Consider the following 55,600-nt stretch of genomic DNA (forward strand, 5'->3'; position numbering starts at 1 on the left):
GCTCGCTTGGTGCTGCGGAATGCGGCGCCGGTCCTGCTTCCTTCAGTGCTCCTGCGCAGGCAGGAGCCTAGGGCCCAGCCGCAGTGCCCTTGCGCCCTGGGTTCCTGCCTCCGCAGGAACACGGCAAGGTTCAGCAACAACGCTAAGCCAGTGCTCCTGCGAAGGCAGGAGCCCAGGGCCCAGCCGCTCGACCATCGCGTCCTACTTCTGGCCGCCGCTACCCCGCAGCAGCCGGCACACGATTGATCCCACCACATTGCCACTGCGCCCCCACGACGGTACAGCGCTCCCTCGGGCAGATGAGGCGCCGGCGCGGGTCGGCTGGGTTAGGCTCGCACGGAAAGGGCAATATTCTCGATGACGCACGACCATGTCTTGATCGCCGGGGGCGGCATTGGCGGCCTCGTCCTGGCGCTCACGCTTCATCAGATCGGCGTGCCCTGCACGGTGTTCGAGAGCGTGCGCGAATTGAAGCCGCTCGGTGTGGGCATCAACATCCAGCCCAATGCCATTCGCGAACTGGAAGACCTCGGAATAAGCGAGGCGGATCTGGACGAGGTCGGCATTCCGGCGCGGGAATGGGCACTCGTTGGGCTGAATGGCCGCGAGATTTACTCCGAGCCGCGCGGCAAGGTCGCCGGCTATGACTGGCATCAATATGCTGTCCACCGGGGTGCCTTCCACCTGATGCTCTGCCGCAAGGTGGTCGAGCGGCTCGGCCCGGAGGCCCTGAAGCTCGGCCATAAGGTGACCGGCTATCGCAAGCGGGCGGAGGGTGGCGTCACCGCGCTGGTCGATCTCGCCGGCGGCGGCAAGGTCGAGGTCGATGGCACCCTGCTGTTCGGAGCCGATGGCATCCATTCCAGCGTCCGCGCGCAGATGCACCCGGATCAGCCGCCGATCCACTGGGGCGGCACGATCATGTGGCGCGGCACCGCGCGCGGCGTGCCGATCCGCACCGGCTCGTCCTTCGTGGGCCTTGGCACCAGCCGCCATCGGGTGGTGATCTACCCCATCTCGCATCCCGACGAGGAGGGGCTGGCCGATATCAATTGGATCGCCGAGAAGACCTATGACACCGATCATGACTGGCGCAAATCCGGCTGGTTCCGCCCGGTCGAACTCGCCGAGTTCGCGCATGAGTTCGACGGGTTCGTCTATGACTGGCTGAACCTGCCGGAGCTGCTGGCCAAGTCGGATGTCGCCTATGAGAACCCGATGATCGACCGCGATCCGCTGCCGACTTGGGTCGATGGTCCGGTCGCGCTGATGGGCGATGCCGCGCATCCCATGTATCCGACCGGCTCAAACGGCGCATCGCAGGCCATCGTCGATGCGCGGGTGATCGGCCGTGAATTGCTGGCGCATGGCGTGACGCCGGCCGCACTGCGCGCCTTTGACGAGAAGCTCTGCGGTCCCATCGGGCAGGTCGCCATGCGCAATCGCGGCTCCGGCCCCTTCGGGTTGCTGGAGCTGGTCGAGGAGCGCTGCGGCGGTGCGTTTGAGGACATTGAGGATGTGCTGCCCGCCGCCGAGCGCTCTGCCTTCATGCTGGCCTATCAGCAGGCGGCCGGCTTCGCACGCGATACGCTCAACGCCGCGCCGCCCACCATTGAGCCGGGCGCGCTGGTCGCAAAGGTCGCGGCATGACCCTGCCCGCACCGGGCCTCTCGCACGTCTGCGATTTCGAGATCCGGCTCGATCCTCCGCATGAGATGGGCATTACACCGGCTGGCACACGGCGGATCATCCCGGTGGTCGGCGGCACGGTGACAGGGCCGTTGCTCAATGGCACGCTGCTGAACGTCGGCGCAGACTGGCAAACCGTGCAACCCGGCGGCGTGGCGCAGCTCGATGCCCGCTATGCGATGGAAACGCACGACGGCGCGGTCATCGAGATCGTGGGCCTCGGCATCCGCCATGCCTCGCTCGAGGTCGCGGCCCGCATCGCGTCCGGCGAACAGGTGCCGCCGTCGGACTATTATATGCGCTCTTTCATTCGACTGGAAACTGGCCATGCGGGGTACGACTGGGTAAACCGCGCCCTGTTTGTCGCGACAGGCGGCAAGGTCGGCCAGACGGTGCGGCTTTCGGTTTATCGGATCGATTGAGCGGCGTCGGGATCGACGCCGTTCATAAGAGCGATCAGATGACCCGCATGGGCCCTTCCGGCCTCCTGCACCGCGATTTCGAGCTGCCGATAGGCCTCTAGGACCGCCCGGCCATGATCGGTGAGGCGCGATCCGCCGCCGCTCGCGCCGCCCTTGGCGGTTTCGACCAGCGGGGCGCCCCATCCTGTGTTGAGAATATCGACCATGTCGCGGGTGCGGCGATAGCTGGTTCCGATCGCCCGGCCTGCCGCCGCGATTGACCCTGTTCGCGCGATTTCCGCGAGCAACTGCGCCTTGCCCGGCCCGATGGCGATCACACCGTCGGCGATCACCTGCGCCTTGATCTTCAGCGTCGTTCCGCCGTCCTCACCCACGCCTTGCCGACCTCCTCTGCGCGCCTCTTGCGCATGCAGGACACTTGACACAGCGCCCCGCAGACGTCGATGTGCGCAATGTCATACATCGATCGAAGGGCGGACCTCATGACTCATCTGCTGCGCCGTTGTGCCGTGCTGCTCGGCCTGCTGGCGCTGGTCGCGTGCGGCCAGTCCGAGCCGGCGCCGCAGATCGCGGCTGCTGCCGACCTGCGCCTCGCGCTGACTGATGCGGCTGCGGCGTTCGAGAATGAGACCGGTGAGAAGGTCGTGCTCAACTTCGGTGCTTCGGGGAATCTCACGCGTCAATTACAGCAGGGCGCACCGTTCGAGCTCTTCCTCTCCGCCGATGAAAGCTATGTGACGCAGCTCGCCAAGGCCGGCAAAACCCGCGGCGAAGGTCGGCTCTATGCCATTGGGCGCCTGGCGCTGATCGCGCCCAAGGGCTCGCCGCTCAGGCTCGATTCCCAGCTTGCGGGTCTGCGTGAGGGGCTGGCGCGCGGGGACATCAGCCGCTTTGCCATCGCCAATCCCGAACATGCGCCTTATGGTCGCCGCGCGCAGGAGGCGCTGGATCATGCCGGCCTGTGGAAGCCGCTTCAGGATAAGCTCGTGCTGGGGGAAAATGTGTCGCAGGCGCTGCAGTTCGCCACGGAAGGCGGGGCGCAGGGCGGCATCGTCGCGCATTCGCTGGTGCTCGATCCTGCTGTGAAGGGCAGGGCGGCCTATGTGCTGATCCCCGCCAACTGGCACACACCGCTGCGCCAGCGCATGGTGCTGATGAAGACGGCGGGGCCAGTGGCCGAGCGCTTCTATGCTTATCTGGCCCAGCCTGCTGCCAAGGCGATCTTCGCCAAATACGGCTTCACCCTGCCGGCCGGAGCACTTTGACCGGCGATGGACTGGCAAGCGCTCAATCTCTCGCTCCTGCTCGGGGCGCTCACCGTCGCGATCCTGCTGCCGCTGGCGATGGTGCTCGGGCGCTGGCTGGCGCTGGCGCGCTTTCGCGGCCGGGCGGTGATCGAGGCGCTGGTGACGTTGCCGCTGGTGCTGCCGCCGACGGTGATCGGCTTTTACCTGCTTTCCGCCCTGGGGCCGCAAAGCTGGGCGGGGCGGGTATGGACGGCGCTGTTCGGCAGTGGGCTGGCCTTCAGCTTCGAGGCGATTCTGCTCGCATCGGTGCTGGTCAATCTCCCCTTTGCCGTGCAGCCGGTGCAGCGGGCGTTCGAGAGCATCGATGCCGATCTGCGCGATGCCGCGGCGACCTGCGGCCATTCGCTCTGGCGCAGCCTCTGGCGGATCGAACTGCCGTTGGCCTGGCCGGGCATTCTCACCGGGGCCGTGCTGACCTTCGCTCATACGCTGGGCGAGTTCGGCGTGGTGCTGATGGTCGGCGGATCGATCCCCGGCAAGACGCGTACGCTGGCGCTCTCGCTCTATGATCGCGTCCAGGCGTTCGACATGGCGTCTGCCAATCAGATGGCGCTGCTGCTGATGGCGGTCTCGCTGGTGGCGGTCAGTCTTGTCTTTCTGCTGGGGCGCCGACATGGCTGAGGCGAGCGGCGAGGGCGTGACCCTGCATCTGCGCCATCATGCGCCCATCGCGCTGGACGTGGAGCTCACTCTGGCGCGTGGACAGACCTTGGCACTCGTCGGTCCCTCGGGTGCGGGAAAAACCTCCATTCTACGCGCGATTGCGGGGTTGTTGGCACCCGCCAGCGGGCGGATCAGCGTCAACGGCCAGTGCTGGCTGGACACGCAGGCCGGCGTGCAGATGGGCGCGCGGGACCGACATGTCGGCTTCGTGTTCCAATCCTACGCGCTGTTCCCGCACATGAGCGCGCGGCAGAATGTGATGGAAGCGTTGCTCGATATCCCCGCGACGCAGCGGCAGGGGCGGGCGGATGCGCTGCTGGCGCAGGTCCATCTCGAAGGGCTTGAGGACCGGCGCCCCCGTGAACTCTCCGGCGGACAGCAACAGCGTGTCGCGCTGGCCCGGGCGCTCGCGCGCGATCCGCAGGTGCTGCTGCTCGATGAGCCTTTCTCCGCCGTGGATCACCCGACCCGCCGGGCGCTCCATCGCCTGCTGGTCGAATTGCGCGCCCGCTCGGACATTCCCATCATTCTCGTGTCCCATGATGTGCGCGATGCCGCCGATGCCGCCGACGAGGTCGCGCTGGTGCTGGATGGCCGGATCGTGGAGCAGGGCGATCCGCATAGCCTCATGAGCGATCCGCAGAGCCGGTTGTCGCGCTGGCTTGCCGGCTAAGCTTGGCTGGCTACCTCCGGAAAGCCCGCCACCAGCGCATCCAGCCCCGGCTCAAAGCTCCCTTCAAAGTCCAATATGCGATCGAGGAAACTGTGCATCGGCCCGTTCGCCTCGAAGGCCGACCATCCCAGCACGAAGGAAATGACTGCGGCCTGCCGGGCAAGGGCATGCTGCTGTGGCAGGCCCAGCGCCAATAGCGGCGCGGCGATGCGGTGCGCGTGGACCGCTGGATCGGCCTCCGCCGGCGGGCGAGACACTGCACAGAGCAGCGCGCCATCGCGATGGGCAAGGAAACTGCGCCGCAGCGCCCGCCCGAACTGCCGCAGCCAGTCGCGCCAATCCTCGGCGTGGGTAACGTCCGCATAAGCCCGGCCATGAATGCGGCGGGCCATCAGACCCAGCAACTCTGCCTTGTCCTTGACGTGCCAATAGATCGCCGGGGCTTGCACATTGAGGCGCGCGGCCAGCTTGCGCATGCTCAGCGCATCCAGCCCGTCCGCCTCCAATTGCGCGAATGCCGCCTGCAGCAAGCGCTCGATATCCAACGGGATGGAGATGGTGGAAGCCATAGAGGATCATTGACTCCTTAACACCGTTAAGTCAATTTGCGTGCAGTGGTTGAAACTGGAGAGGCGCCTGTCATGGCCTATGTTCGCAATGCCTGGTATGTCGCGGGATGGTCGCATGAACTGGAGGCGGAGAAGCCCTTCGCCATCTCGATCCTCGGCGAGCGGATCGTCCTCTGGCGCACGGCGTCCGGCGCGCTCCACGCATTGGAAGATCGCTGCGTCCACCGCCTCGCGCCGCTTTCGCTGGGCCGCTGTGAAGGCGAGCGGCTACGCTGCATGTATCATGGCCTGCTGTTCGATGCAGACGGGCAGGTCGTCGAGATCCCCGGCCAAGCGCAGATCCCGCCGCAGGCCCGCGTGCGCCGCTATGCCGTGGTGGATCGCCACAGCTGGCTGTGGGTCTGGATGGGCGATGTCGACGCGGCCGATGAGCGCCTGATTCCGCCCGCCGTGGGGCTGGACCACCCCGATTACATTCTCGGCCATGGCCACCTCGATTATGCGGCGGAAGCGCGGCTCATCAACGACAATCTGCTCGATTTCAGCCATTTGACCTTCGTCCATGCCGAGAGCTTCGGTTCCGGGCCGCAATTTGCCGAGACGCCGGCGCGGATCACGCCGCTTGAGCGGGGCATCCGCTATGAGCGCTGGACGGAGAACGCCATCGGATCGGCCTCGCGCCGCAGCCCAGAACCGATGGACAGCTTCATGAGCTATGATTTCCTCATTCCTGGCATCCTGCTGATGACCGGCGGTGTCTTCCCGCTCGGTACCGCCAAGGCTTGCGACTATGGCCAGCCGGATCTCTCTCAGGCGGTGAGCGGCGTCACCTTCACCAGCCAGGCGGTGACGCCGATGCGCGACAAGAGCGCGCGCTATTTCTTCTCCTGGGGGCCGCATCGCAGCCATGGTGACGAGGCGCTGCGCGACGTTTTGATGCGCATGGCCGATCAGGCCTTCGCCGAGGACAAGGTGATGATCGAGGCCCAGCAGCGCGTGATCGACGATACGCCAGAGGTGCAGGTGATGCCCACCGTGCACGATCGCGGCGTGACCCTGTTTAATCGTCTGGTCGTGAAGCTGGCGCGGCAGGAGAGCGGTTCGGAGTTGGCAGCTGCCTGACCCGGCAGCGCCTCACACGTTCTCGCGCCGTTTCTCCAGACCTGGTGCCCGTCCGGTCATCCGCTTGTAGAAGCGCGAGAAATAAGATGGGTCGTCAAAACCAAGCTCCGCCGCCACCTCGCTGCAGCCCGCATTGGTGAAGCGCAGCAACCGCCGCGCCTCGAACAGCAGCCGGCGGTTGATGATCTGCAGAGGCGTCATGCCGAAGCTGACCTGTGTCTGGCGCGAGAGCGTGCGGACCGTGCAATGCAGCCGCTGCGCATAATGCTCGATCGGTCGATGCTCGCGATAAGTCGCCTCGACCATCACGCGAAACCGCTCGGCCAGGGTAGACCGCGCGGCATCTAGCGGCGCGCCTGCAGCAAGGGTTGTGCGTAGCCAGGCTTCGGCAAGCGCATGATGCAGACGCTGGCCATTGGGTGCGAACCGGTCCTGCTCGGCCTCGACCAGCGCGGTGCCCAGCGCCTCCAGACGCGCGGTCAGCGCTGCGTCCGGTCGCAGGATAGCCGGCGTCCGGAGATGTTGCCCCAGCGCGTCCTGCCGTGTGAGACTGTCCACAAAATCCTGTGAAGCCGTCACGACAAATCCCTCGACATCGGGCGAGAAGCCGAAGCCATGCACAATTCCGCTCGGCGCGCAGACCAGCAAAGGACCGACCTCCCGCCGATCCTCACCCGCAAGATGCAGCCGCACCTCACCCCGCGCCACAAACAGCATCTGCGTGAGCGAAGCATGGATATGAGGCGCGATTTCCCAGTCATAGCGCCGGCTGCGCACAGCAATCGTCTCGGCGTGGAAAAAGTCCTCGCGCCGTGGCGCCTTGTCCTCGCCATAGAGATCGTAAGCTGGGACGATCGCTTCGCGGGAATGGCGTTGGGGATGGGGGAGGGCAGTCATGTCCGGAAAATACCAGAGCTTGTCGCAACTGTCCCTTCCCAAATGCGCGCGGCCATGCGGATATGAGGCCAAGAGTCTGCGAGGAGGATGGAATGACAAAGGTGTGCATCATTGGCGCTGGGCCCGCGGGTCTGCTGCTAGGGCATCTGCTGCGGGCTGAGGGCATCGACTGTATCGTGCTGGAGCGCCAGACGCCCGATTATGTGCTCGGCCGCATCCGTGCCGGCGTGCTGGAGCGCGTCACCGTCGAGCTGATGGAACGCCTTGGCCTTGATGCGCGGCTCAAGGCCGAGGGCCTTGTGCACGATGGCTTCAACCTGGCCGATGGCGAGCGGCTGATTCGCATCGATATCGCCAGGCTCACCGGCGGCCATGTCGTCGTCTATGGCCAGACCGAACTGACCAAGGATCTCATGGATGCCTGTGACGAGCGCGGGCTGGAGGTCGTCTATGGTGCTGCCGATGTCGCCCTGCACGAGATCGAGAGCGACACGCCCTATGTCACCTACAGCAAGGATGGGCGCGAACACCGCGTGGATGCGCGCATCATCGTCGGTTGCGATGGCTATCATGGCCCCAGCCGTCAGGCGATCCCGGCCAGCGCGGGCCAGTCCTATGAGCGGGAATATCCCTTCGGCTGGCTCGGCATCCTCGCCGATGTGCCGCCCTGCAATCACGAGCTGATCTACGCCAATCACGAGCGTGGCTTCGCGCTGGCCTCCATGCGCAGCGAGACGCGCAGCCGCTATTATGTCGACGTGCCGCTGACCGAGAAGATCGAGGACTGGCCGGATGAGCGCGTGTGGGACGAACTGGCGATCCGCCTCGGGCCGGATGCCGCCGCGCACATCACCCGTGGCCCGGCGCTGGAGAAGTCCATCGCGCCGTTGCGCTCCTTCGTCTTCGCCCCGATGCGCCATGGCAGCCTGCTGCTCTGCGGCGACAGCGCCCATATCGTGCCGCCCACCGGCGCCAAGGGCCTCAACCTTGCCGCTAGCGACGTGCATTATGCTGCCGCGGCGCTCACCGCCTTCTTCAAGCGGGGCGATGCCGATGCCGTCGTCGGCTATTCGGACAAGGCCCTGGCCCGCGTCTGGAAGGCCGAGCGGTTCAGCTGGTCGCTGACGCGCCTCATGCACCGCTTCCCCGAAGACGGCCCCTTCGAGCGCGCCATGCAGGTTGCCGAACTGGACTATATCGCCGGCAGCGTCGCCGCGCAGACCAGCATCGCCGAGAATTATGTGGGGCTGCCGGTTTAATCGGTAACGGCATCGTTCATGGGGGAACCACGTGGCCGCATCAGCGCACGCTCCACCGCAATCATATTGTCAACTTAAACGTTAGACATTATACCGCGAGACGATCGGGACGTAGACCGAGCCGACTGATCTGCCCTGAGAACAGGAGTTTTGATCATGGATCATGTCACATCCACATTGTCGACCCCGCTGGTCCTCACCGTGCCGGGATTGGACGGCAGCGGCCCCGCCCATTGGCAGAGCATTTGGGAGCGTGAGAGCGACGATTGCGTCCGTGCCGACCTCGGCAATTGGGCGCGGCCCAACCGCACGCATTGGGTGAGCAAGCTCAATCTGGCGATCCGCAGCGCGGGCCGGCCGGTCATTCTGGCGGCGCACAGTCTGGGGTGCCACGCCGTCGCTGCCTGGGCTGCGATGGAGCGGCCGGACTTTGGCTATCCGGTTGTGGGCGCGCTGCTCGTTGCGCCGCCCGAGCTGGATCTGGCGCCGCTGGATGAGCGGCTGGAGCCGTTCGCTCCGGCCTCGCGCGCTCCATTGCCTTTCCCCTCGATTTTGGTGGCGAGCCGCGACGATCCATACATCCAATACCACCGGGCAAGGCGTCTCGCCCAGTTCTGGGGCAGCCGTTTTGCCGATGCCGGCGCAGTCGGCCATATCAACGCGGCGTCTGGCCTCGGCAGCTGGGGATTTGGGCGCTTCCTCCTGGCCCGGCTCCACGGGGCAGGGCGCAAAGATAGGCACGGAACCGCCGCTTCGGTCTGGCCGATGGAAAGCGCGAGCGTTGACCTGTCGGCCTGATCCTGCTCGAAGGCCCAACTCCTGAGGCTAAAGCTCCACGCAGCCGCCATCTACATAAAGGTCGATGCCGGTGATGAAGCTGGCTTCGTCCGAGGCGAGGAACAGCACCGGGCGCGCAATTTCCTCCGGCGTGCCCATGCGCTTCATCGGGATGGCGTCGGTCATCATCGCGCGCATGCCCGCCACGGCCTCGGGTGGCAGGCCGGACCGGTTGATGATCGGCGTTTCGGTGGGGCCCGGGCTGACCATGTTGACGCGAATGCCCCGCCCGATCAGCTCAGCAGCGAGCGTACGCGCGACCGCGCGCAGCCCTGCCTTCGCCGCCGCATACATGGCGTTGCCGGGCACTGCTGCAACCGACCCGATCGAGCCGGTGATGACGATGGCGCCGCCCGGTGTCTGCCCCATCAGTGGCAGGGCCTTCTGAACGGCAAAGAAGCAACCGCGCAGATTGACGTTGTGCACCTCGTCCCACTGCGCCGGCGTCACCTCTTCCACGGGAGCGAAGGCACCGATTCCGGCATTCACGAACAATATGTCGATCCGCCCATGCGCCGCGCGGATGGCATCAATCACGGCATCATTGCTGTCGATCTGCGCGATATCCGCCTGGAAGCCCTGCGCGCCGAGAATCGCCGCCACGGTCTCATCGATGGTCGCCTGCGACCGCCCAGTGAGGAACACATGCGCACCCTCGGCAGCAAATCCTTGCGCGGCGGCACGCCCGATCCCGCTGTTGCCGCCAATGACGAGCACAACCTTGTCCTGAAACCGCATCGCTCTCTCCCGTTGATTTTGTCCGGAGCCTAAACGGATGAGGGCGAAAGGCAAATGACGGATTTGAGGCTATCCCTTAGCGAGCACTGACCGCCTTCATTCGACGACCTTCAGCACCCGCATCCCCTTCGTCCGGCTGGTGAGGTGATATTGGCGGCAGAGGGCGCAGCGATAGGGGCGGAGCGTAATCGCTGCGCGGAGCGCCACCGCGCGGGCGTCCGCTTCGGTCGCATAGCGCTGCTTTTTCGCGCAAATCCCGGCTCTTGTTCGCATTCGTCTCTCGTTCCGGGTGGCTTGCAGGCTGATGGCTACCCGACGCAATTGCCAGCGCCCAACTTCCCATGCAGTTTGGCGCGGATGAGCGAGAATCACCAGCCTGCCGCCACCAGCCTTCCCGTCAGCCAGCGCGCGCCCAACACGCTGCCCTGGTGGCAGGGCGCGACGATCTACCAGATCTATCCCCGCAGCTTCGCCGATTCCAATGATGACGGCGTCGGTGATCTACCGGGGATCACCGCGCGTCTGGATCATGTCGCCAGCCTGGGCGTGGACGCGATCTGGCTCTCGCCCTTCTTCACCTCGCCGATGCGGGACTTCGGGTATGACGTCGCCGATTATTGCGATGTCGACCCGATCTTCGGCACGCTCGCCGATTTTGACGCCCTGCTGGCCCGCGCCCATGAACTGGGACTGCGGGTGATCATCGATCAGGTCTTTGCTCATACCTCCGATCGGCACCCCTGGTTCCAGGCCAGCCGATCCGATCGGCAGGGCGACCATGCCGGGTGGTACGTCTGGGCTGATCCCAAGCCGGACGGTGCGCCGCCATCGAACTGGCAGAGCGTGTTCGGCGGCCCTGCCTGGACCTGGGATGCGCGGCGACGGCAATATTATTTCCACAACTTCCTGCGCGAGCAGCCGCAGCTCAACGGGCATCATCCGCAAGTGCAGCAGGCCTTGCTCGACGTTTCGCGCTTCTGGCTGGACCGCGGCGTCGATGGCTTCCGGCTCGATGCGCTCAACTTCCTGATGCACGATCCGCGCCTGCGCCCCAATCCGCCGCACCCGAACCAGGCCGGGCAGCGCACGCGGCCGTTCGACTATCAGCAGCGGCGCTACAATCAGGGGCACCGCCATATTCCGCGCTTCATCGAGCGGGTGCGCGCGCTGATTGACAGCTATGATGACCGGTTCACGGTCGCCGAGATCGGTGGGGACGAGGCCCTGCGCGAGATGAAGCTCTACACCAGCGGCGAGAACCGGCTGAACACCAGCTACGGCTTCGATTTTCTCTATGCCGACGCGCTAACCCCGCGCGTGGTGGCGGATGCGATCGGCCAGTGGCCGGACCGTGCCGGCATGGGCTGGCCGAGTTGGGCATTCGAGAACCATGATGCGCCCCGCGCCGTCACCCGCTGGCTACCGGACGAAGCAGGCGCCGAGACGCGGGCGCGGTTCGCGGCGATGAAGCTGCTGCTGCTCACTTGCCTGCGCGGCAATATCTTCCTCTATCAGGGCGAGGAACTGGGGCTGACGCAGGTGGATGTGCCGTTCGAGGATTTGCAGGATCCCGAGGCCATCGCCAACTGGCCGCTGACCCTCAGCCGCGACGGCGCTCGAACGCCGATGCCGTGGAAGGGTGACGCGCCTCATGCCGGCTTTTCGAGCGGGAAACCGTGGCTGCCGGTGGGGGCTGACCATCCGGCCCTGGCTGTCGACAAGCAGGAGGCAGAGCAGGGATCGTTGCTCCATCTCACCCGCGCGCTGTTCGCCTTCCGCAAGGGGCAGCCCGCTTTGCGTTGGGGCGCCATCCGCTTTCTGCAGGTCGATGAGCAGGTGCTGCTGTTCGAGCGGCGCTTTGGCGAGCAGCGCCGGCTTTGCCTGTTCAATCTGGGGGCTGAGCCTGCGCCTTGGCCCAAGCGGCTCGGTCGGGCGGCGCCATTGATGCAGGTCGGCGGCGCAGGACAGGGCGATCTGCCGGGCTATTCGGGCTGCGTTCTGGAGCCCTGATAAGGCGCGGGCGCTTCGTTCTGGTTTGGGAGAGATCGCTTGTCCGTCAGCCGGGGCAATCCGGTATCGCTGCAGCACGAAAACGGCCGGGAAGGCCGGGCTGACGGACAAGGCCAGCGCTCTCATGCATGAATAAGCTTAACCGGAGCCTAACGGGAACTCTGGCGACCCAAAAATGTACGAAAAGGGGTATTAATCCGCAGAGATGGGGTGGCGACGCGGCTTTCACGCCTTGCCGGAGACCATGCCGGTGTGATCGGGCATCGCCAGCGCAGCAGCGACGCCCGGCCGGGCCTTCATCCGCGCCATCCAGGCCATGGCCAATGGGGTGCGGGTCTCGTTCCATAGCTCCGGATAGCTGCGCGGCATGGAGACGGCCATGGCGAAGACGGCAATGTCCGCCAGCGTGAACATGCCGCCGACCAGCCAGTCATGGCCCGCGAGCGCGCCTTCCACCCGGTCGGTCACGTCCTCCAGATTGGCGCGCCAGCCCTCAAGCTCCCGCTCGGAGAAGCCGCCCTTGGCCGCCAGCTCCCATTTATCCCGCTTTTCCTTGAGCGGGATGCGCTTGAGTCGCGCCTCGAACTCGCCCTCGGGCAGCGCCTTGGCCATGCCGGGGATCACCCGATGCCAGGCGAGGAAGGAGAGGGACGGGCGGAACACCTCATCGACATATTTGGTCCAGATGCGCATCTGCCCCTGCAGATAGGGATCGGCCGGCTTGAGCGGCGGGCCGTCGAAAGCGTCGTCGATATATTCGTTGATGACCGTCGATTCCGTCAGCACCCGGCCGTCGTGCACCAGCGTCGGCACCTGTCCGGCTGGGTTGATCGCGACATAGGCCGGCGCATGCTGCTCGAACTTCATCAGGTTGATGTAATGGCTGGTGAAGGGCACGCCTTTCTCATGAATGGCCTGCAAGACCTTCAGGCTGTTGGACGCCGGCTCGCCATGATAGAGGTCCACGGTCATTGGTTGTAAATCCCCATAATAAGAGTGGTAGCCACGAGGCGAGGAGAGGCATGAAGACAGTAGCAGGCACGATGGCCTTCATCAGCGGCGGTGCGAGCGGCATCGGCCTTGGCATGGCGCGCGCGCTGGCGGCGCAGGGCGCCAGGATCGCGGTGTGCGATGTGCGCGCCGATCATCTGGCGCAGGCGGCGCAGGTCGCGGCGGACGAGGGCTGGGCGGATCGCTTCCGCGCGCTCCAACTCGATGTGCGCGACCGGGACGCCTTTGCCGCCGCGCTGGACGAGGCCGAGGCCGCGCTCGGGCCGCTGCAGATTCTTGTCAACAATGCCGGCATCGGCATCCAGGGCCCGGTCGATGAAGCGACCTATGCGGATTGGGACTGGGCCATCGGCGTCAATCTGATGGGCGTGGTCAACGGCCTCGTTTCGGGTCTGCCGCGCATCAAGGCGCATGGGCTGGGCGGGCATGTCGTCAACACCGCCTCGCAGGGCGCCATCATGCAGGCGCGCGCCACGCGCGGCGTCTATGCGCCAACCAAGGCGGCGGTCATTTCCATGACCGAGCATCTCAAGCTGGAGCTGGATGCCAAGGGCAGCAGCATGGGGGGCAGCAGCATGGGAGGCGGCGCGATCGGCGCCACGGTGGTGTGCCCCGGCCCGGTGCGCACCAATATCGAGGAGACCGAGCAGCACCGCCCGGCGGAGTTTCAGGTGGATACACCCTTCCGCCACCGGGACGAGACACCGCCACCCGGCGCCTTGCCGCCGACGGCGCCGGGTTTCTGGCTCGACCCGCTGACCGTTGGGGAGATGACCGTGGACGCGATCCTCACCGGCAAGCTCTATGTCATCACCCACCCGGCCTTCATCGGCTCGGTGAAGGCCCGTCATGCGGGCATCGAGGCGGCGATGGCGGAGGATTATCTGCCGCGCTGAACCTCCGGCGCGCGCCGAGGCGCCAAGCCGGCTGTTACCAGGCATGACGCCAGTCAGTGCGCGGTTGAGGTCCAGACCGGCGCTCAGTGCGCCGCCTCGGCCTGACGCCGGCGGAACTCGTAGGTGTCGCCTTCCTCGCCGCTCTCATTGAGCGTCGCGCGGCGCATGTCGCGGCGATACTGGTCGGTTTCCAGCGGCGTCGCGGCGTGCAGGGCATAGCGATTGTCCCAGATCACGATGTCGCCGACCGTCCACTGATGGCGGTGGATATATTTGGGCTGGGTCACATGGGCGTACAGCTCTTCCACGAAGGCGTGGCCCTCATCGTCGCTCATGCCGACCACGCCCACGCAATGCCCGCCGACGAACAGTGCCTTGCGCCCGAGCGGCGCCTCACGCACCAGCGGATGATGCACCGGTGGCATCGGCATCGCGGCCTTCATTTCCTCGGTGACCTCAAGCCCGGCATATTGGCGGCCGCGCCAGAAATCGTGGATGCCGGTCATGCCATCCACCTTGTCCTTCATCGCCTGCGGCAGATCGTCATAGGCCGCGCGCAGATCGAGGAACAGCGTGTCGCCGCCGACCTCCGAAGGAGGACACTCAACGCCGCGCAGCATCGACCATTTGGAGGGCAGGGGGTTGAACGAGCTGTCCGCATGAAAGCGCTCGGCGCCCTTGGCGATGTTCGCATTGGCCGGGGTCAGCGGCTTGATATTGCCATCAGGATCGAGATTGCCGGCCGAGAACAGCTCCGGCGCGATCCGGCCCGCCGGGCGCTTGCCATAATTGGGGGGATATTCCAGCGGCCCGAACAGCCGGGCGAAGCGGATATGCTCCTCATCCGTGATCGGTCCCTGCCGCACAACGCAGACGATGTGCTTGTCCATCGCATCCTGCACCGCTTGGCGCAGATCCTCGGTCGGCTCGGCCTTGAGGTCCGCCCCGACGATCTCGCCGAAGAACAGGGGATGAAGCTGATTGACGGTGATCATGGGCGTCCTCTCTCGTCTTTCCCGCCTGTGCTTGCTTGAGTCTGCGGCGGTTATCGGCGCGGAGTGTGAGCCGGTTACAGGAGCGAGTCAATATGGTTGAATTTTGCAATCATTGGGGTGCTTGGCATTTGCGAGCGATGCGCAAAAAGACTGCCCACGATAGTCGCGAGCGGCCGTCAGAAATTCGTCCGCGCTGGGTTTGACAATCCAATACTGCAGGCGGGGACGCCGAGTTGCCATCGGGCGAAGATTCCTGTTAGACAAAGTCAACATTATCACAACGGTCCCACCGCTTTCCCCTTGCACCCACGCCCGCAATCCTTAGCATCCGCGCCATCGAATCCGGTGGCGTGCAGGTCGCCAGAATCCGGGCAGTCCGCTCCCCAGAAGGCGGCGGCGCCGGGCTATGAATTGAAGGAGAGAGAGCGTGGCAGGACATAATCCCGAAGGCGTGTTCGTGAAGGAGCCGGGCAAGGTCTGGATCAACGGGCAATGGCGCGCGCCCAATAGCGGGCGGTTCATCGAGCTGGTTTCGCCGAACACCGAGCAGGTCGTCGGCGCCGTGGCGGAAGCCGATGAGGCGGACATGGACGCTGCCGTTGCCGCCGCCCGCGCTGCCTTCGACCACGGTCCGTGGCCGCGCATGAGCGTTGCTGAGCGCAACGAGATCATGAAGAAGATCACCGCGCATCTGCAGAGCCGCGCGAGCGAGTTGGCCAAGGCCTGGACCGCGCAGATGGGTGGCCTCGCGAGCTTCGCGCCCGGCATGGTCGCCGGCGCAACCATGCAGTTCGACCAGACCCGCGAGGTGGGTGCCAACTTCCAGTATGTCCAGCAGCGCGAGACGCAGGCCGCAGCCGCCGCCTATCTCGTCTATGAGCCGGTCGGCGTGGTCGCATCCATCGCGCCGTGGAACGGGCCTTATGGCATCATGGCCTCCAAGGTCGCCAATGCGCTCATCACGGGCTGCACGGTCGTCATGAAGCCCTCGCCGGAGACGCCGCTGGAGGCCTATATCATTGCCGAGGCGTGCGAGGCGGCGGGCGTGCCGGCGGGCGTCGTCAATCTCGTCTGCGGTCATCGCGAGGCGAGCGATCACCTCGTCTGCAATCCCGGCGTGGACAAGGTGAGCTTCACCGGCTCCACCGTGGCCGGCAAGCGCATCGCGAGCGTGTGTGGCGAGCGGATCGCGCGCTGCACGCTGGAGCTTGGCGGTAAGTCCGCTGCCATCGTGCGCGACGATTTCTCCGCCGAGGAGACCGCCAAGCTGATGACGCAGACGATCAGCCTGCTCTCCGGGCAGGTCTGCGCGATGCTCAGCCGGCTGATCGTCCCACGCGGCCGGCAGGACGAGATTGCCGATGCCATTGCGGCGGAAATGCAGAAGGTGAAGATCGGCTATTCGGACGATCCGACGACGCAGCTCGGCCCGCTCGCGATGAAGCGCCAGCTCGAGCGCGTGGAAAGCTACATTGAGGAAGGCAAGAAGACGGCCGATCTGGTGACCGGTGGCAACCGCCCCAAGCATCTCAACCAGGGCTATTTCATCGAGCCAACGCTGTTCAAGAATGTCGATAACAAGTCGAAGATCGCCCAGGAGGAAATCTTCGGCCCGGTCCTCAGCATCATCCCGGTGGATAATGAGGAGGAGGCCATCGCCGTCGCCAATGACAGCAATTACGGCCTCTCGGGCTCAGTGCTGACCAAGGATGCGCAGGCCGCCTTCGACGTCGCCCGGCGCATCCGCACCGGCGGCATCGGCCAGAACGGGTTGAAGGTCGATTGGGGCCTGCCTTTCGGTGGCTATAAGCAGTCCGGCATCGGCCGGGAGGGCGGCGTGGACGGGCTGATGGCCTATCTGGAGATCAAGGCCATGTACATGGACGCGCCGGTCAACGCGGCGTGAGCCAAAAGGGGATGAGCCACGCGGCGCTATATGATGCGCTGGAGGCCTATCTCGCGGCGCTGGGGCGTAAAGACCCCGGCGCCGTGAACTGGGCGCCCGATCCGTTCATCACCGAGAACAATGTCCGCCTCCAACCGGACGATGGCTTGTGGGGCACCATCGAGCGGCTCGGCGACTATCGCCTGATGTTTGCCGACGAACAGACGCGACAGGTCGGCTTTTTCGGTACGGCGGTGGAGCCGCTGGATGAGAGCGCATACACCGTCCGCCTCGGGCTGGACGAGGCGGGCCGGGTAGCGGAGGCCGAGACCATCGTGGTGCGGCAGGTGGACAGCTCGCCGGTGTTCGAGAACCAGCGATTTGACGACAAGCCGATCCTCAACGCCACCGTTGAGGCGCCCGTCTCCCGCGCAGAAATGATCGCCTTGTCAGATGGTTATTTCGAGACCTTGCAATTGAATGACGGGACGATCCGCACCAAATTCCACCCTGATTGCAACCGGGTCGAGAACGGCGTGCAGACCACCAACAACCCTGAGTTCGCCAAGCTGGTGCCTGTCGCCGGCCTGCCGTGCGAGGCGCAGTTCCGCACCGGCAATTACCGCTATGACGATCGCCTGCGCGGCCGCCGCTTTCCGCTGGTGGACGAGGAGCGGGGGCTGGTGCTGGCTTATGGCTTCATCGATCATTGCGGGCGGCTGGATCATTACACGCTGACCGACGGCACGCAGGTCCGCTCGCACATCCGCCGGCCGCATAGCTATTATCTCGCCGAGTTGTTCAAGATCGATCACGGCATGATCTGCCAGATCGAAGCGAATTTCATCACTGTGCCCTATCATATGCCCAGCCCGTGGGATGCCCGCCCAGAGGTGGGCGCCCGCGCCGCCTGATCACCCGCCGCTTGATCGTCCAAGGAGCCCCCATGTCCTTCTCGACCCTCGACCAGCCCGTGCTTGAGTTCGCCTTCGAGTGCCGCCTCATGTTCACGCGGGTCTTCGGCGTTCCCAATGTCCACAATGGCGGTTTCCGCTCGGCGGTGCTCGTGGATGAAGGGCATTTCGAGGGGCCGCGGCTGCGCGGGCGGGCCGTGCCCAATTCCGGCGGCGATTACGCCCATTTCCGCGATGACGATACCGCCGTGTTCGATGCCCGCTATCTGCTCGAAACCGACGATGGCGAGATCATCTACATGCAGAACAAGGGCTATCTCTGGGGGCGCAAGCCGGACTCCATGGCCAGGCTGCGGGCCTGGGCCTTCGAGGGCGGCGAGCCGGTCGCGCATGAGGATTATTATCTGCGCGCGCAGCCGACCTTCGAGACGAGCAAGGGCAAATATGACTGGATGACCCGCCATGTCTTCGTGGGCGTGGGCGAGCGCAAGCCGGACGGCAATCTGGTGCGCTATTATGCGCTGACCTGATCCGTGCGCGGTGCGCCGGGCTGTTGCCGGGGCGATTGCGTGCGACAGATGACATATTAGCTGCTAGGGCGGCGCGATTAGCGCGAACCCTGCTCGCAAGCTGTCGCGATAACTGAGAGACCGTCGTGCTCCCGCTTGCCGTGTCGGGAGACGCTCATGGAAGATTTCAATCGCCTTTTGCACGATCAGCAGCGCGCGCTGATCGACGCCCAGTTCGCCGGCTGCAGCCAGCGCCATCATGCCGCGCGGGAAGCCGCATGCTCTGTGTCCGCCCGCATTAAGGCGCACCCCTATCCCTACCGTCTGCGCTCGGCCACGGCCATGCGCGCGGTGTTCGCGCAGCAGGGGAGCCTCGCCGCATGAGCCGCGTCGTCATCCTCGCCGCCCCGGAGGCGGATGTGCTGGCTTATTGTGCCAAGGCTGGTATCGGTCTTTCTGTGGTCGAGCCACTGCCGAGCGGCCAGACCCGCGCGGTTCTCAACAATGTCATCGATGCCGACAAGGTGCGCAAGGGCATGAAGGCGATGGTCGTCAGCGGCCCGGTCGCGCGCTCGCCGCTCTATGTGAGCCGCACGCAGTCGCCCTATCGCTAAAGCAGCTCGCCGCGCCGGTCAGCCGGGCGGCGGCGCCAGCGCGCAGGCGACGTCCACAATCAGCCCGTCGCGCAGGGTGTAGAAGATGAACTGCCGCATCTCCTGCACCTCGCCGGCCTTGATCGGGAACAACCCGCCCGCGCCATTGGCATCGAGCGTCGCCCGGTCGAGGTCGCGATAGGCCTCGATGCGCACGATGGCGTCGACGGCCGTCAGGGTGTCGCTCGACGCGAAGTTGAGCACCCGCACGCTCTCGTGAACATGGGCGTGGAGAAAGCTGTAGAAGCGCTTCATGTCCTCGCGGGATTGCAGCGCGACGCCGAAGAAGCGCATGTCCATCGGCTCTGCGTAAAAATCGCAGACCGCATCATAATCCTTGGCGTTGAACGCCGCGAGATACCGCTCGTAATCGGCGCGGTTCATGCCGGTTGCGCCGCCGTGGCGCCGCGGCCGGCCTCGACCAGCATCGCGCGATTTTCCTCGATCATCTGGCGGACGGAGCGTGCCGGGCGGCCGGTCAACGCCTGCACGTCATCGGTGCGCAATTCCAGATATCCTTCGCGGATCGCGCGGCCGAAGGTCACCATATCGTCGCTGTTCCAGGGAATGCCGCTCACATATTGGTCGTCCACCGGGCGCCGCGGAATCCCCATGCTGTCGAAGATGGCATATTGCTGCGCGTCGTCGACGGGAATGTGCTCCACCGGGCAGCCCGTGATCTGCGTGATGAGCGCGGCAACCTCGCCAAAGTTCTGCAGTTCCGGCCCGGTGATGTTGTAGATCTTGTTCTCATGGCCGGGCGTCGTCATTGCGGCCACGGCACAGTCCACGCAATCGTCGCGCCAAACCATGGCTTCGCGCCCCTCGCCGGCATTGCTGAACCATTTGCCTGTGGCGAGCACATTCGGCCCGGCCATCAGGATCATGGCGTCGGCATAATGCGCGTCGCGCAGCGCCGTCCAGGCCATGCCGGAGGCGCGCATCGCCTGTTCCGTCTCGATATGGTCGTGGCGCACTTCCGCCGGGTTGTTCGGGTCATCGATGCCGATGAAGCTGGTGTAGAGAATGTGGCGGACGCCGGCGGTCGCTGCCGCATCGATCGCCGCCTTGTGCTGGACGACGCGGGCCCCGACCCGCGTGCCGGAGATGAGCAGCATTTTTTCCGCGCCCTGCACGGCGGCGGCCAGCGTTTCGGGCTTGTCATAATCGCCATAGCGTACGTCGCAGCCCTGTGCGGTGCGGTCCGCCAGTTTGTCCGGCGAGCGGCTGATGAGGATGAGCTGGTCTGCCAGCCCTTTCCCGATCAGCCGGTCCGTGGCGGCCCGGCCATATTGGCCTGAGGCACCGGTAATGACGATCTTGCCTGACATGCGTGTAGCCTCTCCTTATCCGGTCCTGCTTGTTGCGACCGATTCAGGCCAGTCTAGCGATCCTGCGGGGCGGGGCAACGGGTCGCCGGGCCGGGATCGAGATCGAGGCAGCGGCCATCGATCCGGTCGGCCGGCACGGTGACGCCGATCTGCGCCGCGAGGGTCGGGAGGATATCCACCGTCTCCACCGCTTGCGGCTGCTCCATGTGCATCAGGCCCTTGCGCCAGAACAGCATCGGCACCCGGCGATCATAGCCCCACGGGCTGCCGTGCGTCGAAACATAGCCGGGCGCGGGCGTGGCGATGGGCATGATCCTCGGCTTGAGCAGAAGGACGAGATCGCCCGAGCGCTCCGGATCGTAGCTGGCCTTGGCGATCGTCGCGAGTGACCAGCTTTCCGGCGATCCGGTGGGGGCCGGCGCGGCCTCGATATCCTTACGGGTGAAGACGGCCTCGACTTGTCGGTGAGCGGCGTAGAAGGCCTTGGCCTCGGCAATGACGCGCGTACGCTGGGCGGCGGTCAGGGCGGCATTCACATAGATGTCGCCAAAGGGATTGGTGCCGAGCAGCAACGGACCCTGCGGCACGGTGATGCCGGTGCGCGCGCTGATCGCCGCACTCACCGCGCTCGGGTACAGGGCGGGGTCCGCGCGCTCTGCGTCGGTAACGGCCTGTTCGCGCAGCCGCTCGGGAATGTCCGGCCCGCCATGGTCGGCGGTGAGCATCACCATATAATCGAGGCCGGTCGCGTCCAGCCGATCCAGGAAGCTGGCGAGGGCATCGTCCAGCGCAAACATCTGGATGCACATTTCCGCGCCGCGATTGCCGTAGCTATGGCCGATATAGTCGGTGGCCGAGAGGCCGACGATCAGCAGGTCGGTGGTGTCGCCGCGCCCGAGCTGCTGCGCCTCCAATTGCTTGACGGCGAGCGCCAGCACGGCGGCATCGGCCTCGGGCGAGGTGCGGAAGGCGCGGGCATCGCCGCCGGCGCGGGCGAAATGTCCGTCACCGACGCTGAGCGTGTCCGTCAGGCGGACGGCGCGGTCATTGGCCTTGCAGAATGCGGGGACGTCCATCGCCGGGCGGGGCTGGTCGAAGGTCTTGCGCACGCCGGCATTCACCTGCTCGATCAAAGGGGTGAGCGGCGTCCCCCGATAGCTGGTGAAGCCATTGCCGCCCCACCACCAGATCTGATCGACCACCGGCCCGCCCATCATGATCGCCGAGCGATCCTTGCCGGAGACGGACACCACCTTGGCCGCCGGATTCTGCGCCTTCATATAGCCCCCGAGCGTTGGCACGCGGAGCATCTTAACGGACGGCGCATAATCCCGCGAGCTCGTGCCCGGTACGTCGGGGTCTTCGGCGCAGTAGACGGTCTTGTCGGCACGGGCGATCTTCTGGTCGATCCAGTCATTGCCGATGATGCCGGTGCGCGCGGGGCGGCTGCCGGTCAGGATCGTCGAATGACCGGGGCACGTCTCCGTGGCGGCGTGCCCCTGATAGCCATTGGGGAAGACAATGCCCTGCTGCAAGCGGGCCAGGCCGCCGGTGAAGGCGCTGCGATAGGCGCCGAACAGGTCCGTGGAAAACTGATCGACGGAGATGACCACCAGCAGCTTGGGCGGGCTCTGCGGCGCCTCAGCTGCGGGCGCAGCGGGCGCGGCTGGAGTCTGCGCGGGCTGGGCCAGCGCCGGGCCACTCAGGGCCAGCGTTGCGGCAAGGCACAGGCAAGCAGGGAAACGCATAGATTCTCCTTGGGGTCGGGGCGGCGCGCGCTTACAGAACGGCCAATGATCCGTTTCATGGCTTTTCCTGTGCGCCGGCTCAATGGCGTTTTGATGACGCTATGGGTTCTTCTGGCAGCATTGCTGGTTGGCCCAGCCGCTTTTGCGCAATCTGCGGCCCCAGCCGATGGCGGTGCGTTCGGGCAGCGCGGGGCACCGAATATCACCGCGAGCCTTATCGCCGAGACGGACCGCCCGGCGGCCGGGAGCACCGTCACGCTCGCTATCGTGATGAAACCCAAAGCCGGCTGGCATGGCTATTGGGGCAATCCGGGCGATGCCGGGCAGGGGATGCAGGTCGCCTGGGATTTGCCGGCGGGCAGTGGCCTCAAGATAGGCGATTTCCGCTATCCCGTGCCGGACCGGCTGCTGATCGCCGGGCTGATGAACCATGTCTACGAGCATGACTATGCGGTGCTGGTCGATCTTGTGGTGCCCGCGGGCCTGTCGGCTGGCACCGTCTTGCCGGTGCGCGGCACGGCGCGCTGGCTCGCCTGCACGGATGCGATTTGCGTGCCGGAGCAGGGCGAGATCGCGACCACGCTGACCATTGGCGATGGTGCTACGACGGCAGCCTCCCGCAAGATCTTCGATGGATTTCGCGCGGCTCTCCCCCGTCCGCTCGATCAGCCCGCCCGCTATGCGATAGCCGGCGGGACGCTGAGCATCGCGGTGCCCTATCCGCAGGCGGCGCCGTTGGGCGCGCCATGGTTCTTTGCGACCACGCCGGATGTCGTGCGCTACGCGCAACCGCAGACCGTACGTCGGGCAAGTGACTGGCTGGTGATGGAGGTGGGGCTGGCCGAGGACGCGTCCGTGCCCGGCACGGTCGAGGGCGTGCTGGCAGTTTCGCCGGGCGTCGCGCTGGCGATCAGGGCCACGCCCGGTGCTGTGCCCGAGGGTGGTGAGCGGCTGACGGTGGCGCCGGATGGCGCCACAACGGCCGAGCCAGCCGCGCAGACCGGGCTTGGCGCGGTCCTGCTGATCCTCGGCGGCGCCTTTCTGGGCGGACTGATCCTCAATGTCATGCCGTGCGTCTTCCCGATTCTCAGCCTCAAGGCGATCAGCCTGGCCAAGGCGGGCGGGGATGAGCGGCAGGCCAGGCGCGATGCGCTGGCTTACACCGCCGGCATTCTCGTCACCTGCCTCGCGCTCGGGGCGCTGATGCTGTCGATCCGGGCCGGCGGTACGCAGGTCGGCTGGGCCTTCCAGTTGCAGGACCCGCGCGTGATCGCGGTGCTGCTGATGCTGATGGTGGCGATCACGCTCAATCTTCTCGGCGGGTTCGAGATCGCATCGCTTTCGGTCGGGCAGGGGCGGGCCGGGCAAGGCGGGCAGGTGGGCGCATTCTGGACCGGCGCGCTGGCCGCCTTCGTGGCGACGCCCTGCACCGGGCCGTTCATGGGCGCGGCCATGGGCGCCGCGCTGGTGCTGCCCTGGCCGCTGGCTCTGGCGGTGTTCGCAGGCCTCGGCCTCGGGCTGGCCTCGCCGTTCATCGCCATTGCCTGGGTTCCGGCACTGCGCCGACTGATGCCGCGCCCGGGCGCGTGGATGACGCGCTTTCGGCGAATCATGGCGGTGCCGATGGGGCTGACGGCGCTGGCGCTGCTCTGGCTGCTCTCGCGGCAGCTTGGTGCCGGTGGCGTGGTGCTGGGCGTGTTGCTGGCGGGCGGCGTGATCCTGGCCCTGCTGCTGCTGGGGCGTCGCCAGCGCGCCGGCGGTGGCGTCAACTGGGCCTTGGCTGGGCTGGTCGCCATACTGTTGAGCGGCGCTGCAATCGCCGCGCCTGCGCTGGTGCGCGGGGATCGTCCCGTAGCGGGCGAAGGGCTGGTGGGCGAGCCGTTCAGCGAGGCCCGGCTGGCCGCGCTGCGGGCGCAGAACAAGCCGGTTTTCCTCTATTTCACAGCCGACTGGTGCCTGACCTGCAAGGTCAATGAGGCCAATGCCATCGATACGCAGGCGGTGCGCGAGGCCTTCGAGGCGGGCGGGGTTGCGCCTATGGTCGGCGATTGGACCAATGCTGATCCCGCGATCAGCCGCTTCCTCGAAGCGCATGGCCGCTCGGGCGTACCTCTGTACCTCTTCTATGCACCCGGCGCTGCGACGCCGCAGGTTCTCCCGCAAGTGCTGACATCCGGCACGCTCACCGCTTTGGCGAAACGTTGAGCATGGCCAAGAAGCGCCTCGATCAATTGCTCGTCGAGCGCGGCCTTGCCGAGAGCCGCACCCGCGCGCAGGCGCTCATCATGAGCGGCAATGTGCTGGTCGGCGACAAGCCTGTGGACAAGGCGGGGCAGGCGGTGCCGGAGGAGGCGGAGATCGTCCTCAAGGGGCGCGATCATCCCTGGGTCTCGCGTGGCGGCCTCAAGCTGGCGCACGCGCTGGACGCATTCAACATCGATGTGACCGGACTGGTGGCGATGGACGTAGGCAGTTCCACTGGCGGCTTTACGGACGTGCTGCTGACCAACGGCGCAACGCGGGTCTATGCGATCGACAGTGGCACCAACCAGCTTGCGTGGAAGCTGCGGCAAGACCCCCGCGTCATCGTTCACGAGCAGACCAGCGCGCGCATTCTGACGGCCACGCATGTGCCTGAGCCGGTCGACATCATCGTCTGCGATGCCAGCTTCATCAGCCTCGCCAAGGTGCTGGAGCGCCCGTTGACGTTCGCGGCACCCGCCGCCCGGCTCGTCGCGCTCATCAAGCCGCAGTTCGACGCGGGGCGCGAAGAGGTCGGCAAGGGCGGCGTGGTGCGCGATCCGGAGGTCCACGCCCGCGTCTGCGCGGAGGCGGAGGCCTGGCTGGCGGCACAACCGGGATGGCAGGTCACTGGCCTCACCACCAGCCCGATCACTGGGCCGGAAGGCAATGTGGAGTTCCTGATTGCCGGCGCACGCGTGCCGGGATGAAGCAGGCGCGATCCTCTCCCGTGCAATCGGCATGCGGGAAGGGCTGGCGCGGCGCAACGCCATCGTTAAAGTCATGTCAACGCTGTGGGGATTCGGCATGAAGTGGGAGCGCGCGTGAACCAGATTGCATCGCGAAGTCAGTTGCGGATGTCTTTCCTCCGCTGGGCGCTTGTCACCATCCCTGCCATCGAGTTTCTCGGCTTTGTGTCGGGCTATCTGTCCAACAGCGGTTATGACAATCGCTGGTTCGATGCGCTGAGCAAGCCGGCATTGGTACCGCCCGGTTGGGTGTTCGGCACGGTGTGGCCAACCCTCTATCTGCTCATGGCCCTGGCGCTTGCGATGATCCTGCACGCGCGCGGCGCGAGGGGGCGGGGGCTCGCCATCACGCTCTTCATCGTCCAGCTCTGCATCAACCTCGTCTGGTCACCCTTGTTCTTCGGCGCACATCAGGCGACGTTGGCCTTCTATCTGATCCTCGTCATTCTCGCGCTGGCGACGATCACCACCATCCTCGTCGGGCGGATTCGGTCTGTCGCGGCGTGGCTGATGGTGCCCTATCTTTGCTGGTTGGGCTTTGCGAGCGGGCTCGCCTTCGATATCGACCGGATGAACCCGGATGCCGAAACCCTTGTTCCGGCCGCCGTGCGTACCCAAATCTAGGCGATGGCCGCCATCAGCGGCGGCGAAGGATCAGACCCATGCAAAGTGAAAACCGCTTTTTCGACGACCTGTCCAAGATCATCAACGGCGCCGCCGGCACCGTGGCCGGGGTGGGGCGCGAGTTTGAAAGCAATGCCCGGGAGCGCGCGCGCGAGTGGATCGGCGGGCTCGATTTCGTAAGCCGCGAGGAGTTCGAGGCGGTCAAGGCCATGGCGGCGCAGGCGCGCGAGCAGGTCGAAGCGCTCGAGGCGCGGCTGGCTGCGCTGGAGGGCGGTGCGCCGAAGGCCGGCAAGCCGTCGGACAAGGCCGCAAGCTGAGTTTTCGACCAGCTATCCCGCATTTATCCACAACTTATTCACAGCAACATATCGCATTCCGGACAGGTTGGGCGCGGCTTCGCTGCCGCCTGCCTTTCCGCTTGCGCCGTGTCGTGCTACGAAGGGCTGTCCAGCAGGGGCAGGACGGCGCTGGCCGTTACAGGAAGTGGACTGACGGTTTTTGAGTATGATCGACCGGGATGAATTTACAGGCGGCGAGCAGGAAGCCGAGCCGATCGACATGCTGGCGGCCTATTTCGAGGCGCATGACTGGCCCTTCGAGCATGTCGGCGAGGACGAGCTGGTCGCGCGGCATCGCGGCAGCTGGACCGAATACGAAGTCCGGGCGATCTGGCGTGACGATGACATGGTGCTGCAGCTTCTCGTGCTGCCGGACATTCGCGTCGCCGATGACAAGCGCCTTGCGATCTGCGAAACCATCGCGCTCATCAACGAGCAGCTTTGGCTCGGCCACTTCGAGCTGTGGTCGGCGAGTAGCACGCTGCTGTTCCGTCATGGCGCCTTGCTCGGCCCCAGCGGATCGCTGACGCTCGATCAGGCGCAGTTGCTGGTGGAAAGCGCAATCGACGAATGCGAGCGCTTCTACCCCGTCTTCCAGTTCGTCCTGTGGGGTGGCAAGAATCCCGCTGAAGCCATGGCCGCCAGCCTGATTGAGACGCATGGCGAAGCCTGAGGCTGGCCCGATGTGGCCTTCGCATCTTCTTCTGCTGGGTTGCGGCAACATGGCCGGAGCCATGCTGCTGCGCTGGCTCGACGAGGGCCTGCCCGCCGAGCGGGTGACGGTGGTGCGCCCCAGCGGCAAGGCGGTCGCGCCGGGCGTGCGAGTGCTGACAGCGCTCGAAGGGCCAGTAGAGGGTGACACGCTGGTGATGCTCGGCTGCAAGCCGCAGCAACTGGCGGACGTCGCCGGGGCAACGGCACCGCTTCTTGGGCCTGAGACGACACTGCTTTCGATCCTCGCGGGCGTACCGATCGCCCGCATTCGGGATGCTTTCCCGGCCGTCCAGTCGATTGTCCGGTGCATGCCCAATCTGCCCGTCCGGGTCGGCAAGGGTGTCAGCATTCTCAAGGTGGAAGATGCGGCTGACGGACGAGCGCGCGATCTGATCGATGCCATGTGCAGTCGCCTCGGTCTGGTCGAATGGCTGGACGATGAGCAACTTTTCGATGCCGCGACAGCGCTCGCAGGCTGCGGCCCGGCCTTCGTCTATCGCTTCATCGATGCGTTGGCCACGGCTGGCGCCGAACTCGGCCTCGCGCCCGATGCGGCCGCGCGCATGGCGCTCAAGACCGTGGAAGGCGCCGCGTTGAGCGCAGCGGCGGCGGATCGCCCGCCTGCCGATCTGGCGGATGCAGTCGCCAGCAAGGGCGGCATGACCCGCGAAGGGCTGGACGTGCTGGATCGGTCCGACGGCCTCGCCCCGCTCGTCATGGAGACGCTGAAGGCTGCGCGGGACCGGGGTGCAGTTCTCGCTGCCTTGTCTACCAAGGCCAGCTGAACCGTCAGCGCGCGATTTGCAGGGCGGCGACCAGTCGCTGGGTTTCCGGATCCAGCAGGCTCTCCAGCACCCGCCAGAAGCCGGTGACGGACGATTGCCCCGCTGCCGAATAGGCCGCCGCGAACCGCTCACGCACGGCATCGAACAACGCCTGCTCGATGGCCTGCCCGGCAGGCGTCAGCCTCAGCAGCTTCTGCCGGCGGTCGCGGTCGCCCTTGTGGACCGCGAGCAACTCGCGCTCGATCAGCTCATCGAGCACGCGCCCCAGCGACTGCTTGGTCACGCCAAGCAGCGCGATGAGCGCCGACACGCTGAGATTGGGCCGCCGCGCGATGAAGTAGAGCGCCCGTTGATGCGCGCGGCCGAGCCGATGCTCATCCAGAATTGGGTCCATGGCCCGTGCGAACGCCATATGACCAAATTGCAGCAGTTCGATCCCGCGACGAATCTCCTCCTCGCGCAGGAACAGGGGGGAAGCTGCGGGACTGGATGGGGCGTTGCTCATGCGCCGTTTTATAAGGCGTGTGCACAGGCGATGGAACTTCGTTCCGCACCCCGCTCGCGGCTTTCGCAAGCAGGGCGCGCAAGGGAGGATGCTCACCGAAAGAGATCGCCAAACCACCGTTTCTCCGGCTTGGCATTTGCGCCCGGCCCTGTATATGGGCCGCTCGCAGCGCGCGATGCTGGGGCGTAGCCAAGCGGTAAGGCAGCGGTTTTTGGTACCGCCATGCGGAGGTTCGAATCCTCCCGCCCCAGCCATATTTTCCAGATCAGTTCATATGTGAAGCGCCAATGCGGCAGGCGAACGCAGCGCCAGCGTCATTGCGCGGCGCAAGCGCTCCGTCGGACGCTCAGCCCTGCAGTGCGGCCATGGCGAGCGCGATCGCGCCGATTGGGCCGGCTTCGTCGCCGAGGCCTGCGAGGCACAGACGTTGCTCGACCGTCTCCTGCGTGAGGAAGGGCAGATAGCCGCCCAGATCCCGCAGCAACGTGGCGCGCATGGTGGGCAGGAGCGCAGCGCGGCTGGTGGCCACAGTGCCACCCAACAGGATACGCTCTGCCGCTGTGGTGAGGAACAGCGTGGCGGCGAGTTGCGCCAGGTCGGACGCCACGAAATCCCAGCGCGGATCGTCATCGGCGACGTGCTCGGGGCTGGTGCCGAAGCGGGCGGCGAGGGCGGGGCCGCTCACCAGTCCTTCGATGCAGTCGCCATGGAACGGGCAGGCCCCGGCAAAGCTGTCGCTTGCCGCGCGCCGCACATGGATGTGGCCGATTTCCGGGTGCATGGCGCCGTGCACCGGCTTGCCGTCAACGAGCAGGCCGCCGCCGAGCCCGGTGCCGATGGTGATATACCAGAAGCAATCGAGATCGCGACCGGCACCCCAGCGATGCTCGGCCAGGGCCGCGCCGTTGACATCCGTGTCGATGGCCATCGGGCAATCGAGGCCGCGCGTCAGCCCGCCGGCAATGTCGGCGCCCGCCCAGCCGGGCTTGGGGGTGGGCAGCATATGGCCGAAATTATCGGATTTGCGGGACAGAGCGATGGGGCCGAAAGATGCGATGCCGATCGCGGCAATGGGCGCATCCGCGTGCCAGGCGCGCAATTGTGCGTTGGCGGCGGCCAGCGTCTCGTCAGGCTGCGTCGTCGGAATGCGAACCCGCTCGACGATGCGATCACCTTGAGCGAGCAGGACGAAGGTCTTCGTCCCACCCAGCTCGACCCCGGCAAGGCGCGTGCTGGACATGGCTCAGTCGATAATCCGCGTCGTCTCGCCATCCAAGGCGAGACGAAGGAACGGCGCGAAGGTGCCGGCAAAGCGCTTAGCACCCTCGGCAGCCTCGCCACGGCCCCAATCGTCCGCGAAGGCGGTGACGGAGAGATCGGGCAGCACCAGCCAGCTATAAGCCTGACGCGGCGCTTCCGGCGGGTTGGCGATGACGAGGCCGGAACCGTTCAAGGGTTTCCACCCGTGCGTGATCTGCCCGGACACCATGCCGTACAGGCCGGTCGGCGCGCGGGGGGCTTCCGGGTTGAACACATGGGTCTGTGTGGACCAGAACAGGTAATAGAGTCCATTGGCCAGCACGATGTGCGGGCGCTCCAGCTCATTGTTGAGGCCATCGGCGCTGATGATCGGCGCGGTCACCTCCCACTGGCCGAGGGCGTCGGGCTTGGCCCGCGCCGCGCCGATAACGCCATTATAGGCAGATTGCGAGGTGGCCAGCGAGCCGGTGAACAGCAGCCAATGCTCGCCGCTCGCCGGATCGAGCAGATAGCCGGGATCGCGAAAGGCCTTGATGGTGCCGAGGCCGCCACCGGCCGACAGCGGATCGGCATAAAAGCGCGGGTCGCGCGGGAAGGATTCGAGCAGATTGCGGCAATTCTCGACGGACCAGCCGCCATCCTGGCTAACCAGATCGGCCTCGACCTCGAACAGGCGTTGCTCGAAGCTGAGTTCGCTCTCGCCGCGAAAGCCGGCGGCAGTGAAATAGAGCGTCAACCGGCGGCCGTCACTCTCCACATAGGCCGAGCCGGACCATTCCCGGCTGCCGGGCGAGAAGCCGTCCGGCATCACCGGGCCATAATGCCGCCAATCCTCACCCCTTCGCTCGAACAAATGGATGCGGGCGTGGCCGTGACGCTCATCAGGGTCGGCAAACCAGGGCGAGGCGAGCGCCATCCACAGATCGGCGGGGGCCGGCGAACCGTCGCGCTGCAAGATGGGCCAGGCGTCCCACACGCACACATCCTCACTGATCCGTTCCACATCAGCCTCGCCGATGAGCGGCGCGACGCAGGATGGGATCAGTTTGAGGTGATTAAGCTGTTCGACCGTCCAGCGGGTCGTGCTGATATCGTTCATGGAGAGCCAGTTAGGTCAGAGAAAGAAGAGGGCGCGAGTGCGCAGGAGGCCGGGGCAGGCGATGTCCGGAAAGGAGGCGTTCGCAACTGTGTTGCAAGGCCATGGGCTCCTCGCGCCATGCTGCAAATATGCGCGCGATTGCGCCTGAATTTCGATCATTGTCCCCGTTCCTCAAGTCCTCGCAACCAATACGCCATTGGCAATCGATTACAACCATTTTGGAACAGGGCTGTAGCAGCGGAAAATCGGTCCGTCAGGTGGAGCCGCGCACCACCAGAGCGGGGTTGAGAATGATCGAACCGGTCTGCCGGCCCTCGATCCGCTTGAGCAGGCAATCGACCATCTGCGTGGCGCCGCTGGCAATATCCTGATGGATCGTGGTCAGCGGCGGCACGATGCTTTGCGCAATCGGGAGGTCATCGAAGCCGACGATTCGCACATCGTCGGGGATCGACATGCCCCGGCTGATGACGGTCTGAACGGCGGCGAGGGCAATCATGTCCGAGGCCGCAAAAATGCCGTCGGGCAATTGATCCACCTGATCGAGATAGGCGTTGATGTCCGGCGCGCTGAGTTCCGGCGCGAGGTGGGTCGGCACTTCGGTCAGCATCACGTCCGCCGCGTGATCTTGCTGCACCGCGCGTGCGCCCTGCAGGCGCTGGGCGATCTCGATGGCGCGGGGATTGCCGAGGAACGCCACGCGCTTGCAACCGCGCTCGATCAGGTGGCGCATTGCCATCTGGCCGCCGAGGAAATTGTCGGTGCCGACCGAGCAATGGCTCTGCCCTTGGGTGAAGGCGCCCCAGGCCACCATCGGCAGATAATGGCCGGCGGCGGAGTTGAGCACCGCGGACTGGTCAGACTGGCCGATGATGATGAGGCCATCCACCCGCGCGGTCTTGATGATGCCCTCCAGCCAGTCGTCCCGGTCCGGAATGACCCGCGAGAGCATGAGGTCAAAGCCGCGCTCGGTGAGTTCATCGGCCAGGAAGCCGATGATCGTCATGAAGAAGGGGTCGGAGATATGCTGGGCGCGCTCATGGCCAAGCGGGATGACCACGCCGATCGCCCCGGTCTTGCGCGTGCGCAGGTTGCGGGCCAGCGGGCTCGGCTGAAAACCATGTTGTTGCGCCAGCTTGCGGATGCGCTCAGCAGTCTCGGAATTGACCACGGCCTTGCCGGCCAGCGCGCGGGAGACGGTCGCGGCGGAGACACCGGCGAGCTCTGCCAAATCGTAAATTGTCCGAACCTGCTTGGGTTTCAACGCTCCTGTGTCCTCTCGCATCCAAAGGCCAAACAAATGGCATCTCTAGGGCGCAGGCGGGTTTTGCCAAAGCATTTTTCCGGCGCGGGCCGCAGCGTCCGCGCCTGGAGCGCCCGTCAGGCGGTCGGGCCGGTGTCGCCGATGATGACTTCCTTGCGGTAATCGGCGCTGTTGCGCTCTGCCAAGCGGCTCGCGAACGGCTGCTTGCGCCAGTTCCAGATGCACTGGATGGCAAGGCCGGTCGCCATCAGCGCGCCAAGCGCGATGCTGTAGCGCGCGTCACCCAGCCCGTCGCCGATCAGCGCCATCGCGAGCGGGGCGATAACGGCGCTGAGGCAGGTGAAGAACAGCAGCAGCCCTGCAACCGAGCCGTGCCGCGCTTTCTCGAAGCAGCTGATGCCCGTCGAGTTGATCGTGGGATAGAGCACGGACATGAACAGGCCGGTGGCGGGCAGGGCGTAGATGGCGACGTCCCTATCCCCCAGCACGGCGATCCAGAACAGGATCGTCATTGCGACGGTGCACACGGCGAGCACGGCGGTCCAATCGTAACGGGCGAGCAGCCACACGCCGAGGAAGCGACCGGCAGCGCGAAGCACGAAGAAGATCGAGACGGCATAGACCGCGAGCCACGCGTTCGAGCCCTCGTAACTGGCGAGGAATGTCGGCGTCCACACGTAGATCGCGGCTTCCGCGCCGACATACAGCATCAGAGCGGTGGCGAAGAACATGGCGGTGGGATCGGTCATCATCCGGGCAGCGTCGCGCGGATCGGCAGGTTTTTCATCGGCCCGCACCGGGGTCGGGAAGCGCGCGCCGAATGCGCCCAGCACGAGCAGGGCGCAGATGCCGGCGGCGAGGAAGTAGACCCACTTCCAGCTCAGCCCTTCCTGCAGCGACCAAGCGACGACGGCCGGGCCGATAATCGCGCCGGCGCCGAAGAAGCCTTCGACCAGATTCATGATCGTCGAATGCTCGCGCGTCGAGCGGGAGATGTCCCCGATCAGCGCGAGCGCGCCGGCCTTGAAGATGCCGATGCCGATGCCCGAGATGAACAGCAAGGCGACAAAGAACAGGAAATCATGCCCGGCTGCGAAGGCGACAGAACTGAGGCCAAAGAGGGTGAGGCCGATGAGGATCGTCGCCTTGCGTCCGATGCGGTCTGCCAGAAAGCCGAGCGAAATGGCCGAAATGGCGATGCCGGACATCGTCGCATATTGGAACGATCCCGCCGCCGTCATGCCCAGATTGAACTCGCGGATGATCTGCGGAATCACTGTACCGACCGAATCGGTGGTCATCGCGAACATCGCGAACATCAGGAAGACCAGCCATTTCAGCAGGGCCGATGCGTTGCTCGGCTGGATGTGGGGGCGTTCCGTCACTTCGCGATCCTCTCGGCCTTATTGTTCCATCGCAGCGTCGGTCGAACCAGGCTGCCTGCAGATTATCATTCCGCAGCAAGGCGCGGCGGATGAGGGCATGGCTGTAATCGATTGCTTTCGCAATGTCGATTGGCTCAATATCGGCAGATTGAGGGGGCGGCCGCCACTGGCCGGACGGCTTGCAATGCAATCGATTACCGCTAGTGTCTGCGGCGATGTGAACATAAGCCCGCTCAGCCGGCGACGATGATGGGACAGGACTGATGGCAAAGGAAGACGGCGCACTGGATCGCAGAGGCTTTCTGGCGGCAGCGGGCATTGCGGCAGTCGTGGCCGGTGCAGCAAGCGTGCCGATGGCCGCTGCCCAGCCGCCGGCTGGGATGCCGCCTCGCGTCATTCCGCCTTCCTGGACTGCCGCGCCGATCATCGACCTGTGGACGGGCGCGCCGCCCGAGAACGGCTTTTCTGCACGTCCTCTGCCGATGGACAAGGCGCCGCCGGTTTTCATGCACAATGTCGACAAGCCCTATCTGCGCGTCTTCCGTCCGGCCAAGTCCAATGGCCGCGCGGTGCTGGTCATTCCTGGCGGTGCCTACATCTTCATTTCCATCGACAATGAAGGGGCGGAGGTCGGGGAGGCGCTTGCAGCGCAGGGCTATACGGTCTTCGTCCTCGTCCACCGGCTGCCGGGGGAGGGCTGGACCAACCGGTCCGACGTGCCGCTGCAGGATGCGCAACGCGCCATGCGCCTCATCAAGTCGATGGTCGGAACCTACGGCATCGATCCTGATCAGGTGTCGGTGCTCGGCTTCTCGGCCGGCGGGCATCTGGCGGCGACCCTGATCACCGATTTCGCGCAGCCGGTTTACGCCCCGCGCGAGGCCATCGACCGGCTCGACGCGAGGCCGCGCACTGCCGGCCTGATCTATCCGGTCATCAGCATGCGCATGCCGGATACCCACGCGGATTCGCGCAAATATCTGCTGGGCGAGAAGCCCGATCCCGCACTGGTCGCCCGGCGCTCGCCGGCCGCCCATGTCGGGCCGCAGACGCCGCCCACCTTCCTGATGCACGCACTCGACGATCCGGCGGTGCCGCCCTCAAACAGTCTGGAGATGCTGCAGGCGCTCCGTGTCGCGGGGCGGCCGGTGGAGGCGCATTTCTTCGAGGAAGGCGGTCACGGCTTCGGGCTGGGCTGGCCGCAACTGCCGGTCCGCCAGTGGCTGGGGCTTTTCGTGGCCTTTCTGGATCGGCACGCCCGGCCGGAGGGCTGAGGAAGGCTCACAGCTTGGCTCCTCTTCTGAAGAGGAGGGGAGATAAGGCGACTGGGCCGGAGAGCCATGGCTGCCAGGAGCCGCGCAAGAAAACGCGCTCGGACACTGCCATTCTCCCGCCAGACCTTGGCGGTGCGTACGGCTTTTGATATCGCTGCCGGCATGGCGATAAGCGACATCATCGATGCCAGTTCGACCGCAGCGGTGATCAGCAATCCCCGGCTGCCCGATAATCCCATCATCGCCTGCAATGAGGCGTTTCTGCGTCTTACCGGCTATAGCCGCGCGGAAATTCTCGGGCGGAATTGCCGCTTCCTGCACGGGGCCGAAACGGAAGCCGCATCGAGCGAATTGCTGCGCACGGCCATTCGCCAGAAGAAGCCGGCCATTGTGGAGATCACCAATTATCGCAAGGATGGTTCGCCGTTCCGCAATGCGGTGATGATCGCGCCGATGTTCGATAGCGATGGCGGGCTTGAGTATTTTCTGGGGTCTCAGGTCGAGGTTGCGGCCGTGGCATCCGCCGAGCCGGACAGCCGCAAGGGCATGGCCACTGCGCGCGTCTCAGCCCTCACCGAACGGCAAAGACGAATCCTGGTGCTGATGTCGGCCGGCAAGCTCAACAAGCAGATCGCGTTCGACCTAGGGCTCAGTGAGCGGACCGTGAAGATGCACCGCGCCGCGCTGTTTCAGGCGCTGGGCGTCCGAACCGGGGCGGATGCCATCCGGCTGGCTGTCGAAGCCGGTTACTGATCTCGCGATCAGCCCCGGCTTCAAGAAAATTCAGCCAAAGCCCGCGGTCAGGCGCCCGCTTGGAAGACGCCGCAGGCAATGCGCCCGCCGCTATCGCCAGACGGATCGGTGCGCTGGTCGTCCGTGCCTTCATGCACGACGATGGCCGAGCCATCGGTATCCATCAAGCCGGCCATCGTGGCGCCCTTGAGCGTGTATTCGAGCGTACCCCGGCCATCCTCGCCAATGTCGATGTTCGGCATGTCGCCGGCATGCTGACCCTGCGGGTTCTCCAGCCCATGCTTGGTGCTGGCAGGATTCCAGTGGCCACCCGCCGTGGTGAAGTCGGGCGCATCGCACTTGCCGGTCATATGCACATGGACGCCCTTGCTCCCCGAGGGGAGGCCCTGCAGGGCGAGCATGATCTGCAAGCCGCCATCCATGGCGCGGATAGTCGCGGTGCCGGCCGGCGCGCCCTGCGCCGTCTGCAGGGTCGCGGTGGCGCTTTCGCCAGCCGCCATGTTGCCCGTGGCACTGCCCATCATGGCATTGTCGGCATCATTATTGGCGGGCACGGCGTTGTTCTGCGTGTGATCGGGGCTGCTACAGGCTGCCAAACCCAGCGTGGCGATTGCGGCCACGGCGTAAATCCTTGCAGTCACGGCATTACTCCCATTGCTTACGGATATAGAGCGAACACGAGAGGGAAGCGGATCGTTCCCGAAAAGATTGGCAGCGTCCCCGGCAACCTCGCTCAATGCGCCTTGTTGGCGGCCCGATCGGCGTCGCGCCGGCGCTTCTTTTCGAGCAATATGCGGCTGGCATCATTCACCGCCAGATTGTCTGCCATCACCGCGCCGCGATGGCCGATCGGGCGATCCGGCCCGATGGTGGAATCGACCATCGTCTGCCGCTCCATCTCGCTGTTGACCTCTGCGCCGATCAACACTGCATAAGCCGAGAGGAACAGCCACATGAGGAAGATGACGACGGCGGCAAGCGAGCCATATGTCGCGTTATAATTGGTCAGATTGGCGACGTAGAAGCCAAAGCCCAGCGTGATCCCCACCCACAGCAGGGTGGAGAGCACCGATCCCACCGACAGCCAGCGCCATTTCGCGGCTCTGCGGTCTGGCGCATAGCGGTAGAACACGGCGAAGGTGAGGCTGATGAGCACGCCCGCGAAAATCCAGGTCGCCAACTGGATGATCAACGCCGAGCCGCTGCCGATGTAATCGGAGAGCACGCGCCCGGCATAAGTGAACAGCGAGATCGCCAAGGTGCCGATCACGCCCACCGCGACCATGCCGACGGTGATGCCGGCGGCCACGCCGGTGGTGCGGAAGAAATTGCGCGTCTCATGCTCTTCATAGATGATGTTGAGGGCCGCGATCATCGCCGTCGCCGAGCGCATGGCGCCATAGATCGAAAAGGCGAGGGCCAGCAGCAGGCCGAAGCCCTGCGCCGCCTTGCTGGTCGTCACGATGGCGAGAAGCTGCTCTTCCAGGATGGTGAGCACCTCCGGTGGCACGAAGCCGCGCAGCAGATTGACATTGCTCGCGACGATCTGCGGATCGCCGATGAGGCCGTACAGCAGAACGATCGAGGCGATCAGCGGCACGAAAGCCAGGAAGGAGAAGAAAGCGACCCCGGCAGCGAGTAGGCTGAGATTATGGAAGCCAATCATCACGTAGATGCGCTTGAGGATCGCCCACCACGCTTTGGGCGGCAGAGAGAGCGGCGAATCGCCCTTAGCGCCGGGGATTTCTTCGGCAAGCACTTCGAGTTCCTGGGCAGAGATCGGGCGGTCCTCCTTGTCTTGGTCGGTGTCGGTCTGGCTGGTCATGGTTCGGCCGTGGCGTTGTCGGCCACATCATTTTCATCGATGGGGAGGGCGAGGCGGCCGGCCGCGGCAGAGGCATTGAGCTGCTCGTCGAGCTGCGCCTGCATATTGGCTGCCATGCCCTCGATCCGGTTGGATTCGGCAGCGTAGCGCTCATCGAAGCTCGGCTCCTTGCTGCACCCCGCCAGCCCGAGCGCTGCGAGCATCGACAAGATCGTCACCGCGCGCATCAATAATCCTTCCGGTAGCGCAGGTTTACACCGGATCCCCCGAAGTTGCTGACCGAACTCAGCACCGAGAGCGCTTTCGAGAGGCTGATTTCCAGCTGCGTGGCGGTATGGCCGCGCGCATCGGTGATGATCTCCACATAGACATCATTGCTGATGTACTGCCCCACGGCGAGCGAAGTGCCCCGGCCGGTCTCCTCATCGGCACCCAGCAGACGCAGCCGGTCAATGCCGCCGGCCGATTGCAGCACGCCGAGCGGATTGAGGCCGCCCGAGCCGCCGCGCAGCGAGTTGAGCGAAGCGGCCAGCTGCACGGCCTGGATGGCGCTCAGCTCGCCCACCGAATTGCCGAACAGGATGCGCGCCATCAGCTCGTCCTGCGGCAGGCTGGGCGTGGAGGTGAACGCGATCTGCGGGTCCTGAGCATTGCCGGTGATCGTGATGGTGATCGTCACGTCCTCGACTTCGCCGCTCGCAACGATGCGCAACTGCGGGTTGGTCATCTCCGGTCCGCTGAAGGTGATCCGGCCTTGCTGAAGCTCGAAGGAGCGTCCGGCAAAGCCCAGCGTGCCGCGCACGAGGTTGACGCCGCCGGTGATCTGCGGCGCTGCGCTGGTACCGGCGACGCGCAAATCCGCCGCCCATTCGGACTCGAGGCCCATGCCGCTCACATAGATCTGGTTATCCGCCTGCACCCGCAGGTCCAGCCGCCAGTCAGAGGGGATGGTCTTCATTGGCTCGGGCGCGCCGGAGATGCGCTCGCGCTTGAGCGTCGGCTTGCGCCGCACGCCGGTTAGCGTCGGGACTTCCGCGCTGCCCTGGAAGACGATGCGATAGCGCGTCTCGGGCAGGGTGAGGCGGCCGGTGATCGTCGGCGGCTGGTTGGGGCCGTTGACCACCTGGATCTGGCCGGTCGCCCGCGCCTGCAGGCCATCGCTACGCGCCAGCTGCGCATTGTTCATGTCGATGCCGAGCTGGATCGGGAAGCCCTGATCGGAATTGAGCGAGACCGATCCGCTGGCGCTGACCGTGCCATTGCCGGCATTGGCGGTGAGGCTCTCGACCTCCAGCCGGTCGTTGGTGAAGCGTCCGCGCACGGCCATGTTGGTGAGGCGGGTGCCGTAGCTGGTGTTCTCATAGGTGAGGTTGCTGGCCCGCACGACACCCGTGAGTTGCGGCGACCGGACCCGTCCGCTGAAATCGGCGGCGACCCCGACTGGACCCTTGAGGCTCTGGTCCGGCAGCGCGGCCAGCGAGAAGAGCACGTCGGCCGGCCCGTTGTAGCGCAAGCCGCCGGACAGAGGCGCGGCGAGCAGGCGGGTCGACCAGCTGCCGGCGCCCGGCCCGAGGGGCTGGAGGCTGACCTTCATCCGACCGATCGCGGCACCGCGCCGGCGGATGAGCGCATTCGCCTCACCACCTTGCGGGATCAGCCGGCCGGCGAACTGGATATCGACCGGTTCGGAGACGGCCGCGAGGCTGGTGCGGGTGAAATCATCGATCGTCAGGCGGGCGTCGGCGGCGGGGAAGGCCGTCTCGCTGGCCTGGGTGAAATCGAGGCTGCCGGTGGCCTTTCCGCCCAGGCCAAGGCCAGGCATGAAGGGGTTGGCGATGGCGAGGTTGAGATCCTGCATCCGCGCCTGCACGGCCATGCTGTCGCCATAATGGCCGGCAAGGTGCAAGGCGCCGCCGCCGACCGTGAGCCGCGTCGGGGCGAGCGTATAGCGTCCGTTCGATGGCACGATCCGCATCGGCGAGCTTGTCTTGACGTCGACGCCGTTGAAGCGACCGTCCAGCGCGAGCTGCCAAAGGTCCCGCGCCATGCGGGCGTTGGCGGCCAGGCGGAAAGGATAGCGCGTGCGGCCCTCGACCAGCAGTTTCGCCTGACCGCCGCCGTCGCGATAATTCAGCGTGCCCCGCGCGACCGCGATGGTGAGATCGCCCATCCGCGTGCCGGCAAGCTGCGCATCGGCAACGATCTGCGGCTGCTCCGTCAGCAGAATGTCTGCCTTGATGAGCGCCTGCTCCACCGTAAGGCCGGCCTTGCCGGGCAGGCTGGCATTGCGCGCGGTGGCATCTACCAGCGCGCGCTGCACGGGGCCCTGCGCGGAAAGCGCAACCCGCCCATTGATGCCGGACCCATCGGCCAGCAATGTGCCCTCGAACGGGCCGGCGCGGCTTTGCGAGATGCGCCCGGAGAGGCCGACGCCGCCGAAGCTCGTGCCTTGGCGCACATCGACGGTCAAAGGTCCGCGCGCAGTCATTATAGCCAGATTGAGGTCCAGCGGACCGTAGTCGGAGGCGCCTTCGCCCTGCACCAGATAGGTGCCGTTGTCGCCCCGCACGGTCGCCGTCACATTGGCGAGGCCGATGCCAAGGCCCGGTCGCTCGGCTGCCAGCCGGACCAGCGGCCGATTGACCGTGCCGGTCACCTCGACGCCCAGCGGGCCATATTGATCCGAGCTTCCGCGCCCGGAGAAGCGCACGCTGCCATCAGCGCCGTAGCGACCGCGCGCGCCGGTCATGCGGAATTGTGGCGCCGAGACGTTCAGCCGCTCGACACTGGCCACGCCATTGCTGTCATAGCCGACATCCGCGACGATGAGTGCATTGCCGCCAAGAAAGCTTTGCAACCCGTCGTTCAGCAGGCGTGTCGAGCGCGCGGTGACGCGGCCGCCAAGGCGGAAAGAGCCGTTCTGGCCGGTCTTGAGGTCCATGTCGGTTTGCAGATTGAAGATGCCGACGCTCTCGACCTGATAGCCATTCACCCGGCCATTGAGGGCGCCAGTGTAGAGCGCGGTGTTGAGGTCGGCCACGATCACGGCGGTGGCGTCGATCCGGTCAGACCGCAGCCGCATATTGTCCGAGAGGATGCGGCCATTGGCATAAGCCAGGTCGCCGTCCAGACGCACATTCGTGAGCAGCGGCTCGATGCTGGCATTGACGCCGCTGATCCGCCGGGCCCGTCCCTCGACGGGGATCATCCAGCGGTCCTTGTCCAGCGTCGCGCTGCCCGAGACGGCGAGGCCTTCGATCAGCGTGGCGCCAAAGCCAATCTGGCGGGCGTTCACGCCATAGCGGATCGTCGGCGCGACGAAGGCGCCGTTGAGCGTGGCGTTCATCGCGATATCCGCGCCGCGCAGATTCTCCGCGATCACGCTGGGCTTGGTGAGCCGGAAGGCGAGATCGAGATTCTCCATGCGGCTGGCACCCAGATCGATGAGGCCTTGGGCGCCGAAGGTGAAGTTGTCGCTGGCCAGGCCGCCACGAATCCGGGCGCGGCGGTCTGCGAGGGCAGCGGTCATGTCGATTTGCGTCACCGGCTCGAGCATGGCGCGAGCCGGGCCGGTGAGGAAAAGGCCGGGCCGCAAGGGGCCACGCACCGTGAAGGTGCCGTCGCGGCCCGTGATCGCGACATTGGCAAGGCTTTCGCTGCCCATGCGGCCCGTCAGCTTGCCACTCCAGCTCTGCCAGTCACCCTTGCCCGCCAGCGCGATGGCTGTCGGCTCGGCGATGCCGGTGTAGCTCGCCAGCAAGCCCTGCGCCGGGGCGGTCACGCGCAGATCGACCGCCAGGCGGTTGGATTCCGGTACCGCGTCGAGCAGCAGCGCCAGCCTGTCACCACCCGCAACGCCCGGCGCCACAATGGCGCGCCCGTCCGCCTTGATCCGCGCGCGGCGGTCCGCAATGTGGACGGTACCGGCGAGGCCGAGCAGGTGCTTGCGGCCGGTCACCGGGGTGTCGATCTGCAGGCGGCCAATGTCGAGCCGGTTCACGTCAATGTCGAGATCGGGCAGCAGCGGCCCATCGCTGGATGGCGTCGGCTTGAATTCCGGCGAGCGATGCAGCCGGGCGGCGGGGATCAACAGGGAGCGGATGTCGACATGGCTGCGCGCATAGGCGAGCGGCCGCCAGTCCATCTCGATGAGCGGCGCGCTCAGGAATACGCCCTTTGTATCCCGCACCTCTACGTTGCGCAGACGCATGGCGCCGAAGATCGAGCCATCGATCCGCCCAATGCCGATCGACATGCCGTTCTCGAATTTGAGCCCGGTGATCTGCCGGGTGACGAACCCCCGCCCACTGTCACTGTTCAGCCAGGCATAGCCGCCAATGATGACGGCCAGCAGCAAGGCGAGCAGCGCGCCGATGCCGATCAGCACGCGGCGCGGCCAATTCCGGCGGCGGACGATCACGGTTTCGGCAGTCGTCTCTTCCGGCATATCCGGGGCGATCGGCGCGGGGGGCGGGGTCGGATCAGCCATCAGAAAGCCTGCCCGATGGAGACGTAGACGGAGATACGGGATTCTCCCGGCTGGCGGTTGATCGGTGTGGCGACATCGAGCCGCATCGGGCCGAAATTGGTGTAGAAGCGCCCGCCTATGCCGACGCCGAAGCGCCAATCGTCAAAGCGTGGCACCTGGCTGGTATAGACCTGCCCGCCATCGATGAAGCCGACGATGCCATAATCGCCGAAGCGATAGCGCACTTCCGCCGCGGCCTCGACGAGGCTGCGGCCGCCGATCGGCCGGGCATCGGGATCCTTGGGGCCGAGTTCCTGATAGCCAAAGCCGCGCACCGATCCGCCGCCACCGCCGTAGAAGCGCCGCGAGGGTGCGATCTGCTCACGCGCCGCGCCGCCGATCATGCCGACGCGCGCACGGCCGGCCAGCACGAACCCGTCCGAGATGGGGTAGTAGCCCGTGCCTTCCAGCAGCGCGCGGGCGTAGGTCTGTGCGCCGCTGCCCAGCGATGCCTCTGGGGAGAGCCAGGCCGAGATCCGGAAGCCACGGGTCGGGTCGAGCAGGGAGTTGGATGTGTCGAACGTCACCTGACCCGGCAGCGCCGCGACATAATAGGTCCGCCGCCGCAGCTCACCGGCGTCGAAATTATAATCCTGCTCGTTGGAGCCGAGCAGCTCGAAGCCGAAATTATAGGTCAGCCGCTTCTGCCAGATGGGCGTGCTTTCGTAGGCGATGCGGCCATAAAGACGGCCCGTGAACGCCTCGAACGCGTCGAAATTGCTGTGGCGCGCATCGATGCCCAGTTCCACGCTGCGGTCCCGCTTGCCGGCATTCGAGCGACGGAAGGAGACGCCGAGGCCTTGCTCCAATGTGCCGGCCGTGCCCTGAACAATGAGCGCGCCCTCGGGTGGAAACATGTTCCGGTGCGTCCAGCTCCCCTCGACCTTGACGCCCTGGCCCGTGCCATATCCGGCTTGGGCGGCGAGGGTGCGGGCGGGGCCGGCCTCCTGATTGACGATGAGGGTCGCATAGTCGGTGCCGTCGCCCGCAGGCTCGGCGCTCGGGCGGGGCGTCACGGATCCCACGGAGAGCAGGCCGGTGGCGATCAGCGCCTGTCGCAAATCATCGATCTTGCGGCTGTCATACAGCTCGCCTTTGCGGAAGCGGGCGATCTTCTGGATATGGTCCGGCTCGAACACCGGCTTCTCGCCCTCGACCACGATGTCGCCGAAGCTGCTGCGGGGGCCGGGGGTGATCGGCAGCGTGTAGTCGCCAGCCTCCGTTTCCGGATCGAGCACGATATCACGCTGGCCGACATTCACGAACGGATAGCCGTTCTCCGGCAGGGTGACTGCGATATTGGCCTCCGCGCCGAGAATGCGCTCCGCCACGATGGGGTCGCCAGTGCGGGGCCGGAAGGCGCGGGTGATGAGATCCTCCGGCTGCACCGGCGGTGCATCGAACCGGATCTCGCCCAGATGATAGCGCGGGCCGGGCGTGGCCTGCAGGATGACCGTGATCGGCCCCTTGCTGTCCTGCTCGGGAAGCTCCAGCGAACCCCGCACCGTGGCATCGAAAAAGCCCTGCGAGGAGAGGATATCGACCAGCAATTTCTGGTCTTCCTCCAGCCGGGCATTGATCATGGCGCCATTGTCCGCCTTGCCATCGCCATCCTCGAGCGCGGAAAGCGACTTGAACTGGCTGACAATGTCTCCGCCATCGACGGGCAGCACCGGGCCGGCCCCGTCCAGCGCGGAGAGACCCTCGATCTTGTAGCTGTAGCGCAGCGAAGGGGCGGGGCCTTCGTCAGCCTCGGTATACTGGCTCTCATCGAAGGTTTCGACGTCGAAGGCGTAGAGCGGGGTGAGGGGCCGGTCGAGCTCCTCATCCAGTTCTGGCGGAGCGGGCAGGCCCTCATCCGCCGCCGATTGTTCGGTGGGGGTCGGCTCGGCGCTCACGCTGGCATCGCGCCCGGTGCTGGCCGCGCGCCGGTCTGCCTCGGCTTCCCATGCCTGGACACTGCCAAGGGGCGCGCTTTCGTCGATCGGTGGAATGCTGGCGTCGAACTCTTCGTCTGAAATGATCGGCTCGACTGGGGCCGCGTCTGAATTCCGGGTCGGCTGCGCCTGATCGGTCGAGGGGGGCTGCGCCTGAGCGGGATGCGCGAGAAGGCACAGCATCCCGGCACTCGCCAGCAAGCTTCCACGCCAGGCTTTTCCAAAGTTCTGCGCGCTTGGCTTCAAGCCTGCCTTCAGTAATCTTAGTCGCAACGACGGCTCCCCTGTCGCGATTGACGCGACGTCCGCGAGCCTTGAGGCTCCCCGTCATGATAATGCTGCGGCGGCGATATGGTTTCTGGCCTCGAACGCGGAACGCGAAATTCCGCCCCGCTTATCAGGAGTTATCGGTCAGACCGCGCGCGCTTTGGCTCGTCGTCAGGCTCGGCGTGCACGACCTGGGGCGTGAGGCGCGAGAAGCGCTCGATCTCGCAGGCAGAGCCATTGCGAGCATGCAGCATGTCCCGCCCGGCGCACAGCACCCCATCCTTGTCGGGCGAGATGTAGAAGCCCGAATAGAAGTCCGCTGCCCGGCAGGCCCGCCCCAGATGGGCGCGGTAGCGCTCGGTGTTGCTCACCACCATCGTCACGCCATCGGCATGCGTCACCACCGCCGCGCGGATCAGGTTGAGGGGGAGGCAACGCGGGCCGCGCCCTTCCTTCCACTGGATGACCGGCGGCGCCGGTGCAGCTGTCCGGGGTTGCGCCGGCATGGTCGGGATGCGGATGATCACTCGCTGTTCGATGGAGAGCTGGGCGAGCTGGACCTGCTCCATGCGCGCCATGCGGCTCATTTCCGGGCCCGCCACGCGCTGCTCGGCCTCTACGGCCTGCGATGCTCCCAAAAGCAGGAGCGGCAGCAAAATGGTTGGCGACGATGCTGGCAATGAACTGACCCCAGGGGAGGAAAATGCCCTAACCCTTACCGCTTGAACAGCCGATTAATTGTATGATCAACAACGAAGGCGCGCGCTTCGCAAGCATTTTTGCGCGCAGATGGTGGTCATGCGGCGGCGCAGAGGGCATATAGGCGGGCATGATCTCCGAGACAGTTCTGGACGCCTTTCGTGCGATTGCCGGCCCCCGTGGCCTGATAGAGGATCGCGATCTCATCGCGCCCTGGCTGGGCGACTGGCGCGGCAAATATCATGGCGAGGCGGTCGCCATTTTGACGCCGCGCTCCACGCAGGAGGTGGCCGCGATGGTCCGCTGCGCGCACGATCATGGCGTCGCTTTGGTGCCGCAGGGGGGGAATACCTCCATGGTCGGCGGCGCCACACCCCCGGCCGATGGCAGCGCCCTCATCCTCTCGCTCCGCGCGATGAACCGGATTCGCGCGATCGATCCTGCCGCCAATCTCGCCGTGTGTGAGGCAGGCGTCATTCTCTCGACGCTGCATGAGGCGGCAGCGGCGGTCGGTCGGCGGTTTCCGCTGAGCCTGGGCGCCAAGGGATCGGCAACAGTGGGTGGGCTGGTCTCCACCAATGCCGGCGGGACGCAGGTGCTGCGGCACGGGACGATGCGCGCGCTGGTGGAGGGCATCGAGGCGGTGCTGCCGGATGGCTCGATCCACGATGGGATTGCCGCGCTCAAGAAGGACAATCGGGGTTACGATCTCAAGCAGCTGCTTATCGGGGCGGAAGGAACGCTGGGGATCGTGACGGCCGCGAGCCTTCGTCTGGTGCCGGCGATTGCCGATCGGGCCGTGGCGTGGGCCGGCGTGGAAGACCCCGCGCAGGCGCTGGCGCTGCTACGATTTCTCGAGCGGCGCCTTGGGTCCGTCGTCGAGGGGTTCGAGGTGATGGCGCGCGACACGCTCGGCCATGTGCTCGATGTGATCCCCGATACCCGCGCGCCCATCGAGACTCGAACCCCGTGGAATGCGCTGATCGAGGTGGATCTGGACGCGGCCGACGAGGAAGAGAGCGCGGCTGCTCGGCTGGAGGCTGCTCTGGCCGAGGCCTTCGAACAAGGTCTGGTCGTCGATGCGGCCATCGCCGCCAGCGAGGCGCAGGCCGAAGCGTTCTGGAAACTGCGGGAAAGCGGATCGGAGGCGGAGCGGGCGCAGGGGCCTGCGCTGCAGTTCGATGTGAGCGTACCGATTGCGGACATGCCCCGCTTCATGATCGAGGCGGCAGCGGCGTGCGAGGCGCGGTTCCCGGGGGCGACGGCTTCGTCCTTCGGGCACCTTGGCGATGGTAATGTGCACTTCCATGTCCGCGCGCCGGCCGGCACTGGCCCGGGGCAGGGGGCGGATTGGCTCGGCACGCACGGGGAAGAGGCGACGCGCTTCGTCAACGACATCGTCGTGGCGATGCACGGATCGATCTCGGCCGAGCACGGGATCGGCCAGATGAAGATCGCGGAGTTTGCGCGTCTTACGCCACCCGCCCAGCTGAATGCGGTGCGGGCGATCAAGCGGGCGTTCGATCCACAGGGCCTATTCAATCCCGGCAAGCTTGTGCCCCTTGCCTAGGCCCGAGCGGCCCTTTATGGCCGGGCGTCATTCAGCCGGCCCATCGGGAACGGGCTGATCCATGTCCGTTTCAGGAGACCGATGTCATGGCCAGCGCGCCACAAGCCCAGAATTTGCCTCTGCTTTATAACGATCTGGTGCCGCTCAATGTGGAGCAGCACGGCAAGTACACGCTGCGCAACTATGACACCGCGCCGCATATCGTGGGCGTCCACGCCGTCCCGCTGACGCTCGACGAGTTCGCGCAGGCCCAGCGTTTCCTGCCGATCGTCTTCTCCAGCGGCCCGAATCCCGTGCCGCTAGCGCTGATGGGCCTCAACGAGGGCGTCAACACGCTGGTCGATAGCGAGGGCAAGCTGCGCCGCGAGGACGGCTATGTTCCCGCCTATATCCGTCGCTACCCCTGGATGCTGGTGCGCCTGCGTCCGGATTCCGACGAGCTGTCGCTGTGCTTCGATCCGACCAGCGAAATCGTCGGTGAGTATGAGGACGGACGTCCGCTCATCGAAAATGGCGAGGCCAGCGAGCTGACCAAGGAACTGCTCGCTTTCTGCCAGCAGTTTGAGGAAGCTGCGATGCGCACCGGCCAGTTCGTCAAGGAACTGCAGGAGCAGGAGCTTCTGATGGACGGCGAGCTGAGCATCCAGATTCCCGATCAAGAGCAGCCCTTCGTTTATCGCGGCTTCCAAATGGTCAACGAGGAAAAGCTGCGCGAGCTGCGCGGCGATCAGCTGCGCAAGTTCAACCAGAGCGGTGCGCTTCCGCTCATCCATGCGCATCTGTTCTCGCTGCAGGGCATGCGTGAGCTGTTCTTCGCTCAGCGCGCCCTCGGCCTCGGCCCGGTGCCGGCTTACCAGATCAGCTAAATCGCGCCCTCGCTCAGCCGCTCGATTTTTCGGCGGGGCGAGGCGATAAGTTGAAAAAATCATCTACCTCTTGCGGCCCGGGCTTGAAAAGGCTCGGGCCGTGCCTTAACTTCAAAATACGTAATGGCTTGTTCCCCCTTTCGAGCCGTTGCGTGGGCGTCCCGCCCTTTCGGGACGTCTCCTCCCTGAACCTGGGCCACCCTGTGCATCGCACGGGGTGGTTTTTTATGGTTAAACGAAGACGGCTCGGTCTGCGCTATTCGGCCGCCAGCGGCCGGGCAAAGTCAATCAGCTCGCGCGAGAGATGCTCGGCCAGTGTCATAAGCAGGCCCTGCACAATGGCAAGGCCAGGCCCCGGTTCGGCCATTGCCGCATCCAGATAGAGCGACCGATCGAATTCGATCTGAATGGCGTGAACGTCCCGCTCGGGCCGGCCATGTCGCTCCAGAATATGGTTACCCGCGTAGGGCGCGTTGATCGCCACCGGCAGCCGGTGCCGGCGGATGACGTCCGCACACAGGTCGGTCAGCCGATCCGTTGCGCTCCGCCCGAATCGGTCACCGATCACCACGCGCGGAGTCGGTATGTCGGTCGTGGTGATCTTGAGCGGCGGCATGGAATGAATGTCGAGCAGCAGCGCGATGCCATAGCGCCGGCGCGTCACGTCAAGCGCAGCCGCCAGCGCGGCGTGGTAGGGGCGATGCACCTGCTCGATATGCTGGCACAGGGCGGCGTAGGGCAGGGGGTCGCGCCAGAGACCGCCCGTCGTCGCCAGCCGTTCCGGGATCAGGCCCAGGCCACCGCGCAATTTTGCGCTGCTCTGGCCACGAAAGCTCCATGGCGCCCCTTGGATGCCTCGGAGATCGACTTCCCGCTCGTCGCGATTGAGATCGATCAGGGCGCGGGGCTGGCGCGCGACCAGCACATGATGGCCTTGCTCGATGAGCCTTTCCACCAGCAGATCGGCATAGCGGTCCTCAAGCCCCTGCAAGGCCTTTTGCGAAACCCGGGCCCGCGCGAGCAGGGCGGGGGAATAATCCCGCCCCGCGTGAGGGACGGCGAACACCAGAGGACCGCAATCACCGGCCACGCCGTAGTGATGAAACGCGTCATGACTCCGGGCGGGCTTGGGTCGCAATGGTCCTCCACAGGGCCGCTTGCGGCTGCGAAATTTTCCGCAATTGGCCGCAACTGATGGAAATTCTTAATCGCTTTTCGCATAAAGCAAGGGGTGACGCCAAGGCCTATCAGGCTTTATGGCGGTGTGATCGACGAGTATCCCGGAGGCTTCGGCACGCGCATGTTTCGCATTTTGTTGGCGGAAGACGATGACTCGATGCGGCAGTATCTCGTTCGTGCGCTCGAACGCTCCGGCTATGAGGTCGTGGCGGTGGACCGGGGCACGGCGGCGGTGCCGATCATCGAGGCCGAGCATTTCGATCTGCTGCTGACCGATATCGTGATGCCGGAAATGGACGGCATTGAGTTGGCCCAGCATGTCGCGTCCGTCTCGCCGCATACGCGCGTGATGTTCATCACAGGCTTTGCAGCGGTGACCCTGCGCGCGGGGCGCGTCGCGCCGGAAGCCAAGGTTCTCTCCAAGCCGTTTCACTTGCGCGATCTGGTGATGGAGGTCGACCGAATGTTCAATCGCACCAGCGCGGAGAACCTTCTCTGATATTTGCGCTTGCGCCGCCCTCGCGCGTTGCGTAAGGGCCTCTCCTCTCAAGTGGGCGTGTAGCTCAGTGGTAGAGCACTGTGTTGACATCGCAGGGGTCGCAAGTTCAATCCTTGCCACGCCCACCATGGAAAACCCCGCCAGGTTCAACGACTTGGCGGGGTTTTTCTATGCTTGTCGCGCCGCTCCGAGAGGCGCTGCGGCGAGGGGATGCTGCCTCGCTAGATGGTGACTCCGGCGACGGGCGCTGAATTGATCTCGCCCACATCATTCGGCTCTGCGCCCTCGGTCGGCAGGCGGTCGCCAAGGATCGCCTGCGGGGTGCCGATCCACAGCGCGTCCTCCAGATGATCGCGCCGCTGGTTCAGCGTATTGGGATGAATGAGGATGCTCAGTCCGCCATGGTTGAGCATCAGCCAGGGCACCAGCGTGTCGAACAGATCGCAGGCAAAGGCGATCTGGAACATGGATTGCGTGTGCGGCCCGACCAGCCGATCGTGCCAGCGCCCCAGCCGGACAGAAAATCGATCGGACACGCCCGCGCGCAGGCGCTCCGCCACCGGGCGCGTCGCGGCATCATAATAAATATGCGCATGATAGCTGCCGATCTCGGCGATCTGGCGGGGGCGGGGCGTGGGATCCTGGATGTGCATGACGTGTCCTGTCTGTGGTGCCTAGTTGGCGATCGGGAGCGATCTCTGCAAGCAGGTGGAGGATCATCGGTCTGCGGGCACGCGCTGGCGGTAGGCTTTGCGTTGGCGAGAGGCTAAGGAGCCTTCTGTACGGCGGTCCATGCCGCTGTCGGTCACGCTTCGCGCAAAACAAAGGAGAGCAGCCCCGTGAGCCAGAAGATCGATACCCTCGCTGTCCATGCCGGAACCGAGCCCGACCCGACCACCAAGGCGCGGATCACGCCGATCTATCAAACGGCATCCTATGTGTTCGACGATGCCGATCACGCCGCGCGCCTGTTCGCGCTGCAGGAGTTCGGCAACATCTACACGCGAATCATGAACCCCACCAACGGCGCGCTGGAAGGCAAGATTGCGGCGCTTGAGGGCGGTGCTGCCGCGCTGGCCGTGGCCTCGGGTCATGCCGCGCAGTTCCTGGCGTTCCACACGTTGCTGGAAGCCGGCGATCACATCGTCGCGGCCAAGAAGCTGTACGGCGGCTCGCTCAACCAGATCGGCCACAGCTTCAAGAAGATGAGCTGGAGCTCGACCTTCGTGGATGCGGACGATCCGGCCAATATCGCCGCGGCGATCACGGACCGCACGCGCGCCGTGTTCATCGAGAGCCTCGCCAATCCCGGCGGCGTGGTGCAGGATATCGAGGCGATCGCGAAGATCGCGCATGACGCCGGCATTCCGCTGATCGTGGACAACACGCTGGCCACGCCGGTGCTGTGCCGCCCGATCGAGCATGGCGCGGACATCGTGGTGCATTCGGTCACCAAGTTCCTCAACGGCCATGGCAATTCCATCGGCGGCGTGATCGTGGACGCGGGCAAGTTCGATTGGGTGAAGTCCGGCAAGTTCCCGGCCCTGACCCAGCCCAACGACTCCTATCACGGCGCGGTGCTCAGCGACGCGGTAGGGCCGATTGCCTTCATCATCGCCTGCCGGGTGCTGGGCCTGCGCGATCTGGGGCCGGCGCTGGCGCCGATGAATGCCTTCCTCGCGCTCACTGGCATGGAAACCCTGTCGCTGCGCATGGAGCGGCATTGCGATAACGCCCTGGCGCTGGCGCGGTGGCTCCAGAAGCATCCCAAGGTCGAGTGGGTGCGCTATGCCGGTCTGCCGGACGACCCCTATCATGCGCTCGCGCAGCGCTATCTGGGCGGCAAAGGCGGCGCCGTGTTCACCTTCGGCGTGAAGGGTGGGCGCGAGGCTGGCATCAAGCTCGTCTCCGGCGTCAAGCTGTTCAGCCATCTGGCCAACATCGGCGATACCCGTTCGCTGATCATCCACCCTGCTTCGACCACCCATAGCCAGCTGTCAGAGGCGGAACTGGTCGCAGCTGGCGCCGGGCCGGACGTGGTGCGCGTGTCGGTTGGCATCGAGCATATCGATGACATCATCGCGGACATGGCGCAGGCGCTGGACGCGCTCTGAGGATGGCAGCCGGGCACGGAGGCGGGGCAGCATGACGCTTGGCTTCTCCGTGCCCGATCTGCTGGGCGCAGCGCGGATGGGCCGTGCGATGACCATGGGCCTGCGCCGCGTGCCGGAGGAGGACTGGCTCTGGCCGGACTTCGACCGCGCCGCCCGCTCGGCGGTATTCGACGCGCACCCGGAGGCGGTTCAGCTGCTGCCCGGTGCCGAGGGCGCCGTCCGCGAGGTCGGCGCGATGATCGGCATTTCAGGAGAGCTGGGCGATATCGCGCGCGGCTGCTGGGAAGATCTGTGCATCATGCAGCAGGCGGAGCCGGGTGACCCGTGGCACCTTACCGCCGCTGCGGTGGGCTTCCCGACCGACTGGCGCCTTGCGGACAAGATCGGCCGACCGATGGCGCAGATCCATGCGCCCATCCATGGCTATGCCGAGCAATTGGCGCCCGGTGTCGATCACTTCATGGCAAGCTTGAAAGCGGGGCCAATTTTCGCGCGGGCCAACTGGTTCATCGTGCCGTCCATGGAGTGGCGCTATCTCCCGACCGTCGATGAGGCCGCCGCGTTTGCGCATGTCACGCCGGACAATGCCGGGCAGACGCTGATCGTCCGCTGCGAACGGCAAACGCTGAGGCGCCTGCCGGAGAGCCGTGCCATCCTCTTCACCATCGGCATCGCTCGAGAGCGGCTGGGCGATCTGCCGGGAGAATGGCCTGCGCGGCTGAGCGCGGCGCTTGCTGCGATGCCCGCCGACGAACAGGCGCGGCGGCTGGTTAGGCGTTATGCGGATGCGCTCAGGCGCTATGCGGATGCCGCCAATGGCAAGAGTGGCTTTTCAAGCGCGTCCGCCTAAGGCAGAGGGGCAGGCTATGACACAGCTTTCATCCCCAGCCGCGCCGGTGACCACCGCCCCCCGCACCGACTGGACGCGCGAGGAAATCGCCGCGCTGTTCGATCTGCCGTTCATGGATCTGCTCTATGAGGCGCAGGGCGTGCATCGGGCCAATCATCCGCGCAACGAGGTGCAGCTCTCGACGCTGCTCTCGATCAAGACCGGCGGCTGCCCGGAGGATTGCGGCTATTGCAACCAGTCCGTCCATGCAGAGACCGGCCTCAAGGCCACCAAGCTGATGGACGTGCGCGCCGTGCTCCAGTCCGCTGCGCAGGCCAAGGATGCCGGCTCGGGCCGCTTCTGCATGGGGGCAGCCTGGCGCAACCCCAAGGACCGCGACATGCCCGCCCTCATCGAGATGGTGAAGGGCGTGCGCGAGATGGGCCTGGAAACCTGCATGACCCTGGGGATGCTGACGCCCGGTCAGGCGCAGATGCTCGCCGAGGCAGGGCTGGATTATTACAATCACAATATCGACACCGCGCCGGAGAAATATGGCGAGGTGATCACGACGCGCAGCTTTGCCGACCGGATCGAGACGCTGGAGGCCGTGCGCTCCGCGGGGATCAACGTCTGCTGCGGCGGCATTGTAGGCATGGGCGAGACGCGCGAGGATCGCATTGGCTTCATCCACGCGCTGGCGACGATGCCGCATCCGGAGAGCGTGCCGATCAACGCGCTGGTGCCGGTCAAGGGCACCGTGCTCGGCGACATGCTCGCCGATACGCCGCTCGCCAAGATTGATGAGATCGAATTCGTCCGCACGGTGGCAGTGGCGCGGCTCGCCATGCCGCAGGCGATGGTCCGCCTTTCAGCGGGGCGGGAGAGCATGAGCGAGGCCTGTCAGGCGCTCTGCTTCATGGCCGGGGCCAACAGCATCTTCACCGGCGACAAGCTGCTCACCACACCCAATGCCGGCGACGACAGGGATGGCGCGCTGCTCGCAAAGCTCGGCATCGCGGCGATGCAGGCTACACCGCATGGTCATCTGGAAGAGGCTGCCGAATAAGGCAGGCCCCGTTCGGCGCGGCGCCGTTTACCCGCGCCGGGCGTTGTCCGACCGGGACAGTTGACGGCCCGCAACGAGCGTCTGGCTGACGAACAGCACCACGAAAATCACGCCCACGCCGCCGACGATCATGTCAAACGGCGAGATAGCCGGCGCCTTGGTGGGGTCGGTGAGCATCATGCCGATGGTCATGCCGATCAGCACGAAGCGCAGCTCCGTCGGCCCGGCTATGCCATAGGAGAGCTTGAATTCGCCCATCACCCGAGCCGCGAGATAGGCGTGGATGGAGAGCAGCAGATAGCCGACGACCGCGAACATCGCGACGTCCACCCGGACATAGGGACTGAAGCCCATGCCGCCCAGAATGAGCAAGGTGACGATGCCGTCGCAGCTATGGTCAATGAAGTAACCGTAGGATGGCCGCTCAATGTGCCGATAGCGGGCGAGGCTGCCATCCAGCGAGTCGCCGAACCACTGCATCACATAGCCCGCCATGGCCAGCCACAGCCATTGGTCTCCAAAGCTGCTGCCGGCATAGCCGATGAAGGTGGCAAGCCCGCCCACCACGCCCAGCGTCGTGAGCATATCGGGCGTGACCCAGCGAGGCATGATGCTGCACAGCCAGTTCAGCAGACGTCTCTCCGGCGCCGCAAGCAGGTTGTTTTGAATCCTGTTCACGGCTGGCGCTGGTCTGTTGGGGCTGTGCTGCATCATCTCTCCGCGGCGTTCTAGGGCGGCCGTCATAAAAGGGTCATACACGATATTCCAGCGATGATCCCGAAATCCTGCCCCGGCGCGGGACATATGTTGCTGGAACTGCGACGGATGCCACCGCGTCGCCCACGCACAATCTCGTTGACGGCCCCCGCGCAGGGGCATAGCGCGCGGCCATGGCAGCCAAACCAGCGCAGTCGAAGGAAGCAGCACGCCTGCGCCTCTATCTGCTGAGCATCATGCTCGACATGCTGGTGCTCGGGCTGGCCTTTGCCTTGGCCAATCTGCTGGTTCTGGGTTCGCTCATGGGCGAGCCGGGCAAGCCGCACGGTCTGGTGATGGCCGCGATGATCGTGCCGGTCTACGTGCTCATTGCCGTGCATGGCGGCGTCTACGGGATAAGGATGATCGGCAATCGTCGGGCGAGCGCCGCCAAGGCGGTATGGTCGCTGGCGCAAGCGGTGATGCTGACTCTGTTCATCATCTACCTCGGCAAGATCGCCGAGCAATTGTCGCGTCTCACCTTCATGGTCGGCCTGGCTTTGTCTGCCGGCGGGCTGATCGCGGTGCGTCCGCTGATCGACCGGCTGGCAATCTGGCTGGTCGGCACGGTGCCGCACATCACGGTGCTGCTGGTCGATGGCGTCGAGATCGAAACGCCACGCGATGCCTGGCGGGTGGATGCGCAGGCGATCGGCTTCGATCCCACCGCGCGGGATGCCAAAATGGCCGAGCGCCTCGCCGATGGTGTCGGCGGTGCCGAGCGCGTGGTCGTCGCGTGCCCCGCCGAGCGGATCGCGGACTGGCGCATCGTGCTTACCTCCCTGTCCGCCAAGGGAGAAATCCTGGTGCCTGAGATGCGCCAGTTCGTGCCCGCGAAGGTGAGCGCCTTTGCCGATCATCCGACGCTGGTGGTTGCGGGTGGACCGCTGCTGTTCCGGGACCGGCTGTTGAAGCGCCTGTTCGATCTGGCGATCTGCGTGCCGGCGATCCTGGCGCTCTCGCCGATCCTCATTTTCGGCACGCTGGCGGTGAAGCTCTCGGGGCCGGGTCCGGTGTTCTTCCGCCAGCAGCGGCTGGGGCGCGATGCGCGGCCGTTCATGATCCTCAAGTTCCGCACTATGCATATGGCGCTGAGCGACCTCAAGGCGGACAAGCTCACCGAGAAGGACGATCCGCGCGTGACCCGCATCGGCGCCTTTTTGCGGCGCACGAGCATCGATGAACTGCCACAGCTTTTCAATGTGTTGAAAGGCGACATGAGCATCGTCGGACCACGCCCTCACGCTCCGGCGGCGAAGGCGGCGCAGAGCCTCTATTGGGAGGTCGATGAGCGCTATTGGGCGCGCCATTGCATCAAACCGGGCATGACCGGTCTGGCGCAGGTGCGTGGCCATCGCGGCCCGACCGACCGGCATGAGGATCTCATCAACCGGCTGCAGTCGGATCTTGAATATGTGACCAACTGGTCGATCTGGCGGGACCTGCGGATCATCGTCGCGACGCTGCGAGTGCTGGCGCATGATAATGCATTCTGAGGGTGTGCGTTTTGAAGAGGGGTGTTGTGCTCCTGCGAAAGCAGGAGTCCAGGGCGGCAAAGTTCATCTGCTGCGCCCTGGACTCCTGCTTTCGCAGGAGAACAAGGAAGCCCGGAGGGGACACGTACGATGACGCCCGTCGACCTGTTCCTCACCCTCATCATCACGCTTTGTGCGGTGCTGCTGGTCTGGCCGTTCCTGATCTATCCGCTCATCCTGCGGCTGCTGCCGACCAAGCCGGTCCAGCACGCGGGCGGCGCGGTCCCGCCTACCGTCTCGCTGCTCTTCTGCGCTTATAACGAAGCTGCATCGCTGCCCACGAAGATCGAGAATCTGCGTGCGCTCAAGGCGCGGCATCCGGGTTTACAGATCCTCGCCTTCGACGATGGCTCCGGTGATGGCACAGGCGACCTGCTGGGCCAGGCTCAGGACGTCCTGACCCTGCTGCGCGGTCCGGGCCGCAGCGGCAAGGCGCACGGGATGAAGCAACTCGCGGCCATGGCCACGGGCGAGATTCTCGTCTTTACCGACGCCAACGTGCTGCTCGACGCAAACGCTATCGATGCGCTACTGCCATATTATGCCGATCCGCAGGTCGGCGGCGTGCTCGGCTCGCTGCATTATGATGGCGCGGATCGCAGCGCTTCGGCGTCGGTGGGCGCGCTCTACTGGCGGCTCGAGGAGCATCTCAAGGATATCGAGTCGCGCACCGGCAATGTGATGGGGGCGGACGGATCGATCTTCTCGATCCGGCGCGCGCTGTATCCCGACTTCCCCGATAGCGTGCTGGACGATCTCACCGTCTCCATGGCCGTTGTCTTTGCCGGTCGGCGACTCATCAAGGCAA

Annotated in this window: 55 protein-coding genes and 2 tRNA genes (1 of these 57 cut by a window edge); 33 read left to right on the top strand and 24 right to left on the bottom strand. The window is 65.5% G+C overall.

The genetic code is table 11. From position 1 onward, the window contains the following. Positions 1-357: 357 nt before the first annotated feature. Together M2332_RS00005 and M2332_RS00010 are read left to right on the top strand one after the other, a co-directional pair. Complete coding sequence (locus M2332_RS00005; protein WP_264572456.1) at positions 358-1,650, top strand: flavin-dependent oxidoreductase; 1,293 nt, start codon at positions 358-360, stop codon at positions 1,648-1,650. Beyond that, the gene (locus M2332_RS00010) at positions 1,647-2,111 is read left to right on the top strand and encodes a DUF3237 domain-containing protein (protein WP_264572457.1); all 465 of its coding nucleotides are present in this window, start codon (positions 1,647-1,649) and stop codon (positions 2,109-2,111) included. Before M2332_RS00005 ends, M2332_RS00010 begins: the two co-directional genes overlap by 4 nt. Here the strand turns inward: M2332_RS00010 and M2332_RS00015 are convergent. After that, a complete protein-coding gene (locus tag M2332_RS00015; protein ID WP_264572458.1) occupies positions 2,096-2,485 on the bottom strand; it encodes a winged helix-turn-helix domain-containing protein in 390 nt (129 codons plus the stop codon). The genes M2332_RS00010 and M2332_RS00015 overlap by 16 nt on opposite strands. Positions 2,486-2,593: 108 nt before the next feature. Between M2332_RS00015 and modA the strand changes: the two genes are divergently transcribed. From modA to M2332_RS00030, 3 genes are read left to right on the top strand one after another with little or no spacing between them, the layout of a single operon-like run. Next, positions 2,594-3,376 (top strand): molybdate ABC transporter substrate-binding protein, encoded by a 783-nt coding sequence (gene modA, locus M2332_RS00020; RefSeq protein ID WP_264572459.1) that lies wholly within the window; start codon positions 2,594-2,596, stop codon positions 3,374-3,376. Between the two features lie 6 nt (positions 3,377-3,382). Next, complete coding sequence (modB, locus tag M2332_RS00025; protein ID WP_264572460.1) at positions 3,383-4,039, top strand: molybdate ABC transporter permease subunit; 657 nt, start codon at positions 3,383-3,385, stop codon at positions 4,037-4,039. Then, on the top strand, positions 4,032-4,754 hold the full coding sequence (locus M2332_RS00030; protein WP_264572461.1) for an ABC transporter ATP-binding protein: 723 nt from the start codon (positions 4,032-4,034) through the stop codon (positions 4,752-4,754). Before modB ends, M2332_RS00030 begins: the two co-directional genes overlap by 8 nt. On the opposite strand, the gene M2332_RS00035 is transcribed toward M2332_RS00030, so the two are convergent. Beyond that, on the bottom strand, positions 4,751-5,323 hold the full coding sequence (locus M2332_RS00035; protein WP_264572462.1) for a TetR family transcriptional regulator: 573 nt from the start codon (positions 5,321-5,323) through the stop codon (positions 4,751-4,753). The genes M2332_RS00030 and M2332_RS00035 overlap by 4 nt on opposite strands. A gap of 72 nt (positions 5,324-5,395) precedes the next feature. Between M2332_RS00035 and M2332_RS00040 the strand changes: the two genes are divergently transcribed. After that, a complete protein-coding gene (locus tag M2332_RS00040) occupies positions 5,396-6,445 on the top strand; it encodes an aromatic ring-hydroxylating dioxygenase subunit alpha (RefSeq protein WP_264572463.1) in 1,050 nt (349 codons plus the stop codon). A gap of 12 nt (positions 6,446-6,457) precedes the next feature. Here M2332_RS00040 and M2332_RS00045 read toward each other — a convergent pair whose 3' ends face one another. Beyond that, positions 6,458-7,342 (bottom strand): helix-turn-helix domain-containing protein, encoded by an 885-nt coding sequence (locus M2332_RS00045; protein ID WP_264572464.1) that lies wholly within the window; start codon positions 7,340-7,342, stop codon positions 6,458-6,460. A gap of 92 nt (positions 7,343-7,434) precedes the next feature. Here M2332_RS00045 and pobA point away from each other — a divergent pair, with 92 nt between their 5' ends. Continuing rightward, on the top strand, positions 7,435-8,601 hold the full coding sequence (gene pobA, locus M2332_RS00050) for a 4-hydroxybenzoate 3-monooxygenase (RefSeq protein ID WP_264572465.1): 1,167 nt from the start codon (positions 7,435-7,437) through the stop codon (positions 8,599-8,601). Between the two features lie 156 nt (positions 8,602-8,757). Next, on the top strand, positions 8,758-9,399 hold the full coding sequence (locus tag M2332_RS00055; protein ID WP_264572466.1) for an RBBP9/YdeN family alpha/beta hydrolase: 642 nt from the start codon (positions 8,758-8,760) through the stop codon (positions 9,397-9,399). Positions 9,400-9,426: 27 nt separating this feature from the next. Here the strand turns inward: M2332_RS00055 and M2332_RS00060 are convergent, their stop codons facing one another. Continuing rightward, the gene (locus M2332_RS00060; RefSeq protein WP_264572467.1) at positions 9,427-10,176 is read right to left on the bottom strand and encodes an SDR family NAD(P)-dependent oxidoreductase; all 750 of its coding nucleotides are present in this window, start codon (positions 10,174-10,176) and stop codon (positions 9,427-9,429) included. 96 nt (positions 10,177-10,272) lie between these two features. Further along, the gene (locus M2332_RS00065) at positions 10,273-10,449 is read right to left on the bottom strand and encodes a hypothetical protein (RefSeq protein ID WP_264572468.1); all 177 of its coding nucleotides are present in this window, start codon (positions 10,447-10,449) and stop codon (positions 10,273-10,275) included. A gap of 84 nt (positions 10,450-10,533) precedes the next feature. Here M2332_RS00065 and M2332_RS00070 point away from each other — a divergent pair, with 84 nt between their 5' ends. After that, a complete protein-coding gene (locus tag M2332_RS00070; RefSeq protein WP_264572469.1) occupies positions 10,534-12,186 on the top strand; it encodes an alpha-glucosidase family protein in 1,653 nt (550 codons plus the stop codon). A gap of 225 nt (positions 12,187-12,411) precedes the next feature. Here M2332_RS00070 and M2332_RS00075 read toward each other — a convergent pair whose 3' ends face one another. Next, complete coding sequence (locus M2332_RS00075; RefSeq protein WP_264572470.1) at positions 12,412-13,158, bottom strand: glutathione S-transferase family protein; 747 nt, start codon at positions 13,156-13,158, stop codon at positions 12,412-12,414. A gap of 50 nt (positions 13,159-13,208) precedes the next feature. Here M2332_RS00075 and M2332_RS00080 point away from each other — a divergent pair, with 50 nt between their 5' ends. Then, complete coding sequence (locus M2332_RS00080; RefSeq protein ID WP_264572471.1) at positions 13,209-14,093, top strand: SDR family NAD(P)-dependent oxidoreductase; 885 nt, start codon at positions 13,209-13,211, stop codon at positions 14,091-14,093. An 83-nt stretch (positions 14,094-14,176) separates the two neighbouring features. Here M2332_RS00080 and M2332_RS00085 read toward each other — a convergent pair whose 3' ends face one another. Beyond that, positions 14,177-15,088: a TauD/TfdA dioxygenase family protein gene (locus tag M2332_RS00085; RefSeq protein ID WP_264572472.1), complete on the bottom strand. Its 912-nt coding sequence runs from the start codon at positions 15,086-15,088 to the stop codon at positions 14,177-14,179. A gap of 427 nt (positions 15,089-15,515) precedes the next feature. Here M2332_RS00085 and M2332_RS00090 point away from each other — a divergent pair, with 427 nt between their 5' ends. The 5 genes from M2332_RS00090 (at position 15,516) to M2332_RS00110 (ending at position 19,010) form a co-directional block, all read left to right on the top strand. Then, the gene (locus M2332_RS00090) at positions 15,516-16,994 is read left to right on the top strand and encodes an aldehyde dehydrogenase (RefSeq protein WP_264572473.1); all 1,479 of its coding nucleotides are present in this window, start codon (positions 15,516-15,518) and stop codon (positions 16,992-16,994) included. Positions 16,995-17,005: 11 nt separating this feature from the next. Then, a complete protein-coding gene (locus M2332_RS00095; protein ID WP_264572474.1) occupies positions 17,006-17,887 on the top strand; it encodes a hypothetical protein in 882 nt (293 codons plus the stop codon). Between the two features lie 32 nt (positions 17,888-17,919). Then, positions 17,920-18,417 carry a DUF3237 domain-containing protein gene (locus M2332_RS00100; protein WP_181559250.1) on the top strand — a complete coding sequence of 166 codons (498 nt, stop codon included), beginning with the start codon at positions 17,920-17,922 and terminating at the stop codon, positions 18,415-18,417. A 156-nt stretch (positions 18,418-18,573) separates the two neighbouring features. Further along, on the top strand, positions 18,574-18,780 hold the full coding sequence (locus M2332_RS00105; RefSeq protein ID WP_264572475.1) for a hypothetical protein: 207 nt from the start codon (positions 18,574-18,576) through the stop codon (positions 18,778-18,780). After that, positions 18,777-19,010, top strand: coding sequence for a hypothetical protein (locus M2332_RS00110; protein ID WP_181559252.1), 234 nt, complete (start codon positions 18,777-18,779; stop codon positions 19,008-19,010). The genes M2332_RS00105 and M2332_RS00110 overlap by 4 nt, the downstream gene beginning before the upstream one ends. Before the next feature lie 18 nt (positions 19,011-19,028). Here M2332_RS00110 and M2332_RS00115 read toward each other — a convergent pair whose 3' ends face one another. Genes M2332_RS00115 through M2332_RS00125 form a run of 3 tightly spaced genes read right to left on the bottom strand, consistent with a single transcriptional unit; the run spans position 19,029 to position 22,128 of the window. Then, positions 19,029-19,433 carry a nuclear transport factor 2 family protein gene (locus M2332_RS00115; protein WP_264572476.1) on the bottom strand — a complete coding sequence of 135 codons (405 nt, stop codon included), beginning with the start codon at positions 19,431-19,433 and terminating at the stop codon, positions 19,029-19,031. After that, on the bottom strand, positions 19,430-20,380 hold the full coding sequence (locus M2332_RS00120) for an SDR family oxidoreductase (RefSeq protein WP_264572477.1): 951 nt from the start codon (positions 20,378-20,380) through the stop codon (positions 19,430-19,432). Before M2332_RS00120 ends, M2332_RS00115 begins: the two co-directional genes overlap by 4 nt. A gap of 53 nt (positions 20,381-20,433) precedes the next feature. Beyond that, positions 20,434-22,128, bottom strand: a complete 1,695-nt coding sequence (locus tag M2332_RS00125; RefSeq protein ID WP_264572478.1) for an alkaline phosphatase family protein — start codon at positions 22,126-22,128, stop codon at positions 20,434-20,436. Between the two features lie 57 nt (positions 22,129-22,185). Here M2332_RS00125 and M2332_RS00130 point away from each other — a divergent pair, with 57 nt between their 5' ends. From M2332_RS00130 to M2332_RS00155, 6 genes are all read left to right on the top strand, one after another. Continuing rightward, on the top strand, positions 22,186-24,333 hold the full coding sequence (locus tag M2332_RS00130; protein ID WP_264572479.1) for a protein-disulfide reductase DsbD family protein: 2,148 nt from the start codon (positions 22,186-22,188) through the stop codon (positions 24,331-24,333). 2 nt (positions 24,334-24,335) lie between these two features. Then, complete coding sequence (locus tag M2332_RS00135) at positions 24,336-25,079, top strand: TlyA family RNA methyltransferase (protein ID WP_264572480.1); 744 nt, start codon at positions 24,336-24,338, stop codon at positions 25,077-25,079. A gap of 114 nt (positions 25,080-25,193) precedes the next feature. After that, positions 25,194-25,742 carry a TspO/MBR family protein gene (locus tag M2332_RS00140; RefSeq protein ID WP_264572481.1) on the top strand — a complete coding sequence of 183 codons (549 nt, stop codon included), beginning with the start codon at positions 25,194-25,196 and terminating at the stop codon, positions 25,740-25,742. Between the two features lie 38 nt (positions 25,743-25,780). After that, positions 25,781-26,059: an accessory factor UbiK family protein gene (locus tag M2332_RS00145; RefSeq protein ID WP_264572482.1), complete on the top strand. Its 279-nt coding sequence runs from the start codon at positions 25,781-25,783 to the stop codon at positions 26,057-26,059. A gap of 187 nt (positions 26,060-26,246) precedes the next feature. Further along, the gene (locus tag M2332_RS00150) at positions 26,247-26,753 is read left to right on the top strand and encodes a YbjN domain-containing protein (RefSeq protein WP_181559260.1); all 507 of its coding nucleotides are present in this window, start codon (positions 26,247-26,249) and stop codon (positions 26,751-26,753) included. After that, entirely contained in the window at positions 26,740-27,579 is an 840-nt protein-coding gene (locus tag M2332_RS00155) for a pyrroline-5-carboxylate reductase family protein (RefSeq protein ID WP_264572483.1), read from the top strand. Before M2332_RS00150 ends, M2332_RS00155 begins: the two co-directional genes overlap by 14 nt. Before the next feature lie 4 nt (positions 27,580-27,583). Here M2332_RS00155 and M2332_RS00160 read toward each other — a convergent pair whose 3' ends face one another. Beyond that, positions 27,584-28,084 (bottom strand): MarR family winged helix-turn-helix transcriptional regulator, encoded by a 501-nt coding sequence (locus tag M2332_RS00160; protein ID WP_264572484.1) that lies wholly within the window; start codon positions 28,082-28,084, stop codon positions 27,584-27,586. 179 nt (positions 28,085-28,263) lie between these two features. Here M2332_RS00160 and M2332_RS00165 point away from each other — a divergent pair. After that, positions 28,264-28,338: transfer RNA gene (locus tag M2332_RS00165), tRNA-Gln, on the top strand. A 92-nt stretch (positions 28,339-28,430) separates the two neighbouring features. Here the strand turns inward: M2332_RS00165 and M2332_RS00170 are convergent. From M2332_RS00170 to M2332_RS00185, 4 genes are all read right to left on the bottom strand, one after another. Next, positions 28,431-29,324, bottom strand: a complete 894-nt coding sequence (locus M2332_RS00170; protein WP_264572485.1) for an ROK family protein — start codon at positions 29,322-29,324, stop codon at positions 28,431-28,433. Between the two features lie 3 nt (positions 29,325-29,327). Then, positions 29,328-30,443, bottom strand: a complete 1,116-nt coding sequence (locus M2332_RS00175; RefSeq protein WP_264572486.1) for a glycoside hydrolase family 68 protein — start codon at positions 30,441-30,443, stop codon at positions 29,328-29,330. A 253-nt stretch (positions 30,444-30,696) separates the two neighbouring features. Then, complete coding sequence (locus M2332_RS00180) at positions 30,697-31,674, bottom strand: LacI family DNA-binding transcriptional regulator (RefSeq protein WP_264572487.1); 978 nt, start codon at positions 31,672-31,674, stop codon at positions 30,697-30,699. A gap of 149 nt (positions 31,675-31,823) precedes the next feature. Further along, on the bottom strand, positions 31,824-33,092 hold the full coding sequence (locus M2332_RS00185) for an MFS transporter (RefSeq protein WP_264572488.1): 1,269 nt from the start codon (positions 33,090-33,092) through the stop codon (positions 31,824-31,826). Positions 33,093-33,355: 263 nt separating this feature from the next. On the opposite strand from M2332_RS00185, the gene M2332_RS00190 reads away from it, so the two are divergent. Both M2332_RS00190 and M2332_RS00195 read left to right on the top strand, forming a co-directional pair. Further along, a complete protein-coding gene (locus tag M2332_RS00190) occupies positions 33,356-34,366 on the top strand; it encodes an alpha/beta hydrolase (RefSeq protein ID WP_264572489.1) in 1,011 nt (336 codons plus the stop codon). 162 nt (positions 34,367-34,528) lie between these two features. Then, entirely contained in the window at positions 34,529-35,119 is a 591-nt protein-coding gene (locus M2332_RS00195) for a PAS domain-containing protein (protein ID WP_264574854.1), read from the top strand. A gap of 47 nt (positions 35,120-35,166) precedes the next feature. Here M2332_RS00195 and M2332_RS00200 read toward each other — a convergent pair whose 3' ends face one another. The 6 genes from M2332_RS00200 to M2332_RS00225 form a co-directional block, all read right to left on the bottom strand. Then, complete coding sequence (locus M2332_RS00200) at positions 35,167-35,760, bottom strand: superoxide dismutase family protein (protein ID WP_264572490.1); 594 nt, start codon at positions 35,758-35,760, stop codon at positions 35,167-35,169. A gap of 92 nt (positions 35,761-35,852) precedes the next feature. Beyond that, the gene (locus M2332_RS00205) at positions 35,853-36,944 is read right to left on the bottom strand and encodes a YihY/virulence factor BrkB family protein (protein ID WP_264572491.1); all 1,092 of its coding nucleotides are present in this window, start codon (positions 36,942-36,944) and stop codon (positions 35,853-35,855) included. After that, positions 36,941-37,171 (bottom strand): hypothetical protein, encoded by a 231-nt coding sequence (locus M2332_RS00210; protein WP_264572492.1) that lies wholly within the window; start codon positions 37,169-37,171, stop codon positions 36,941-36,943. The genes M2332_RS00205 and M2332_RS00210 overlap by 4 nt, the downstream gene beginning before the upstream one ends. Next, positions 37,171-41,433 (bottom strand): translocation/assembly module TamB domain-containing protein, encoded by a 4,263-nt coding sequence (locus tag M2332_RS00215; protein ID WP_264572493.1) that lies wholly within the window; start codon positions 41,431-41,433, stop codon positions 37,171-37,173. The genes M2332_RS00210 and M2332_RS00215 overlap by 1 nt, the downstream gene beginning before the upstream one ends. Then, on the bottom strand, positions 41,433-43,592 hold the full coding sequence (locus M2332_RS00220) for an autotransporter assembly complex protein TamA (protein WP_264572494.1): 2,160 nt from the start codon (positions 43,590-43,592) through the stop codon (positions 41,433-41,435). Before M2332_RS00220 ends, M2332_RS00215 begins: the two co-directional genes overlap by 1 nt. A 221-nt stretch (positions 43,593-43,813) precedes the next feature. Next, a complete protein-coding gene (locus M2332_RS00225) occupies positions 43,814-44,254 on the bottom strand; it encodes a hypothetical protein (protein ID WP_264572495.1) in 441 nt (146 codons plus the stop codon). Between the two features lie 251 nt (positions 44,255-44,505). On the opposite strand from M2332_RS00225, the gene M2332_RS00230 reads away from it, so the two are divergent. Both M2332_RS00230 and M2332_RS00235 read left to right on the top strand, forming a co-directional pair. After that, positions 44,506-45,945 carry an FAD-binding oxidoreductase gene (locus tag M2332_RS00230; protein WP_264572496.1) on the top strand — a complete coding sequence of 480 codons (1,440 nt, stop codon included), beginning with the start codon at positions 44,506-44,508 and terminating at the stop codon, positions 45,943-45,945. An 86-nt stretch (positions 45,946-46,031) separates the two neighbouring features. After that, positions 46,032-46,811, top strand: a complete 780-nt coding sequence (locus M2332_RS00235) for a SapC family protein (protein ID WP_181559273.1) — start codon at positions 46,032-46,034, stop codon at positions 46,809-46,811. Positions 46,812-47,067: 256 nt separating this feature from the next. Here M2332_RS00235 and M2332_RS00240 read toward each other — a convergent pair whose 3' ends face one another. Further along, the gene (locus tag M2332_RS00240; protein WP_264572497.1) at positions 47,068-47,877 is read right to left on the bottom strand and encodes an N-formylglutamate amidohydrolase; all 810 of its coding nucleotides are present in this window, start codon (positions 47,875-47,877) and stop codon (positions 47,068-47,070) included. A 234-nt stretch (positions 47,878-48,111) separates the two neighbouring features. Between M2332_RS00240 and cpdR the strand changes: the two genes are divergently transcribed. After that, positions 48,112-48,489 (top strand): cell cycle two-component system response regulator CpdR, encoded by a 378-nt coding sequence (gene cpdR, locus M2332_RS00245; protein WP_181561372.1) that lies wholly within the window; start codon positions 48,112-48,114, stop codon positions 48,487-48,489. Between the two features lie 53 nt (positions 48,490-48,542). Next, positions 48,543-48,617: transfer RNA gene (locus M2332_RS00250), tRNA-Val, on the top strand. A gap of 93 nt (positions 48,618-48,710) precedes the next feature. Here the strand turns inward: M2332_RS00250 and M2332_RS00255 are convergent. Next, a complete protein-coding gene (locus tag M2332_RS00255) occupies positions 48,711-49,142 on the bottom strand; it encodes a DOPA 4,5-dioxygenase family protein (protein WP_264572498.1) in 432 nt (143 codons plus the stop codon). Between the two features lie 186 nt (positions 49,143-49,328). Here M2332_RS00255 and M2332_RS00260 point away from each other — a divergent pair, with 186 nt between their 5' ends. The 3 genes from M2332_RS00260 to bioB are packed head-to-tail and all read left to right on the top strand — an operon-like array spanning position 49,329 to position 52,501. Beyond that, a complete protein-coding gene (locus M2332_RS00260; protein WP_264572499.1) occupies positions 49,329-50,603 on the top strand; it encodes an O-acetylhomoserine aminocarboxypropyltransferase in 1,275 nt (424 codons plus the stop codon). A gap of 31 nt (positions 50,604-50,634) precedes the next feature. Beyond that, positions 50,635-51,453 carry a DUF3445 domain-containing protein gene (locus tag M2332_RS00265; protein ID WP_264572500.1) on the top strand — a complete coding sequence of 273 codons (819 nt, stop codon included), beginning with the start codon at positions 50,635-50,637 and terminating at the stop codon, positions 51,451-51,453. A 16-nt stretch (positions 51,454-51,469) separates the two neighbouring features. Next, positions 51,470-52,501, top strand: a complete 1,032-nt coding sequence (gene bioB / locus M2332_RS00270) for a biotin synthase BioB (protein WP_264572501.1) — start codon at positions 51,470-51,472, stop codon at positions 52,499-52,501. A 27-nt stretch (positions 52,502-52,528) separates the two neighbouring features. On the opposite strand, the gene M2332_RS00275 is transcribed toward bioB, so the two are convergent. After that, a complete protein-coding gene (locus tag M2332_RS00275; RefSeq protein WP_264574855.1) occupies positions 52,529-53,212 on the bottom strand; it encodes a CDP-alcohol phosphatidyltransferase family protein in 684 nt (227 codons plus the stop codon). Positions 53,213-53,391: 179 nt separating this feature from the next. Here M2332_RS00275 and M2332_RS00280 point away from each other — a divergent pair, with 179 nt between their 5' ends. Together M2332_RS00280 and M2332_RS00285 are read left to right on the top strand one after the other, a co-directional pair. Beyond that, positions 53,392-54,753, top strand: coding sequence for an exopolysaccharide biosynthesis polyprenyl glycosylphosphotransferase (locus M2332_RS00280; protein WP_264572502.1), 1,362 nt, complete (start codon positions 53,392-53,394; stop codon positions 54,751-54,753). 129 nt (positions 54,754-54,882) lie between these two features. After that, a protein-coding gene (locus M2332_RS00285; RefSeq protein ID WP_264572503.1) for a glycosyltransferase crosses the window boundary here: on the top strand, positions 54,883-55,600 show its 5' portion. Its footprint extends 422 nt past the window's final position; the window shows 718 of its 1,140 coding nt (coding positions 1-718); its start codon is at positions 54,883-54,885; its stop codon lies off the right edge, out of view.

Source organism: Sphingobium sp. B11D3A (genome assembly GCF_025961695.1).
Lineage (GTDB): Bacteria > Pseudomonadota > Alphaproteobacteria > Sphingomonadales > Sphingomonadaceae > Sphingobium.

Bases quoted from the DNA above. Each gene is read 5' to 3' on its own strand.
- M2332_RS00235 (WP_181559273.1), top strand. From the start codon at position 46,032: ATGGCCAGCGCGCCACAAGCCCAGAATTTGCCTCTGCTTTATAACGAT.
- M2332_RS00100 (WP_181559250.1), top strand. From the start codon at position 17,920: ATGTCCTTCTCGACCCTCGACCAGCCCGTGCTTGAGTTCGCCTTCGAG.
- M2332_RS00130 (WP_264572479.1), top strand. From the start codon at position 22,186: ATGGCTTTTCCTGTGCGCCGGCTCAATGGCGTTTTGATGACGCTATGG.
- M2332_RS00055 (WP_264572466.1), top strand. From the start codon at position 8,758: ATGGATCATGTCACATCCACATTGTCGACCCCGCTGGTCCTCACCGTG.
- modB (WP_264572460.1), top strand. From the start codon at position 3,383: ATGGACTGGCAAGCGCTCAATCTCTCGCTCCTGCTCGGGGCGCTCACC.
- M2332_RS00220 (WP_264572494.1), bottom strand. From the start codon at position 43,592: ATGCTGTGCCTTCTCGCGCATCCCGCTCAGGCGCAGCCCCCCTCGACC.
- M2332_RS00115 (WP_264572476.1), bottom strand. From the start codon at position 19,433: ATGAACCGCGCCGATTACGAGCGGTATCTCGCGGCGTTCAACGCCAAG.
- M2332_RS00160 (WP_264572484.1), bottom strand. From the start codon at position 28,084: ATGAGCAACGCCCCATCCAGTCCCGCAGCTTCCCCCCTGTTCCTGCGC.
- M2332_RS00045 (WP_264572464.1), bottom strand. From the start codon at position 7,342: ATGACTGCCCTCCCCCATCCCCAACGCCATTCCCGCGAAGCGATCGTC.
- M2332_RS00075 (WP_264572470.1), bottom strand. From the start codon at position 13,158: ATGACCGTGGACCTCTATCATGGCGAGCCGGCGTCCAACAGCCTGAAG.
- M2332_RS00085 (WP_264572472.1), bottom strand. From the start codon at position 15,088: ATGATCACCGTCAATCAGCTTCATCCCCTGTTCTTCGGCGAGATCGTC.
- M2332_RS00265 (WP_264572500.1), top strand. From the start codon at position 50,635: ATGACGCTTGGCTTCTCCGTGCCCGATCTGCTGGGCGCAGCGCGGATG.
- M2332_RS00035 (WP_264572462.1), bottom strand. From the start codon at position 5,323: ATGGCTTCCACCATCTCCATCCCGTTGGATATCGAGCGCTTGCTGCAG.
- M2332_RS00110 (WP_181559252.1), top strand. From the start codon at position 18,777: ATGAGCCGCGTCGTCATCCTCGCCGCCCCGGAGGCGGATGTGCTGGCT.
- M2332_RS00225 (WP_264572495.1), bottom strand. From the start codon at position 44,254: ATGGCGCGCATGGAGCAGGTCCAGCTCGCCCAGCTCTCCATCGAACAG.
- bioB (WP_264572501.1), top strand. From the start codon at position 51,470: ATGACACAGCTTTCATCCCCAGCCGCGCCGGTGACCACCGCCCCCCGC.
- M2332_RS00210 (WP_264572492.1), bottom strand. From the start codon at position 37,171: ATGCGCGCGGTGACGATCTTGTCGATGCTCGCAGCGCTCGGGCTGGCG.
- M2332_RS00280 (WP_264572502.1), top strand. From the start codon at position 53,392: ATGGCAGCCAAACCAGCGCAGTCGAAGGAAGCAGCACGCCTGCGCCTC.
- M2332_RS00135 (WP_264572480.1), top strand. From the start codon at position 24,336: ATGGCCAAGAAGCGCCTCGATCAATTGCTCGTCGAGCGCGGCCTTGCC.
- M2332_RS00170 (WP_264572485.1), bottom strand. From the start codon at position 29,324: ATGTCCAGCACGCGCCTTGCCGGGGTCGAGCTGGGTGGGACGAAGACC.
- M2332_RS00060 (WP_264572467.1), bottom strand. From the start codon at position 10,176: ATGCGGTTTCAGGACAAGGTTGTGCTCGTCATTGGCGGCAACAGCGGG.
- M2332_RS00255 (WP_264572498.1), bottom strand. From the start codon at position 49,142: ATGCACATCCAGGATCCCACGCCCCGCCCCCGCCAGATCGCCGAGATC.
- M2332_RS00010 (WP_264572457.1), top strand. From the start codon at position 1,647: ATGACCCTGCCCGCACCGGGCCTCTCGCACGTCTGCGATTTCGAGATC.
- M2332_RS00070 (WP_264572469.1), top strand. From the start codon at position 10,534: ATGAGCGAGAATCACCAGCCTGCCGCCACCAGCCTTCCCGTCAGCCAG.
- M2332_RS00175 (WP_264572486.1), bottom strand. From the start codon at position 30,443: ATGAACGATATCAGCACGACCCGCTGGACGGTCGAACAGCTTAATCAC.
- modA (WP_264572459.1), top strand. From the start codon at position 2,594: ATGACTCATCTGCTGCGCCGTTGTGCCGTGCTGCTCGGCCTGCTGGCG.
- M2332_RS00040 (WP_264572463.1), top strand. From the start codon at position 5,396: ATGGCCTATGTTCGCAATGCCTGGTATGTCGCGGGATGGTCGCATGAA.
- cpdR (WP_181561372.1), top strand. From the start codon at position 48,112: ATGTTTCGCATTTTGTTGGCGGAAGACGATGACTCGATGCGGCAGTAT.
- M2332_RS00275 (WP_264574855.1), bottom strand. From the start codon at position 53,212: ATGCAGCACAGCCCCAACAGACCAGCGCCAGCCGTGAACAGGATTCAA.
- M2332_RS00205 (WP_264572491.1), bottom strand. From the start codon at position 36,944: ATGACCAGCCAGACCGACACCGACCAAGACAAGGAGGACCGCCCGATC.
- M2332_RS00120 (WP_264572477.1), bottom strand. From the start codon at position 20,380: ATGTCAGGCAAGATCGTCATTACCGGTGCCTCAGGCCAATATGGCCGG.
- M2332_RS00080 (WP_264572471.1), top strand. From the start codon at position 13,209: ATGAAGACAGTAGCAGGCACGATGGCCTTCATCAGCGGCGGTGCGAGC.
- M2332_RS00155 (WP_264572483.1), top strand. From the start codon at position 26,740: ATGGCGAAGCCTGAGGCTGGCCCGATGTGGCCTTCGCATCTTCTTCTG.
- pobA (WP_264572465.1), top strand. From the start codon at position 7,435: ATGACAAAGGTGTGCATCATTGGCGCTGGGCCCGCGGGTCTGCTGCTA.
- M2332_RS00145 (WP_264572482.1), top strand. From the start codon at position 25,781: ATGCAAAGTGAAAACCGCTTTTTCGACGACCTGTCCAAGATCATCAAC.
- M2332_RS00150 (WP_181559260.1), top strand. From the start codon at position 26,247: ATGATCGACCGGGATGAATTTACAGGCGGCGAGCAGGAAGCCGAGCCG.
- M2332_RS00095 (WP_264572474.1), top strand. From the start codon at position 17,006: ATGAGCCACGCGGCGCTATATGATGCGCTGGAGGCCTATCTCGCGGCG.
- M2332_RS00005 (WP_264572456.1), top strand. From the start codon at position 358: ATGACGCACGACCATGTCTTGATCGCCGGGGGCGGCATTGGCGGCCTC.
- M2332_RS00125 (WP_264572478.1), bottom strand. From the start codon at position 22,128: ATGCGTTTCCCTGCTTGCCTGTGCCTTGCCGCAACGCTGGCCCTGAGT.
- M2332_RS00065 (WP_264572468.1), bottom strand. From the start codon at position 10,449: ATGCGAACAAGAGCCGGGATTTGCGCGAAAAAGCAGCGCTATGCGACC.
- M2332_RS00190 (WP_264572489.1), top strand. From the start codon at position 33,356: ATGGCAAAGGAAGACGGCGCACTGGATCGCAGAGGCTTTCTGGCGGCA.
- M2332_RS00230 (WP_264572496.1), top strand. From the start codon at position 44,506: ATGATCTCCGAGACAGTTCTGGACGCCTTTCGTGCGATTGCCGGCCCC.
- M2332_RS00215 (WP_264572493.1), bottom strand. From the start codon at position 41,433: ATGGCTGATCCGACCCCGCCCCCCGCGCCGATCGCCCCGGATATGCCG.
- M2332_RS00105 (WP_264572475.1), top strand. From the start codon at position 18,574: ATGGAAGATTTCAATCGCCTTTTGCACGATCAGCAGCGCGCGCTGATC.
- M2332_RS00030 (WP_264572461.1), top strand. From the start codon at position 4,032: ATGGCTGAGGCGAGCGGCGAGGGCGTGACCCTGCATCTGCGCCATCAT.
- M2332_RS00195 (WP_264574854.1), top strand. From the start codon at position 34,529: ATGGCGATAAGCGACATCATCGATGCCAGTTCGACCGCAGCGGTGATC.